The sequence below is a fragment of the Mesorhizobium sp. WSM4817 genome (assembly GCF_055811135.1).
Map to the genome: position 1 here is coordinate 145932 of NZ_JBVVQQ010000007.1, position 45934 is coordinate 191865.

General features: G+C 63.1%; 47 protein-coding genes and 1 pseudogene. 20 read left to right on the forward strand and 28 right to left on the reverse strand.

Going from position 1 to position 45934, the window contains the following annotated elements; translation table 11 throughout:
* Nucleotides 1-255 (forward strand): annotated as a pseudogene (locus AC0L2K_RS12710) (hypothetical protein); the annotation flags it as partial.
* Between the two features lie 132 nt (nt 256-387).
* On the opposite strand, the gene AC0L2K_RS12715 reads toward AC0L2K_RS12710, so the two are convergent.
* Both AC0L2K_RS12715 and AC0L2K_RS12720 read right to left on the reverse strand, forming a co-directional pair.
* Nucleotides 388-2610, reverse strand: a complete 2223-nt coding sequence (locus AC0L2K_RS12715; RefSeq protein ID WP_473523303.1) for an AMP-binding protein — start codon at nt 2608-2610, stop codon at nt 388-390.
* A gap of 203 nt (nt 2611-2813) precedes the next feature.
* Entirely contained in the window at nt 2814-3221 is a 408-nt protein-coding gene (locus tag AC0L2K_RS12720; protein ID WP_091590519.1) for a tautomerase family protein, read from the reverse strand.
* Between the two features lie 112 nt (nt 3222-3333).
* On the opposite strand from AC0L2K_RS12720, the gene AC0L2K_RS12725 reads away from it, so the two are divergent.
* Complete coding sequence (locus AC0L2K_RS12725) at nt 3334-4191, forward strand: LysR substrate-binding domain-containing protein (RefSeq protein ID WP_473477386.1); 858 nt, start codon at nt 3334-3336, stop codon at nt 4189-4191.
* Between the two features lie 171 nt (nt 4192-4362).
* On the opposite strand, the gene AC0L2K_RS12730 is transcribed toward AC0L2K_RS12725, so the two are convergent.
* Complete coding sequence (locus AC0L2K_RS12730; RefSeq protein ID WP_473531497.1) at nt 4363-5238, reverse strand: DMT family transporter; 876 nt, start codon at nt 5236-5238, stop codon at nt 4363-4365.
* 255 nt (nt 5239-5493) lie between these two features.
* Here AC0L2K_RS12730 and AC0L2K_RS12735 point away from each other — a divergent pair, with 255 nt between their 5' ends.
* Together AC0L2K_RS12735 and AC0L2K_RS12740 are read left to right on the forward strand one after the other, a co-directional pair.
* Entirely contained in the window at nt 5494-6528 is a 1035-nt protein-coding gene (locus AC0L2K_RS12735) for a MerR family transcriptional regulator (RefSeq protein WP_473531498.1), read from the forward strand.
* A 142-nt stretch (nt 6529-6670) separates the two neighbouring features.
* Nucleotides 6671-7177 (forward strand): OsmC family protein, encoded by a 507-nt coding sequence (locus AC0L2K_RS12740; protein WP_128247654.1) that lies wholly within the window; start codon nt 6671-6673, stop codon nt 7175-7177.
* 14 nt (nt 7178-7191) lie between these two features.
* On the opposite strand, the gene AC0L2K_RS12745 is transcribed toward AC0L2K_RS12740, so the two are convergent.
* From AC0L2K_RS12745 to AC0L2K_RS12815, 15 genes are all read right to left on the reverse strand, one after another.
* Nucleotides 7192-7398 (reverse strand): hypothetical protein, encoded by a 207-nt coding sequence (locus tag AC0L2K_RS12745; RefSeq protein WP_091590527.1) that lies wholly within the window; start codon nt 7396-7398, stop codon nt 7192-7194.
* A gap of 120 nt (nt 7399-7518) precedes the next feature.
* Entirely contained in the window at nt 7519-8148 is a 630-nt protein-coding gene (locus tag AC0L2K_RS12750; protein WP_473531499.1) for a hypothetical protein, read from the reverse strand.
* Between the two features lie 81 nt (nt 8149-8229).
* Nucleotides 8230-8982, reverse strand: a complete 753-nt coding sequence (locus tag AC0L2K_RS12755) for an SDR family NAD(P)-dependent oxidoreductase (RefSeq protein WP_473531500.1) — start codon at nt 8980-8982, stop codon at nt 8230-8232.
* A 58-nt stretch (nt 8983-9040) separates the two neighbouring features.
* Nucleotides 9041-10510: an amidophosphoribosyltransferase gene (gene purF, locus AC0L2K_RS12760; RefSeq protein ID WP_023800717.1), complete on the reverse strand. Its 1470-nt coding sequence runs from the start codon at nt 10508-10510 to the stop codon at nt 9041-9043.
* Nucleotides 10511-10588: 78 nt separating this feature from the next.
* Entirely contained in the window at nt 10589-11257 is a 669-nt protein-coding gene (locus tag AC0L2K_RS12765; RefSeq protein ID WP_023800716.1) for a CvpA family protein, read from the reverse strand.
* 27 nt (nt 11258-11284) lie between these two features.
* On the reverse strand, nt 11285-12688 hold the full coding sequence (gene radA / locus AC0L2K_RS12770; protein ID WP_023800715.1) for a DNA repair protein RadA: 1404 nt from the start codon (nt 12686-12688) through the stop codon (nt 11285-11287).
* A gap of 80 nt (nt 12689-12768) precedes the next feature.
* A complete protein-coding gene (locus tag AC0L2K_RS12775; RefSeq protein WP_473531501.1) occupies nt 12769-13281 on the reverse strand; it encodes a hypothetical protein in 513 nt (170 codons plus the stop codon).
* A gap of 2 nt (nt 13282-13283) precedes the next feature.
* Nucleotides 13284-14774, reverse strand: coding sequence for a replicative DNA helicase (locus AC0L2K_RS12780; RefSeq protein WP_023800713.1), 1491 nt, complete (start codon nt 14772-14774; stop codon nt 13284-13286).
* A gap of 206 nt (nt 14775-14980) precedes the next feature.
* The gene (locus AC0L2K_RS12785) at nt 14981-15949 is read right to left on the reverse strand and encodes a small ribosomal subunit Rsm22 family protein (RefSeq protein WP_473531502.1); all 969 of its coding nucleotides are present in this window, start codon (nt 15947-15949) and stop codon (nt 14981-14983) included.
* 3 nt (nt 15950-15952) lie between these two features.
* Nucleotides 15953-16276, reverse strand: coding sequence for a YnfA family protein (locus AC0L2K_RS12790; protein ID WP_473531503.1), 324 nt, complete (start codon nt 16274-16276; stop codon nt 15953-15955).
* An 83-nt stretch (nt 16277-16359) separates the two neighbouring features.
* Entirely contained in the window at nt 16360-17649 is a 1290-nt protein-coding gene (locus tag AC0L2K_RS12795) for a class I SAM-dependent methyltransferase (protein ID WP_473531504.1), read from the reverse strand.
* A 273-nt stretch (nt 17650-17922) separates the two neighbouring features.
* Nucleotides 17923-18507 carry a 50S ribosomal protein L9 gene (gene rplI / locus AC0L2K_RS12800; RefSeq protein WP_473531505.1) on the reverse strand — a complete coding sequence of 195 codons (585 nt, stop codon included), beginning with the start codon at nt 18505-18507 and terminating at the stop codon, nt 17923-17925.
* 268 nt (nt 18508-18775) lie between these two features.
* Nucleotides 18776-19024, reverse strand: a complete 249-nt coding sequence (gene rpsR / locus AC0L2K_RS12805) for a 30S ribosomal protein S18 (protein ID WP_006203718.1) — start codon at nt 19022-19024, stop codon at nt 18776-18778.
* Nucleotides 19024-19515: a 30S ribosomal protein S6 gene (rpsF, locus tag AC0L2K_RS12810; protein WP_023800709.1), complete on the reverse strand. Its 492-nt coding sequence runs from the start codon at nt 19513-19515 to the stop codon at nt 19024-19026. The genes rpsR and rpsF overlap by 1 nt, the downstream gene beginning before the upstream one ends.
* Nucleotides 19516-19813: 298 nt before the next feature.
* A complete protein-coding gene (locus tag AC0L2K_RS12815; protein ID WP_473531506.1) occupies nt 19814-21739 on the reverse strand; it encodes an LTA synthase family protein in 1926 nt (641 codons plus the stop codon).
* Nucleotides 21740-22006: 267 nt separating this feature from the next.
* Between AC0L2K_RS12815 and fabD the strand changes: the two genes are divergently transcribed.
* From fabD to gmk, 9 genes are all read left to right on the forward strand, one after another.
* Nucleotides 22007-22948, forward strand: coding sequence for an ACP S-malonyltransferase (gene fabD, locus AC0L2K_RS12820; RefSeq protein ID WP_473531507.1), 942 nt, complete (start codon nt 22007-22009; stop codon nt 22946-22948).
* Nucleotides 22949-23031: 83 nt separating this feature from the next.
* Nucleotides 23032-23253, forward strand: a complete 222-nt coding sequence (relB, locus tag AC0L2K_RS12825) for a type II toxin-antitoxin system RelB family antitoxin (protein WP_128247645.1) — start codon at nt 23032-23034, stop codon at nt 23251-23253.
* The gene (locus tag AC0L2K_RS12830; RefSeq protein WP_128247644.1) at nt 23237-23503 is read left to right on the forward strand and encodes a type II toxin-antitoxin system RelE family toxin; all 267 of its coding nucleotides are present in this window, start codon (nt 23237-23239) and stop codon (nt 23501-23503) included. Before relB ends, AC0L2K_RS12830 begins: the two co-directional genes overlap by 17 nt.
* Before the next feature lie 42 nt (nt 23504-23545).
* The gene (gene fabG, locus AC0L2K_RS12835; RefSeq protein WP_023800706.1) at nt 23546-24283 is read left to right on the forward strand and encodes a 3-oxoacyl-[acyl-carrier-protein] reductase; all 738 of its coding nucleotides are present in this window, start codon (nt 23546-23548) and stop codon (nt 24281-24283) included.
* A 188-nt stretch (nt 24284-24471) separates the two neighbouring features.
* Entirely contained in the window at nt 24472-24708 is a 237-nt protein-coding gene (locus AC0L2K_RS12840; RefSeq protein WP_006203723.1) for an acyl carrier protein, read from the forward strand.
* Between the two features lie 34 nt (nt 24709-24742).
* Nucleotides 24743-26005, forward strand: coding sequence for a beta-ketoacyl-ACP synthase II (gene fabF, locus AC0L2K_RS12845; protein WP_128172739.1), 1263 nt, complete (start codon nt 24743-24745; stop codon nt 26003-26005).
* A 102-nt stretch (nt 26006-26107) separates the two neighbouring features.
* Complete coding sequence (gene mltG / locus AC0L2K_RS12850) at nt 26108-27346, forward strand: endolytic transglycosylase MltG (protein WP_128172740.1); 1239 nt, start codon at nt 26108-26110, stop codon at nt 27344-27346.
* A gap of 182 nt (nt 27347-27528) precedes the next feature.
* Nucleotides 27529-28419: a YicC/YloC family endoribonuclease gene (locus AC0L2K_RS12855; RefSeq protein WP_128172741.1), complete on the forward strand. Its 891-nt coding sequence runs from the start codon at nt 27529-27531 to the stop codon at nt 28417-28419.
* Between the two features lie 5 nt (nt 28420-28424).
* Nucleotides 28425-29099 carry a guanylate kinase gene (gene gmk, locus AC0L2K_RS12860; RefSeq protein ID WP_027152668.1) on the forward strand — a complete coding sequence of 225 codons (675 nt, stop codon included), beginning with the start codon at nt 28425-28427 and terminating at the stop codon, nt 29097-29099.
* A gap of 12 nt (nt 29100-29111) precedes the next feature.
* Here the strand turns inward: gmk and rsmA are convergent, their stop codons facing one another.
* From rsmA to AC0L2K_RS12895, 7 genes are all read right to left on the reverse strand, one after another.
* Nucleotides 29112-29951: a 16S rRNA (adenine(1518)-N(6)/adenine(1519)-N(6))-dimethyltransferase RsmA gene (gene rsmA / locus AC0L2K_RS12865; protein WP_128172742.1), complete on the reverse strand. Its 840-nt coding sequence runs from the start codon at nt 29949-29951 to the stop codon at nt 29112-29114.
* Nucleotides 29952-29973: 22 nt separating this feature from the next.
* Nucleotides 29974-31002 (reverse strand): 4-hydroxythreonine-4-phosphate dehydrogenase PdxA, encoded by a 1029-nt coding sequence (pdxA, locus tag AC0L2K_RS12870; protein WP_027152666.1) that lies wholly within the window; start codon nt 31000-31002, stop codon nt 29974-29976.
* A complete protein-coding gene (locus AC0L2K_RS12875) occupies nt 30999-31931 on the reverse strand; it encodes a peptidylprolyl isomerase (protein WP_236386628.1) in 933 nt (310 codons plus the stop codon). The genes pdxA and AC0L2K_RS12875 overlap by 4 nt, the downstream gene beginning before the upstream one ends.
* Nucleotides 31932-32137: 206 nt before the next feature.
* A complete protein-coding gene (locus tag AC0L2K_RS12880; RefSeq protein WP_473531508.1) occupies nt 32138-34426 on the reverse strand; it encodes an LPS-assembly protein LptD in 2289 nt (762 codons plus the stop codon).
* A gap of 128 nt (nt 34427-34554) precedes the next feature.
* On the reverse strand, nt 34555-35637 hold the full coding sequence (gene lptG / locus AC0L2K_RS12885) for an LPS export ABC transporter permease LptG (RefSeq protein ID WP_473531509.1): 1083 nt from the start codon (nt 35635-35637) through the stop codon (nt 34555-34557).
* A 33-nt stretch (nt 35638-35670) separates the two neighbouring features.
* Entirely contained in the window at nt 35671-36873 is a 1203-nt protein-coding gene (gene lptF, locus AC0L2K_RS12890; RefSeq protein WP_128172746.1) for an LPS export ABC transporter permease LptF, read from the reverse strand.
* A complete protein-coding gene (locus AC0L2K_RS12895) occupies nt 36870-37178 on the reverse strand; it encodes a hypothetical protein (protein ID WP_128169248.1) in 309 nt (102 codons plus the stop codon). Before AC0L2K_RS12895 ends, lptF begins: the two co-directional genes overlap by 4 nt.
* 4 nt (nt 37179-37182) lie before the next feature.
* On the opposite strand from AC0L2K_RS12895, the gene AC0L2K_RS12900 reads away from it, so the two are divergent.
* The 3 genes from AC0L2K_RS12900 to AC0L2K_RS12910 all read left to right on the forward strand — a co-directional run bounded on the left by AC0L2K_RS12900 (nt 37183) and on the right by AC0L2K_RS12910 (nt 39410).
* Complete coding sequence (locus AC0L2K_RS12900) at nt 37183-37329, forward strand: hypothetical protein (RefSeq protein ID WP_287180290.1); 147 nt, start codon at nt 37183-37185, stop codon at nt 37327-37329.
* A gap of 100 nt (nt 37330-37429) precedes the next feature.
* Nucleotides 37430-38941 carry a leucyl aminopeptidase gene (locus AC0L2K_RS12905; protein WP_473531510.1) on the forward strand — a complete coding sequence of 504 codons (1512 nt, stop codon included), beginning with the start codon at nt 37430-37432 and terminating at the stop codon, nt 38939-38941.
* Between the two features lie 19 nt (nt 38942-38960).
* Nucleotides 38961-39410, forward strand: a complete 450-nt coding sequence (locus AC0L2K_RS12910) for a DNA polymerase III subunit chi (RefSeq protein ID WP_128172748.1) — start codon at nt 38961-38963, stop codon at nt 39408-39410.
* A 38-nt stretch (nt 39411-39448) separates the two neighbouring features.
* Here the strand turns inward: AC0L2K_RS12910 and AC0L2K_RS12915 are convergent, their stop codons facing one another.
* The 3 genes from AC0L2K_RS12915 to AC0L2K_RS12925 form a co-directional block, all read right to left on the reverse strand.
* Nucleotides 39449-40381, reverse strand: coding sequence for a haloacid dehalogenase type II (locus tag AC0L2K_RS12915; RefSeq protein ID WP_473531511.1), 933 nt, complete (start codon nt 40379-40381; stop codon nt 39449-39451).
* Nucleotides 40382-40396: 15 nt separating this feature from the next.
* Nucleotides 40397-40798: a hypothetical protein gene (locus AC0L2K_RS12920; protein WP_473531512.1), complete on the reverse strand. Its 402-nt coding sequence runs from the start codon at nt 40796-40798 to the stop codon at nt 40397-40399.
* A 229-nt stretch (nt 40799-41027) separates the two neighbouring features.
* A complete protein-coding gene (locus tag AC0L2K_RS12925) occupies nt 41028-41516 on the reverse strand; it encodes a RidA family protein (protein WP_254023828.1) in 489 nt (162 codons plus the stop codon).
* Between the two features lie 189 nt (nt 41517-41705).
* Between AC0L2K_RS12925 and AC0L2K_RS12930 the strand changes: the two genes are divergently transcribed.
* From AC0L2K_RS12930 to AC0L2K_RS12945, 4 genes are all read left to right on the forward strand, one after another.
* The gene (locus AC0L2K_RS12930) at nt 41706-42386 is read left to right on the forward strand and encodes a TetR/AcrR family transcriptional regulator (protein ID WP_419696610.1); all 681 of its coding nucleotides are present in this window, start codon (nt 41706-41708) and stop codon (nt 42384-42386) included.
* Nucleotides 42387-42616: 230 nt separating this feature from the next.
* Nucleotides 42617-43351 carry a FadR/GntR family transcriptional regulator gene (locus AC0L2K_RS12935; protein ID WP_051505587.1) on the forward strand — a complete coding sequence of 245 codons (735 nt, stop codon included), beginning with the start codon at nt 42617-42619 and terminating at the stop codon, nt 43349-43351.
* Nucleotides 43348-44523 carry a PLP-dependent transferase gene (locus AC0L2K_RS12940; protein ID WP_419696611.1) on the forward strand — a complete coding sequence of 392 codons (1176 nt, stop codon included), beginning with the start codon at nt 43348-43350 and terminating at the stop codon, nt 44521-44523. The genes AC0L2K_RS12935 and AC0L2K_RS12940 overlap by 4 nt, the downstream gene beginning before the upstream one ends.
* 27 nt (nt 44524-44550) lie before the next feature.
* A complete protein-coding gene (locus tag AC0L2K_RS12945; RefSeq protein WP_023800684.1) occupies nt 44551-45810 on the forward strand; it encodes an ABC transporter substrate-binding protein in 1260 nt (419 codons plus the stop codon).
* Nucleotides 45811-45934: the final 124 nt, after the last annotated feature.

Sequence of the window (45934 nt, forward strand, 5' to 3'; positions counted from 1 at the left end):
TCCTTTTTGGGGGGGTGTTTTTTTGGGGGTTTTTTTTTTTTTGGGGGGGGGCCCGGGTGGGGGGGGGGGGGCCCCGGCCCCGGGGCGCGGGCGGGGGGGGCGCGGCCCCCCTCGACGCCAAATCTTGCAACGCCAGGCCCGACACTTGAGCCGCGGCGGCGCGGCCTCGGTTTCCTCGGCCTGTCGCAGAACTGGCCGGGCCTGCTGATGATGGCGGTCGGGTTCATCCTGCTGTTGTCGGTGGTGGTCCTCTAATGCATGTCGCCCAAAAGCATGCCCTCGGGCCTGACCCGAAGGTGCGCAGCGGTTTTGGGACAACGAGATGCATTCAAGCAAGAACTTAAAGCGCGTCGCATAAATCCCTCCAGACGCGACGCGCTTTAGGCGCTAGGCCGCCGCGCTGAGCCCCAGTCGGTCAATCGCCAGTTTGCGGGTCGAGACGTAGTCGGTCTTGCCAGAGCCCAGCACCGGGATTTCCTCGACCTTGACGATGTCGTTCGGCACCATCAGATCGGCGGCGCCGGCTTGTCTGCCGAATTTGCGCAATTCATCGGGGTCGGCGTCATCGGCGGTGGTGACCAGCACGATACGCTCGCCGCGGCGCTTGTCCGGCACCGCCACCACAGCGTGGTGCTCTTCCGGCCACAGCGACTGCACCAGCATCTCGACCGCGCCCAGCGACACCATCTCGCCGGCGATCTTGGCGAAGCGCTTGGCCCGGCCGCGAATGGTAATGAAGCCCTCGCGGTCGACAGAAACAATGTCGCCGGTATCGTGCCAGCCGTCGAGCGGCTGCAATTCCCCGGGCCGATCTGAGGTCATGTAGCCCATCATCAAATTCGGCCCCTTGAGCAATAACCGTCCGGCGCCGCTGATGCCCTCGACCGGCTCGAGCTTCATGCGCATGCCCGGCAACAGTCGCCCGACCGTGCCGTCGCGGCCGTGGATGGCGGTGTTGACGGCAACGACGGGCGCTGCCTCGGTCAGCCCGAAACCCTCGATGATCTCGGCCTGGAAGCGCTCCCGGTAGACGCGGCGCGTCTCCGGTTTCACCGCCTCGGCGCCGGCGACGATGAAGCGCAGGCTGGAGAAATCGCCGTCCTTGGCGGTGCGCGCATAGTTGGCGAGGAACGTGTCGGTGCCGAACATGACCGTCGGCCTTGCCTTGCGGGCGATCTCGGGGATCAGCTTGTAGTGCAGCGGCGAGGGGTAGAGGAACAGTTTCACGCCGGTGACCAGCGGCAGGATGGTGCCGCCGGTGAGCCCGAACGAGTGGAACACCGGCAGCACGTTGAGCAGGATGTCGGCCGGCGAGATGGTGATGCGGGCCTCAGCCTGCATGGCGTTGGCGAGAAGATTTCTGTGCGACAGGACCACCGCCTTCGGCGTGCCTTCCGAGCCTGAGGTGAACAGGATCACCGCTGGTTTGGCCGCATTCTGCGGCTGCAGCGGCCAGCGCCACAGCAAGGCGGCGGCGAGCTTGTCCAGTACGGTTACGCTGGCCCGCACATCCTCCAGCCACAACAGCCTGGCGCCGCCTTCCTCTACCGCCGCGACGATGTCAGCGAGGCTGGCCTTGTCGACAAAGGCGCGCGACGAGACCACGGTGCGGATCTCCGCCGTGCGCACGGCGGCGGTGACGCTGGCCGGGCCTGCGGTGTAGTTGATCATCGCCGCCACCCGGCTCGCCGACAACAGGCCAACGAGTGACAGCACGACACCGTTGGCGTTGGGCAGCAGCACTCCAACCGCTTCATTCGGCGCCGTCACCGCCTCGAAGCGGCGGCCCAGCACCCGCGCGCCGATGAACAGCTTTCTGTAATCCAGCGTGCCGCTGACCACGTCTTCGACGATAGGATGCGAGGCGCCGACTCGGTCGGCGGCGTCGCGTATGGCGAGGAACAGGCCGCGGTCAAGATCGCTGCCGAAAAGCCGGGCTTCGGCGAAACGGTCGAACAGCGTATTGGTGTTCGAGGACTGATCAGGGTTTCGCGCCACCAGCTCGGCGATGGTCATCGGCTCCAGCACGCTGATCGACAGGAGCGGAAACCAGCGCCGGGGCGCCTTGTCCGCCGCAGTCAGCGATACCGGCAGAGTGCGCGCGCCGGCGACGAAGATCGGCACGATGCGGGCATCGGCCTGCATGGCGATGCGGGTGACGGCGCGAAACAGGCGAAATGTCTTGATATCAGGCTCCACCGCATCCGGCAGATAGACGGCAAGGCGGCCCTTGCCCTTCAGCACCCGCACCAGCCGGCGGCTGACGAAGACATGCTCAGCGTTGAAAGCGATAGTGCGGCCAAGCTCGCGCCATGGTTCGAGCCAGGGCGATCGCGCCGAGACCTCGTCGAGGATGTGCAGCGTGTCTTCCGGCAGCAGTGACAGCATCAGCGCCGGTTCGAGGCGCGACTGGTGCGAAATGACGTAAATGACCGGGGCGGCTGTTCTGCGGGCGATCTTGATACGATCGTCGGCAATCCGGTAGGCGAGCTTGAACGGCACATAGAGCAGCGCCTGCGTGAAGCGCAGGCCGAGGCGGAATTTTTCCACCACGCCGATCAGCAGCCAGGCCGCGACGAGACCCGCAAGCAGCGCCAGTGTCAGGATCATGCCGCGTCTCTCCCAACAGATTTTAACCTCGCGGCTCTTCCTGACCGCTTCGATGAGAACCTAGACGAAGTGGGCTCAACGTCAATGCGGAGGTGCGGTACCTTCGCATTACTGGCCTGGCCGGCCATGAAAAGTGCGGTGTCTATGTTTCCTTGCGGCAGAGAAAGCGCCTGCGGCATGAGCCTGGATTTGATGGGGGCGGATCACGCCGCCTTCAATCTCCCGCTGATGAAGCGGAATTCCTGTGTCTTGCCACCATAGCCATAGGCGGCGGCCGGGACTTCATGCACGAAGGCATAGCTCTCCTCATGCACCTTGCCCAGCAGGCTGCCAAAGCCAAGGAAGAGCGCCTTGAGATAGGCCTCCAGCTCAAGCTTGGTGTTGGTGCCGTCGACCACCTTGATGTCGAGCCAGAAACTGTTGGCGTCATGCTCGGCCAACGACTTGCCGCCGGCGAACCAGTGCTCGGGGTCATGGTAGGAAATGGCCACCGCTGTGATCGTCGCATCCTTGCGCAAATGCGTGGCGGTCAGTTCGGTCACCTGCCTGGCGATGGCGGCGGACAAAGCGGCATCGGGCTTGCCCGTGACGCTGACATTGATGATCGGCATAATTTCTCTCCTCGGGTTACGCGGCGTCTCTTCGCCGTCGGAGATCATTGCCATCGCTCTTGCGTTATGAATATCGAATTGTTTTCAGAAAAAACTTTGATACTATCGAATTATGCTCGACCCCGACCTCCTCAAAACCTTTCTCGCCTTCGTCGATAGCGGCTCGCTGGCGCAGGCGGCGTCATTTGTCGGGCGCTCGGCGTCGGCGGTGACCACGCAGATGCAGCGGCTTGAGGATAGTGTCGGCGAACCACTTCTGGTGCCGCAGGGAAGAGGGCGCGTCCTGACGCCGGCGGGCGAGGATCTGGTCGGTCATGCGCGGCGCATCCTTGCTGTGCATCGCGAAGCGTGGCTGGCCCTCAAGGGCGTGCGAGCGGATGGGCGCGTGGCGATCGGCACGACACAAGATTTCGCCGACAGCGGCCTCCCAGAGCTGCTCAGGGCCTTTGCCGCGAGCTATCCGCGCGTCAGGATCGAACTGCGCGTCGGCCGCTCCGCCGAATTGGCCGAGGCACTGCAAACCGGCACCCTCGATCTGATGGTCGCCATGCGACAGGCTCCGGCGCCGGACGAGATCGGCGTGCTCCGCGAGCCGATGATGTGGCTCTGTTCGCAAAGAGGCTTGGCCACACGCCAGGACGAACTGCCGCTGGCGCTGCTCGATCCGCATTGCGGCTTTCGCGAAGCGGCGATCGCGGCACTCGACAGGGCAGGCCGCCGCTACCGCATCGCCGCCGGCAGTGCCAGCCTGGCCGGGCTGCGTACGGCGGTGAATGCCGGCATCGCTCTGACGCTGCGGACGGCGCGCTTTGCCCATTCCGGCATCGTCGAGGCACCGCGCGACTTTGGCCTGCCTCAGGTTCCCATCGCCGAGTTCGCCATCCGGCTGCGCCAGGATGCCGAGCCCCCGGCCCAGGATCTGGCTGCGCTGTTCAGCGGCAACCTTGCCTTGCCAGGCGCACCCAGCTGATTTCGCAAAAGAAAAAGCCGACCTTGCGATCGGCTATAGGTTAGACGGGCCGAGGGGTTTGGGGGGACTTGGATGACCCGTCAAAGCCAACAATGCCTGAACCTGTTGATGGTTCCATGACCTTGCTAATTTATTTGCACCCGCAGTTTTATTTTCGGGGGCAAATTTTTCTCAGGCAGAGCGCTGCCTGGCCGCTTGCCAGTCGCGCCCGCCATGGGCGAACACCGCGCAGAGCACGATGGCGCCGCCGATCATGCTGGCGGCTGGCGGGACCTCGGCCAGGAACAGGAAGGCGAACAGGATCGCGAACGGTACTTCAGCCGAGCCCAGCAGGCCGGATTCGGCAGCCGGAATGAGCCGCGCGCCCTCCGTCCACAGAATAGAGGCCAGCGCGAACGACGTGCCGAAGGCGACGAGCAACACTGCGTCCCTGGCCGAGACGGCCAATGGATCGGTGACGAACCAACCGAGCACGAACAAAAGGAATGCCGACACCGCCCCGGCCCACACCACCGGCGTGTCGCGGAAAGCGCGCACCATGATCATGTAGAGCGCGCTGCCGATTGTCATCAGCAGCGCCAGCCCGTCGCCGAACAGATGGCCGGCGCCGAAGCCGGACCAGACCATGATCGCCACGCCGCTGAGCGACACGGCGGCGGCGGCAAGCGTCTGCAGCCGGAAGCGCTCACGAACCAGAATGAAGGCAAGCAGCGCGGTGACGAAGGGCGCAGTGGCGTAGATGATCGCAACATTGGCGACGAAGGTGAACTTGAACGCCGAGATGAAGGCGATGCTGGCTAGCGCGCCCTCGCTCGCCAACAGCCAGCCGCGCCAGCCGAGGCGCAGGCTTTCACGCCCACCGGATTGACGGCGCCGCCAAAGCACATAGAGGGTGATCAGGATCGACCCAACGAAGCCCCGCCAGCAGGTGATGGTCAGCGGATCGGCATGGATCGATTTGGTTAGCACGCCGGTGAGGCCGAAGACGGCTGCCGACGCCGAAACCAGGATGATGCCAAGGGTGCGCTCGGCGGCGGTGTCAGGCATGGTTGGGAATCCGGTCATGTCACCAGACTATGCTGCCCTGTCCTGACATCGTACTGTCAGCAGGGGTTGCCGTATCCTGCAGCCGCTGCGGAAAAGCCCTTTTGCAAATCGATTCATCTCATCAAAGCCGATGTGTCAGTTCGACACGAAGTGGTCTTGCCTCTCCCACGGCTCCTGCGGACCGCGAACATCCCTGTTGACTCAGCCCCAGGGTCAGCCCCGATAGAAAGGCGGTCGACAGCAACAAGGTGATTCATGAACTCTTCCGCCCAGTTCCTGAACGCTTCCGAAGCCGCCGGCCGGCTCGGGGTGTCGGCCAAGGCCCTGCGGCTTTATGAGCAGCGCGGCCTGATCGCTCCGATCCGCACTGCGGCCGGATGGCGCGCCTACGGTCCTGTCGAAATGAGCCGCGCCGCCGAGATCGCGGCCCTGCGCGCGCTTGGCTTCAGCCTGGCCCAGGTGGCGCGGGTGATGGAGGGTGACTCCCGGGGCATGGAGCCGGCCTTGGCCGCACACCAGGCAGTACTCGAGAGCCGGCTGCGCCAGCTTGTCGGCGTAATAGAGAAGATCGGTAGCCTGCGGGACGACCTCGCGCGAGGCGAAGCGCCAAGCGCCGGGGAACTGGCGCGCCTGCTGGCGCCAGAGGCTACGCTCAGCGTCGCTTTCGACCTTCCCTGGCCTTGGGGAGGCGAGCGGTTCGAACTGGGACAGATCCGACCGCTGAACTACATCATCGGCCCGCTGGGCAGTGGCAAGACCCGGCTGGCTCAGCGCCTGGCCGAGACATTGCCTGACGCCGCCTTCCTTGGCTTGGATCGACTGGCGAATGGCTGTGCGGCGGCTCTGGCTCGTGTGGACGCCGACCCCGCTCTCAGGTCGCGGGTCGATCAGACGCTGGCCTGGCTCGTCGAGGACGGTGCCGCGGTGTCCGACGCAATGATCGCTCTACTCGTCGGATTGGAAGCCGAAGGTCCGGCCATCCTGGTCGTCGACATGATCGAACAGGGGCTGGATCAAGCCTCGCAAGAAGCCCTGATTGCCCATTTGCGTCGCCGCGGCCCCGGCGGTCGACCGCTTTTTCTGCTCACGCGCTCCTGCGCGATACTCGACCTGGCGGCTGTCGGCACCGACGAAGCGATCATCCTCTGCCCCGCCAATCACAGCCCGCCAACGTACGTCGCCCGGTACCCCGGCACTCCCGGCTACGAGGCCGTCGCCACCTGCCTGGCCTCACCCGAGGTGCGGGCGCAAACGGACGGCGTCATCGCGTGTCGGCCCCAGGCCGCATGAAAGGCATCAAGTCTAACGACGCAGCAATGTCTGGACAGCTTGTCACTCCGATCCAAATGTCGTGAAATCAAGGTTTAGGCCGTACCGGTTCTATTCGAGTATCGTGACGAGCGATGAAAATGACTGCCGAAAAGGGTTGGACATGGACACCACCGGACTGAAGGCCATGCAGGCGCCGCTCAAGGAGGCGTATCGCGACGACGCATCGCGCGCGCTGATCACGCTTCGGGCCAAGGGCTCGGTCGACGACCAGTCGATCGCCTGCAAGGTCGAGACCGGCAGGGCGCTCGCCGTTGCCGGTCTGCATCCGGCTACTGGCGGTTCCGGGCTCGAACTGTGCTCGGGCGACATGCTGCTGGAGGCGCTGGTCGCTTGCGCTGGCGTAACGCTAAAGGCAGTGGCGACGGCGCTGGAGTTCAAACTCGGCGCCGCCACCGTGGAGGCCGAAGGCGATCTCGATTTTCGCGGCACCTTAGGCGTGGCAAAAGATGCGCCGGTCGGCTTCCGCGCCATCCGGTTGAATTTCAACCTCGACAGCGACGAGCCACAAGAGCGCGTCGACACACTGCTCAAGCTGACCGAACGCTATTGCGTAGTGTTTCAGACCATCAATACGAGGCCGGAACTGACGGTCAGCGCTCAGCGCTGAACGCGCGCCGCCGGCTACTCGCTTTCGCCCTCGTCGGCGAACGGCGAGGCGCTCGGCACGCACTGCACCGACCAGCCGGCCGGCGTTGGCTGCTTCTGATATTCGGTGACGGCGAAGGCGCACTGTTCGCGAGTGTCGAACGTGCTGGGCAGCACCACCATGCCGCCTTGCGGGCCGGCAATCACCAGATACCAGACCAGCGCTACGCTCGGAGCCGCCATGGGATTCCTCGTTTGTTGTGGGAGTCGGGCGATCCTATCAATTCTGGGCAACCGACGAAAGCTCGGCCGGGCGCGGTGGGTCGCCACAGCCGCGTGATGTCCTGCATTTGTTGGGCCGGCTCAGTTTACGGCAAAGCAGTAGAACAGGCCGTCGCCGCCGGTGCTCCTCAGTGCCTCCTGACTGCAGCCGCCGCGTGAAGCGTGAGAGGAATTCCACGATTTGGCGGCGGCCGAATCGTCGAGACCGGTGCGGTCGTGATGGCCCGTCATTACCGCACCTTCCGCTCCGCTGAGCGTCCAGTCGCCGCAGGTCTGGTCGGCAATTTTCGTGCCGTCGGGCTTGGAGCCGGTCAGCACGTCGTGCCGGTTGGGCTTGTCGCTGCGGCCGTTGACCACTTCGCCCTTTTCGTTGAGCGCCGTCTGCTTGGTGATGGCGTTGGCATCGCTATGCAGCGAAGCGACATCGTCCGCAATCTTGACGCCCTTGGCGTTGAACCACGGTCCCGTGCCAATGCGATCGCGCGCATCGGTGTCGCTGGTCGAGAAATAGGCGCGCCATGTCTTGCCCGCAACGCCCGCGGCTTCAGCCAGCGAGGCGCAATGCGCATCGGCGCCCGCGAGGCCGCCGAGATCGGCGCCCTTGCCCGAGCCGACGCTGGTGACGAAGAAGCTCATCGTCGCGTCCTGCGAGGATGCGACGCCGATGGCTGCCAGCGATGCAGCGGCGGTGACGAGAAGCAGTCTGCGCATAGTGGTCCTCCGTTTCGGAAAATCTGGCATTCCAATAACGGCGGCGGCGGCGCAATTCTTCCGTCGAAATGCGCGATGCATCTACTCCGGCTGCCGGTAGGCAACAAAGCGGTTGTGCTTGGCCTGGAAGATCAGCCCGGTTTCCTTAAGCGCCGGGCTGGCCAGCGGCACGATGCGTTTGGCGATCTCCTGGGGATGCGGCAGCGTCTCCGGATCCTCACCGGGCACCGCCTGCGCACGCATGGCGGTGCGGGTGGCGCCGGGATCGGCGGCATTGACCCTGAGGGCCAGGTTTTCCGTCTCATGCGCCCAGGAACGCATCATGGTCTCGACTGCCGCCTTCGACGCCGCGTAGGGCGCCCAGAAGGCCCGCGCCGAATGGGCGGCATTGGAGGAAAGCACGATGGCACGGCCTGCGTCGGAGAGCCTGAGCAACGGGTCGACCGAGCGGATCAGCCGCCATGTCGAGGTAACGTTGATGGTCATGACTTTCTCGAAAGTCTTGGCCTCGACATGGCCGATCGGCGAGATGACGCCGAGCACCGCCGCATTGGCGACCAGGATGTCGAGCTTGCCCCATCGCTCATGGATGGCGCCGCCCAGCCGGTCGATGCCGGCCATATCGGCGAGGTCGAGCGGCACCAGCGTCGCCTGTCCGCCCGTTGCCTTGATCTGGTCGTCGAGATCCTCCAGTCCGCCGACGGTGCGGGCAACCGCGATGACGTGGGCTCCAGCTGCGGCAAGTTCCAGGGCGATGAAGTAGCCGATGCCGCGCGAGGCGCCGGTGACGACTGCGACGCGGCCGGAAAGGTCGAGGCCAGGGGTGGGGATCATGCGAGGGCCTCCGTGAGTAGGCGTGAAACTCGGGAAGGCAATTGGTGTTCCGGCAATCCTACGCCCCGCCCGCCGCCAGCAGCGACAGCGTGCGCACATTGTCCGAACCTTCGAAATCGGCAAGCCGGGTCGGATATTGCCCGGTGAAGCAGGCGTCGCAGAATTGCGGCTGCTCATTGTCGCGGCCGGCCTCGCCGACGGCGCGGTAGAGCCCGTCGATCGACAGGAAACCGAGCGAATCGACGCGGATGAACTCGGCCATCTCTTCCACCGACATGCGCGACGCCAGCAGCTTCGACTTCTCCGGCGTATCGACGCCGTAGAAACAGGAAGCGCGCGTCGGCGGCGAGGCGATGCGCATGTGCACTTCCTTGGCGCCGGCATCGCGCACCATTTGCACGATCTTCTGGCTGGTGGTGCCGCGCACGATCGAATCGTCGACCAGCACCACGCGCTTGCCTTCGATCATGCGGCGGTTGGCGTTATGCTTGAGCTTGACGCCCATGTGGCGGATCGAATCGCCGGGCTGGATGAAGGTGCGGCCGACATAGTGATTGCGGATAATGCCGAGCTCGAACGGGATGCCCGCGGCCTGCGAAAAGCCGATCGCCGCCGGAGTGCCGCTGTCCGGCACCGGCACGACAATGTCGGCCTCGACCGGGCTTTCGAGCGCCAGCTCAGCGCCGATGCGCTTGCGCACCTCGTAAACGTTGCGGCCCTCGACCGACGAATCCGGACGCGCGAAATAAACATATTCGAAGATGCAGAAGCGGGTCTTCTGCGGCTCGAACGGAAACAGGCTCTCTATGCCTTTGGCGGTGACGACGACCATCTCGCCGGGCTTCAGGTCGCGCACGAAACGCGCGCCGATGATGTCGAGCGCGCAGGTTTCGGAAGCCAGGATCCAGGCGCCGTCGAGATCGCCGAGCACCAGCGGCCGGATGCCGAGCGGATCGCGGCAGCCGATCATCTTCTTTGAAGTCATCGCCACCAACGAGAAGGCACCTTCGACCTGGCGCACCGCATCGATGAAGCGCGAGTTGAGATCGCGTTCCCTGCTGGTGGCGACCAGATGCAGCAGTGTCTCGGTGTCGGAGGTCGACGAGAAGATCGCGCCCTGTTTCTGAAGCGCGCGCTGCACCGTCATGGCGTTGGTGAGGTTGCCGTTGTGGGCGACGGCGAAGCCGCCATCGGCGAGCTCGGCGAAAAACGGCTGGATGTTGCGCTGGCCGGCGCCGCCGGTGGTGGCGTAGCGCGTGTGGCCGATGGCGCGGTTGCCTTGCAGGCTGTCGATGACGCGCTGTTTGGTGAACGTATCGCCGATCAGGCCGACATGATGTTCGACATGGAACTGGGTGCCGTCATAGGAAACGATACCGGCCGCTTCCTGGCCGCGGTGCTGCAACGCATGCAGGCCGAGCGTGACGATAGCCGCAGCGTCCTGCCGGCCAAAAATACCGAACACGCCGCATTCGTCATGGAAATGATCGTCAGCCTCGGCGGAAAGCACGTCGTCTGCGTCTGCCATCTTCAGCTCCGCTAAAGTCGCTATATAGTGTGATGACGGCTCGAGAGCAACGTAGAGTTTGCGGCCTTCACATGATCGTCAGTTTGCCGGCGCCGGATTGGCCGGTGCATTGTCGGCCGGTGGCGCGTCGGTTTCGCTGCCGTCGGGCGCCGGAGCATCGTCGCCAGTTGCCGGTGCGTCCGCCGCGGGTGCATCCGCTGCCGGAGGTGTCTCGGCGCCGGTCTCGGGTGCCGGCTGATTCGGATTGAGCCTGTTGAGGATCGCGTTTTCCGGATCCTCGGGCAGCAGGCTTTCGAGCTTGGCGCCGATCGATTCGAGCAGCGGCCGCGACTTGGCATCGGCGACCCAGCCCGGAGCCTTGGGGCCGGCCAGCCAGTTGAAGAACAGCAGGGCCACCGCGACGACCAGGATGCCGCGCGCCGCGCCATAGAGGAAACCAAGCGTGCGGTCGAGCGCGCCGACCCTGGAATCGATGATCCAGTCGGCGAGCTTCATGGTGATGATCGAGACGACGATCAGCGCGACGATGAAGACGATGCCGGCGGCCACCACCATGGCAATCTTCTCATTGTCGACATAGGGCTGAACGTAAGGCAGGACCGGTTGATAGAAAAAGAACGCTGCCGCGGCCGCCGCTATCCAGGAGATGACGGATAGGACCTCGCGCGAAAAGCCGCGAACCATGGCGAGCATCGCCGAGACCAAGGTGAAGCCGACGAGAATTCCGTCAAGCAGCGTAATCGGCATGTCTTTTGCCCCACTTCATGAGCCGCGTCATTCTTGCTCGTCGGCGCGGCTGCGCCGTGAGCCGGCTATGCGCGCCACGAGATCGGCAAGCTCGGTGGGCTGGAAAGCGCCGGCCCCTATCCCCCCGGCAAGTTCCTCGCTGCCCAAGGGCAGAACCGCGCTTCCAAAACCCAGCTTTTCGGCTTCCTTCAGGCGCTGCTGCGCGTGCGCAACCGGCCTCACGGCGCCCGAAAGGCTGATTTCGCCGAAATAGACGCAATCGGCGGGAAGGGCAAGACCGGTGAGCGAGGAAACCAGTGCGGCCGCCACCGCCAGATCGGCGGCCGGCTCCGAGATACGGTAGCCGCCGGCGACGTTGAGATAGACGTCATGCGTGCCAAAGCGGACTCCGCAATGGGCTTCGAGAACGGCGAGGATCATCGACAGCCGGGCACCGTCCCAGCCGACGACGGCGCGACGCGGCGTGCCCAGCGACGACGGCGCCACCAGCGCCTGGATCTCGACCAGCACCGGCCTGGTACCCTCCATGCCGGCGAAAACCGCGGCGCCCGGCGCTTTCGCATGGCGTTCGCCGAGAAAAAGCTCGGATGGATTGGCGACCTCGCGCAGGCCCATATCAGACATTTCGAAGACGCCGATCTCGTCGGTCGGTCCGAAGCGGTTCTTCACCGTGCGCAGGATGCGGTAGTGGTGGCCGCCTTCGCCCTCGAAATAAAGCACCGCGTCGACCATATGCTCGACGACACGCGGCCCGGCGATCTGGCCTTCCTTGGTGACGTGGCCGACAAGCACAATCGCCGCGCCTGTGGATTTGGCATAGCGGATCATCGCCTGGGCGGCGGCACGCACCTGGGTGACGGTGCCGGGCGCCGAATCGGCCATGTCGGTCCACAAGGTCTGGATCGAATCGAGGATCACCAGGTCCGGCCGCTTGCCGTCGGCGATGGTGGCGAGGATGTCCTCGACGTTGGTCTCGGCGGCAAGCTCCACCGGAGTATCGGCGACGCCGAGCCGCTGCGCGCGGAGCCGGATCTGGGCGACCGCCTCTTCGCCCGAGACGTAGACGATGCGGTGGCCCTTGGACGCCAGTGCTGCGGCCGCCTGGGTCAACAGCGTCGACTTGCCGATGCCGGGATCGCCGCCGACCAGAAGGGCCGAGCCGCGCACGAAACCGCCGCCGGTGGCGCGGTCGAGCTCGCCGATGCCGGAAACGATGCGTGGCGCGTCCTCGATGTCGCCGGACAAAGTCGTGAGCACCACGGCGCGGCCCTTGCGCGCATTGCGGGTATTGGCCGGGCCCGAGCCGATGCCGCCGGACGTGCCCTCCTCGACCAGCGTGTTCCACTCGCCGCAGGCATCACATTTGCCAGCCCAGCGCTGATGCACCGAACCGCAATTCTGGCAGATGAACTGGACGCGCGATTTAGCCATGAAATCTCGCATACCTTAGAAGGGAGGCGGATCGAGAACGTCCGCATTTTCGGCCGGGATTTGGCGAGCGCGGATACAATTCAGTGTTTCTTGGCGAGAGCGCGTACTTCGGCAAGCGACTCATCGAGCAACTGCGGATTGGGCGACAGCATCTGGGTGTCGTAAATGGAGATCATGCCTTGAGTTTGGCCTGCAAACTCAGGCTGCGTTTTTCGCGCCTCCTCATCAATCGCGTCGACGTAAAACAAGAAATTTTGCCCAGCCAGAACAGGCACGCCGCATCCTCCCATGATCAGAGTGGTCGTGGAGATCACACCATTCGGTTCCGGGTTGCCCTTGAACACCTCCATTGTCTCGTAGCGAACGTTAACCAGTATCCGACCATCACCCTCATCGGCTGCGACAATTCCAAGCTTTGTCGGACTAAGCTCTGTGGCTGTCACCAAGCCTCGGAACACCAGGGCCGCCTCAGCAAATGTTCGTTGTGGCGTCCAGTTTGCAGGCATTGAACAAGCTGAAGCGACGTCAGGCAGGACAGCCGCGCTGACGAGCACGAGAGTCAGGCGGACAGAAAACCTGAAACGCTTACCCATGTTTACTCAAACCTCTCCGCAATATGATGCTCCTCGGCGAGGTCGGAGAAGCGGGTGAACTCGCCCTGGAAGGCGAGGCTGACCGAGCCGGTCGGTCCATGGCGTTGCTTGGCGACGATGACCTCGGCCTTGCCGCGCATCTCGTTCATCTCGTGTTCCCATTTGATGTATTCGTCGGTGCCCGGCTTCGGCTCGCGGTTCTTCAGGTAGTATTCCTCGCGGTAGACGAACATCACCACGTCGGCATCCTGCTCGATCGAACCCGATTCGCGCAGGTCCGAGAGCTGCGGGCGCTTGTCGTCGCGGCTTTCGACCTGACGCGACAGCTGCGACAGCGCGATGATCGGCACGGCAAGCTCCTTGGCCAGCGCCTTCAGGCCGGTGGTGATCTCGGTGATCTCCTGCACGCGGTTCTGCGAGGATTTGGCGCTCGACCCTTGCATCAGCTGGATATAGTCGATGACGATGACGTCGAGGCCGCGCTGGCGCTTCAGCCGCCGCGCCCGCGCCGAGAGCTGGGCGATCGAGATGCCGCCGGTCTGGTCGATGAACAGCGGGATCTTCTGCATGGTCTGCGAGCAGGCGACCAGCTTTTCGAAATCCATTTCGCTGATCTCGCCGCGGCGGATTTTCGACGACGGGATTTCGGTCTGTTCGGAAATGATGCGGGTGGCGAGCTGTTCCGACGACATTTCGAGCGAGAAGAAGCCGACGACGCCGCCATTTGCCGCCTTGAACGAACCGTCGGCCTGTTGTGCCGGCACATAGGCTTCGGCGATGTTGAAGGCCATGTTGGTGGCAAGCGAGGTCTTGCCCATGCCCGGGCGGCCGGCGATGATGATCAGATCGGACGGCTGCAGGCCGCCCATGCGGCGGTCGAGATCGCGCAGGCCCGTGGCGACGCCCGACAGGTGCCCGTCGCGCATGTAGGCGGCGTTGGCCATGTCGACGGCGGTCTTGACCGCGTCGGTGAAGCTCTCGAAACCGCCATCGTAGCGGCCGGTCTCGGCCAGTTCGAACAGGCGCCGCTCGGCGTCCTCGATCTGCTCGGATGGCGACATGTCCACCGGCGCGTCGTAGGCGATGTTGACCATGTCTTCGCCGACGGTGATCAGGGCGCGTCGCGTGGCGAGATCATAGATGGCGCGGCCGTAGTCGGCGGCATTGACGACGGTGACCGCCTCGACGGCCAGCCGTACCACATATTGCGCAACCGTCATGTCGCCGACCCTCTCGTCGGCCGGCAGAAAGGTCTTCAGCGTGATCGGCGTCGCTATCTTGCCCATACGAATGAGCTCGGCGGCGACCTCAAAGATCTTTCTGTGCAGCGGCTCGTAAAAATGGCCGGATTTCAGGAAATCCGACACGCGGTAGAAGGCGTCGTTGTTGACGAGGATGGCGCCGAGCAGCGCCTGCTCGGCTTCGATGTTGTTCGGTGCCTCGCGATAGAGCGGTGTTTCCGCCACGCCGAATTTTCGTGCTGCCTCTGCCATAACGTCCCCGATTTCGATGCCGGTCTCTCGATATCAGAACGGGATAGGTCGGTGATGACTTATCTGCATCAGTCTTCATTCAATCAGCTTCGGTGCCCGCGATTCACAGCCAAGATTTTTCGGTGGAAAGAATCTCGATTGACTCGAATCAAGACGGCGAGCCTAGCCGTTCTCGGGCGAGAACAAAACAGGAAAATAGCTGCCAATCACTCCGGCAGTGCGTCGCCCCAGTCGAGTCGCCGCGCGGCCTTGAACACATCGCCGTCACGTTTGGTGAACAGTTTCTCGTCGGCGCTGCCGTCCTTCTCGCAAAGTTTCAGCAGGACCTTGCCCGAGCCCGATTTCGGCGGTGCGATCACACGCGCCTGCGGCGGGGCAGCAGCGTGGCGGGAGGCAGCGACATAGATGAATTTCTCGTCCTCCCATGGCACGTCGGCATCCTTGGCCAGCCGGTGCAGGCGCGAACGCGCGACACGGCGCGAAAAATGGCACCAGTCGGGCGGCGCGAGCGGGCAGGGTGACTTATGCGGGCAAGGCGCAAGCACGTGCGCACCCGCCTCGATCAGCTGCCGGCGCACGGCAAGGATGCGCTGCCATCCGGCCGGCGTGCCCGGCTCGACGACCAGCAGCGTGTCGTCGGTCAGGTGCCAGAGCCGGTCGATCAGTTTTGGCAGCGACACCGGTCCGATCTCGTCCAGCACATAGGCGCAGGTGACAAGCTCGGCCGGCTTGAGATCGGCGAGATCGAGGCTGACATCGCCGGCCAGCCAGGCGACCCTGGCCGTCATCGCCTCAGCGGCAAGCGCCGCGCCGACCCGGCGCACCGCCGCGCTCGCCTCGATCAGCACCGCCTGCTCGAGGTCGGGCCAGAGATCGAGCGTAGCCCAAAGCACGGTCCCGGGGCCGGCGCCGACGTCGAGCAGGGTTTTGGGTGCATGATCGGGCCTTGCCTCGCCGACCGCATCGAGACTGGCACGGACAGCGGCATAGGTCGCCGGCAGCCGCGTCGCCAGATAGGCCTTGACCGCGATCTCCTCGGCCATATGCAGGCGGCCGTCGCGCAGTTCGGCGCGATAGCGGTCCGACAGCGTTTTTGCCGCTTGTTTCAGCGTCGGCAGCGGCACTTTTTCGAGGAGGCGCTCGACGCCCTGTCGAAGCGGGATAGGCAGTTCCATAGCTCAGGCACCCCGAGGTGCGAGCAGGATCACCGAGGCGCCAACGATGCAGAGCGCGGAACCCGCAAGGTCCCAGCGGTCGGGGCGCACGCCTTCCACCAGCCACAGCCATCCGAGCGAGGCGGCGATGTAGATGCCGCCATAGGCGGCATAGGCGCGGCCCTCAGCACTGATGTCTACCAGCGCCAGCAGGAAGCCGAACAAAGCGAGCGAGACCAGGCCTGGCGCCAGCCACAGCGGCGACTTTTCCAGCCGCCACCACGCCCAGATCGAAAAGCAGCCGGCGATCTCGGCAAGGGCAGCAACGATGTAGATGAGATAGGTCATGAAAAAAGTCTCGCGGCGACGGCGAGACCTTTTTCAGCGTGTGGGCCGGCAATGGCAAGCGGCAATGCGTGATCGCCGGCGGTCTATTCCATATCCGCCACCTTGCGGCGCCGGGCGGGCTTGGCGGCAGGGGCTTTTGGACGATGCCCCATGTCGCGCAGCTGCAACGCCTTCTCGCATTTGGCCATATAGTCACGAGACATCGGCAGCGTGTCGTTCTTCTTGGCGATTTGGATTTGGAAGACCACCAGATCCTGCCAGCGGAAAGCGGCTTCCGAGGCTGCCAGATAGAACTCCCACATGCGGCAAAACCGTTCGTCATAGATCGCCTTGGCCTTGTCGCGGTTGGCGGCAAAGCGCTGGCTCCAATGTCTCAGCGTCTCGGCATAATGTAGCCGCAGGACTTCGATGTCGGTGACGATGAGGCCCGACTTTTCGATCGCCGGCATCACTTCCGACAGCGAGGGGACGTAGCCGCCCGGGAAAATGTATTTGCGGATGAAGGCGCTGGTTGCCCACGGCGCGCCGGAGCGGCCGATCGTGTGCAGCAGCATGACGCCGTCCGGCTTCAAGAGCGTCGCCGATTTGTCGAAGAAGGTGCGGTAGTGGTTGACGCCGACATGCTCGAACATGCCGACCGAGACGACGCGGTCGAAGCGCTCGTTGATCTCGCGGTAATCCCTCACTTCGAAATGCACGCGGTTTTCCAGGCCTTGCGCATGGGCGCGGTCGGTGGCGACGCCATGCTGCTCGGTCGACAACGTCACACCTTGCACGTCGACGTCGAAGGACTTGGCGAGATAGAGACCGAGCCCACCCCAGCCGGAGCCGATGTCGAGCACCGTCTGGCCGGCCTTCAGCCTGAGCTTGGCGGCAATATGGCGCTTCTTGGCTGCCTGCGCCTCGTCGAGCGTCATGTCCGGCTGCTCGAAATAGGCGCAGGAATACTGCATGTCGCCGTCGAGGAAGAGCCTGTAGAGGTCGCCTGACAGATCATAGTGGCGCTGCACGTTGCGGCGCGCGCGCGCCGCCGTGTTGATCTGCTGCAGGCGGCGGAAAGCGTGACGCAGGCCTTCTATCGCCTTCGACCAGGTGGCATCGATGCCGCCGCTATCCATGTTCTGGAAGGCGATGCGCATCACCCCCAGCACGCCGCCCTCGAGTATGTCGAGCTCACCGTCCATATAGGCTTCCGGCACCGCCAGCATCGGATCGAAGCTGATGGCGCGCTCGGCATGCGTGGTCTTGATGTGCATGTGCACCAGATCGCCGCTGCCGTCACCGAAAGTCACGGAGAGGCCTTTCGGTCCGGTGACCTTGAGATTGCCGGTGCGCACCAGGCGGTCGAGAATGCGTTTCAGCAGAATATTCATGAACAAATGTCCCCTCTCGGTCAGACACGCTGTCTCGGCGCATGACCCGACAATCGAAATCGATTTCGGAAAGGATCATGCGCCGAACCAAAGTCCTCGTCCTTTGCGCGTCCAAACGACGCGCGGCGCTATAGTCTGCATCAAGATATAGGGGGTCGAAAAGTTCCGTTTGGCACAAAAAAGCCCGGGCGAGGCGCCCGGGCGTTGGTCCAGAAATGACTGGAAGCCGACGAAACGTTTTAAAGCGCCGCTCTGACGCCTTGTGACGTGCAATCAGCCGTTGTCTTCGCCGCCTTCGAACTCGGCATTGGGATCGAAGAAGTTGTCCGGGCGCGCATTGTCGTTGATGTCGTCGCCATAGATGGCTTCGGCTGTGGTCAGCGTCTCGCCCTTGGCCTGGCGCTCGGCTTCGTCGGCCGTGCGGGCGATGTTGATCGTGATGGTGACCTCGACTTCCGGATGCAGGGCGATCGCCACATTGGTCAGGCCGATGGTCTTGATCGGCTGGTTGAGTAGGATCTGGTTGCGGTTGACCGAGAAACCTTCCGCCGTCAGCAACTCGGCGATGTCGCGGGTCGACACCGAGCCGTAGAGCTGGCCGGTTTCGCCGGCCGAACGCACGGCGATGAAGCTCTTGCCGTCCAGCTTCTCCGAAATCTGCATCGCCTCGGACTTGCGCTCGAGGTTGCGGGCTTCGAGCTGGGCGCGCTGGCCTTCGAATTTCTTCTTGTTGGCTTCGTTGGCGCGCAGCGCCTTGCCCTGCGGCAGCAGGAAGTTGCGGGCGAATCCATCCTTGACCTTGACGGTATCGCCCATCTGGCCGAGGCGGGAAACGCGTTCGAGAAGAATGACTTCCATGATTTTGTTCCTTCGTTTGGGGCGCCAAGTCACTGGCATCGACGCCGAATTGTCTGGAACAGGTCAGGAAGCTGAGGGCGTCGCCGCCGATGTCGCTGTCCTGCCTGTCGCGGCAGTTAGAGGTCTTCACCTCAACCCGGGATTTGATGGCAACCCTGCGGCGCCCGTCGCCGTGGGAAAAGCGGGCGGCGAACCGCCCGCTGGCTAGACCATGATCCCGAAAAGTGGAAACCGGTTTTCGGATAAGATCATGGTCACCTAATCAGTGTTAGCGAACCACGTAGGGCAGCAGGCCGAGGAAGCGGGCGCGCTTGATCGCCTTGGCGAGCTCGCGCTGCTTCTTCTGGCTGACGGCGGTGATGCGCGACGGCACGATCTTGCCGCGCTCGGAAATATAGCGCTGCAGAAGACGCACGTCCTTGTAGTCGATCTTGGGCGCGTTGGCGCCGGAGAACGGGCAAGTCTTGCGGCGGCGGTGAAACGGGCGCCGGGTCGGGATCTGGTTGATGTCGACCATTATTCTGCACCCCCTTCAACAGCTTCGCGCGGACGGCGCGGGCCACGGTCTGCACCATCGCCACCGAAGCTGCGCGGCGGGCGATCGCCACGGTCGCCGCGATCGCGGTCGCCGAACGAGCGCGGGCCACGGTCACGGTCGCCGAAGCCGCCGCGTTCCGAGCGCTCTTCGCGCTTCTGCATCATTGCCGACGGGCCTTCCTCATGCGCATCGACCTTGATGGTGAGGAAACGCAGCACATCCTCGGACAGGCCCATCTGGCGCTCCATCTCGTTGAGCGCGGCCGGCGGGCAGGTGATGTCCATCAGCGTATAGTATGCCTTCCGGTTCTTGTTGACCCGGTAGGTGAGGGACTTCAATCCCCAGTTCTCGACCCGGCCGACGGACCCGCCATTCGCGGAGATGACGCTCTTGTACTGTTCGACAAGCGCATCGACCTGCTGCTGCGAGAGGTCCTGCCGGGCAAGAAACACATGTTCGTAAAGAGCCATATTGTTCTTTGCCTTTCTTCGTTTCTCTCCCGGTCCCGGCGGCAAAAGCCTCTGCAACTTCTCTGACCCGGCGATCCCTGGCTGGGCGGGGAAGAAAGGAGCATGACGAGACGGTCGAGAGCGGAGACACGGGAGGCGGAAGCGCTTCTGGCTCCACACGAAGGTTTCGAAAAACCTCCGGCCCTCCGTTCAGCCCCCAGCAAGGACCGGCAGATTGCGGGCGTCTATACAGGAATTTGGCCGCAAGACAAGGGCGAGCCGAAAAACCGCCGCGCTCAGGACGACATGTCGCGCATCTTCAGCTTGTATGCGGGACCCGCTTGTTCACCGTCTCCGGGAAGAAATCGGGCGCTGCACGGCGCTTGCCGAACATCATGTCGTATTGCAGCAGACGGAAATCGCGAATCGCCGGGTCGATTTGCTTCTTGCGCGCCCAGTCGGGCGTGTCCTCGCCCGTCGGCGTCAATAACAAATTGCGGTCGACGACGCTGTAGCGCTCGCGCATCTGGCCGAGGAAGCCGGTGTAATAGGGGTGGCTGATCCCGGCCGTGGTCAGGATATGGTAGGGCAGGAAAGCCGGGCTTACCGCACCCATATCCGCGGCCGGCCCGGTGCGGTTCGACCATACCACCAGCGGCGTCTTGTGATGCAGCAGCATCTGGTCGGGCGGCTCCTTGCGCGGCGCGACGTTATCCCTAAGGAAGCCGGTCTCGACATAGACCGGACCGAGCGGCGGCAGATGGTCGCCGAAGAAGGCGATGACCGTCGGTCGCCGCCGGTTCTTCGCCCATTCGATGAGGCGCTCGAGGCTCTTGTCGGCGTCGGATGCGCCTTCCGTGAAGCTCAGCAGCGAATCCTTTGCCCACTGGCTGGTCGGAGCCTGCACCTTGTGGGTCGGATTGTAATAGCGATTCGGTTCGTAGGGTCCGTGGTTTTGCAGGCTGACGGCGAAGTAGAAGAACGGATCGTCCGTGGCGTCGGCTTCGCGGATGATCTCGTCGGTCATCGCCGCGTCCGACGTCAGCGGCCCGCGCTTTTCGAGATATGGCATGTTTTCTTCGGACTTGAAGTCATCGAAGCCGAAATCGGCATAGACCGGCGTTCGGTTCCAGAACCAGCTTGTACCCGGATGGATGGCGCGCGTCTCATAGCCCTGGCTCTTCAGGAACGTCGCCATCGACGGCACCGGCGCGCGGACATATTGCTGGTAGGGGATACTGCCGGCCGGCAGGAAGGCGTTGGAAAAGCCGGTCAGCGCCTCGAACTCGACATTGGCGGTCATGCCGCCGAATTCGGGCGAGAACACGTGACCGGAGCGAAGCGCCCGCACATTGGGAATCGGATCGGGCGTGATGGTGACGCCGGGCAGTTCGGTCGGATCCCAGAAGGATTCGCTCATGACGATGATGATGTCTGGCTTCTCGGCCGGCACCGATGCCTTCACGCCAGATCTTTCGATCGCCGCGATCGCCTTGTCGGAGTAGCCGGCAGGCGCGGGGACATGGGCCATTGGCACGTTGAGGGCGAAGGCCAGTGCGAAGCCGTTGGAGGCGTAATTTTCCTTCTGGTCCCACATGATCGGGATGATTTGCAGCCGGTCGCGGGTCCACGAGAACGTCGCGTAATCCATGATCGACACGAAGAAGGCGAGCAGCGGCACGGTCAGCGTCAGCCGGGCCAGGCGCCCCTTGCGACCGAGCGCCGGTACCCGGCGGCGCCACAGCCGCCAGCCATAAACGAGCAGCGAGAGGCTGCCGACGATGCCGACCGCCAGAGCGATGGCGGTTCCCGGACGTTCGCGCACCAGCAGCGGCATCAGCGCCACGATCTGACGTGAATAGAGGAAATCGGTCGGATAGAGCGGATCGCCGAGATAGAGCGATTTCTGGTGGCCGACAAAGGCTAGCGCCAGCGTCAGCGGCGCGACGATCATCAGGCTCTGGTGGCTGCGGCCGAGCACGGCATCGAGGCCGATCAGGATCAGCGCGAAGATGATGATGGTGGTCCAGCCGGGCTTGAAGGGCTGCAGGAAGAAGCCGACGGTGCCGGCAAAGTCGCCGCGCACGATCAGTTCGATGGCAAAAACCAGGATGGTGGCGGCGAGAAGGCTGACGAGGCCATAGCGGATAACAGGCCATTTCCGGCCCGGCAGATAGCCGGTGGCCGGATCGCCTTCCAGAAACTGTGGCGCGGATTTGCCAACGCCTTTCTTGATCCTTGCCACCTTACAATTCCCCCGACCATACACAAAAGTGTCATTGAGCTGTCATGGATATGTCACGAAAAGCTAGCGTCTGTGGCTGAAATAAGAAGAGCCAGCAAACGAATCGTGAGCGATTTTCATCATGAGTGATCGAAAAAAAGCCTTTTGGAACAGGTACTCGGCCAGCGATACCGAGCCGGAGCGGCCCGGGTCGGGCTGCTAGCGGACTTGACTTGTCCGCCCGCCTTGCGTCACAGGCAGGAAAAATCAGCCGCTTGGGAGGCACGCATGGCAGTCGCATTCACCTTTCCGGGACAGGGCAGCCAGGCTGTCGGCATGGGCAAGGACCTCGCCGACGCCTTTCCGGAATCGCGGAAGATCTTCGAAGAGGTTGACGACGCGCTCGGCGAAAACCTGTCGAAGCTGATCTGGGAAGGGCCGGAAGAGAGGCTGACGCTGACCACCAATGCCCAGCCGGCGCTGATGGCTGTGTCGCTCGCCGCCATCCGGGCGCTGGAATCGCGCGGCCTCTCGCTGAAGCACAAGGTCGCCTATGTCGCCGGCCACTCGCTCGGCGAATATTCGGCACTTGCCGCCGCCGGTTTCGTTTCGGTCGCCGATGCCGCCCGGCTCTTGCGTATCCGCGGCAATGCCATGCAGGCGGCTGTGCCGGCCGGCGAGGGCGCCATGGCGGCCATCATCGGGCTGGAACAGGCCGATGTCGAAGCCGCCTGCGCTGAAGCGGCCAAAGATTCGATTTGCCAGATCGCCAACGACAATGGCGGTGGCCAACTGGTGATCTCCGGCGCCAGGGCGGCCGTCGAGCAGGCGGCGAAGCTGTGCACGGAAAAGGGCGCCAAGCGGGTGCTGATGCTGCAGGTCTCGGCGCCCTTCCATTCGGCGCTGATGGCACCGGCGGCCGAGGCCATGCGCGAGGCGCTGGCCGGCGTGACGAAGAACACGCCGTTCGTACCCGTGGTCTCCAACGTGTCGGTCACGCCGTCCAGCGATCCGGATGCGATCGCCCACCGCCTGGTCGAACAGGTGACGGGGCGCGTGCGCTGGCGCGAAACGGTGGAATGGTTTGGTGCCAACGGCATTGCGACGCTGTACGAGGTGGGCGCCGGCAAGGTGCTGTCGGGACTGGCGCGGCGCATAAACCGCGACATCGCCACCGGCGCCGTCGGCACGCCAGCCGAAGTCGAGGCGGCGTTGGTGGCGCTCGATTGAACCATGCGCGTCCGGCTGATGCGGGCGCTTGAATTCTTGGCCTCGTCGGGATATGTGAATACATGTATTCACAGGAGATCGGAATGCCGACATCAATCCGACTTGCCCCCGAAATCGAAGAGCGTCTGGATTTTCTCGCGGCCAGGACTGGCCGCAGTAAAGCTTATTATCTGCGCGAACTCATCGAGCGCGGTCTTGAGGACGTGGAAGACTATTACCTCGCGGCCGAAGTGCTGGAGCGGATCAGAAGCGGCGACGAGGACGTCATGACAGCCGAGGACTTCTGGCGTGGCCTGGACGCTTGAATATGCCCGCTCGGCGCGCAAATTTATTGAAAAACTGGATCCGCAGACACGTCACCGGCTCCGCGACTTCATCGAGAACCGTATTGCCGCCCTCGACAATCCGCGTGAAGCCGGCAAGCCGCTGAAGGGACCGTTAGCGACTTTTTGGAGGTACCGGGTTGGGGATTATCGAATTATCTGCGATGTGCAGGACAAGCGGCTCGTCATTCTGGTGGTTACAATAGGCCACCGCAGTGATGTCTACAGGTAGCCACATTCGCCGGCCTGTCCGATTTGGAAGAGGATCAAAGACATGTTCGAATTGACCGGCCGCAAGGCGCTCGTCACAGGCGCATCGGGAGGCATCGGCGAGGCTATCGCCAGGGTGCTGCATGCGCAGGGCGCTGTCGTCGGCCTGCACGGCACCCGCGTCGAGAAGCTGGAAACGCTGGCGGCCGAGCTCGGCGACCGGGTCAAGCTGTTCCCGGCGAACCTTTCCAATCGCGACGAGGTTAAGGCGCTCGGCCAAAAGGTCGAGGCCGATCTCGAAGGCGTCGACATTCTCGTCAACAATGCCGGCATCACCAAGGACGGGCTTTTCGTGCGCATGGCGGACGCCGACTGGGATTCGGTGCTTGAGGTCAATCTGACCGCCGTGTTCCGGCTGACCCGCGAACTCACCCATCCGATGATGCGGCGCCGGCATGGCCGCATCATCAACATCACCTCTGTGGTTGGCGTCACCGGCAATCCCGGCCAAACCAACTACTGCGCCTCCAAGGCCGGCATGATCGGCTTTTCCAAGTCGCTGGCGCAGGAGATCGCCACGCGCAACATCACCGTCAACTGCGTCGCCCCGGGCTTCATCGAATCGGCGATGACCGACAAGCTCAACGACAAGCAGAAAGAGGCGATCATGGCGGCGATTCCGACACGGCGCATGGGCACCAGCGCCGAAGTCGCCTCCGCCGTCGCTTACCTCGCTTCCAACGAAGCCGCCTATGTCACCGGCCAGACCATTCACGTCAATGGCGGCATGGCGATGATTTGACAGTTGCGGGAAACACCCCTTTTCGCCTTGGAGCCCGGCCGATTTTCGTGTAATGCGGCCCGCAACCCGGCGGTTCGGGCAAAAACCGGTCCGGTGCCGTTGCGTTTCCGACAGGACCATCTTTCAGCTTGATTAGCGGCATTCTGCCCGCTAACGAAGACAGACAAACAAAAGACGAGGATGCCCAAATGAGTGACACCGCAGAGCGCGTCAAGAAGATCGTTATCGAGCACCTTGGCGTCGATGCCGACAAGGTGACGGAGCAGGCGAGCTTCATCGATGATCTGGGCGCGGACAGTCTCGACACGGTCGAACTCGTCATGGCGTTCGAAGAAGAATTCGGCGTCGAGATCCCGGACGATGCGGCCGAAACCATCCTGACTGTCGGCGATGCGGTGAAGTACATCGACAAGGCTTCGGCCTGACGCTATTTGCAGTCATCACCGAGGAGGACCTGCGATGAGGCGTGTCGTCGTCACGGGCCTTGGGCTGCTTTCGCCGTTCGGCGCAGGCTTTGAGCACGGCTGGAAGGAACTTCTGACCGGCCGCAGCGCAGCCAAGCGGATCACCGAGTTCGAGGTGGAGGATCTTGCCTGCAAGGTCGCCCACGTCATCCCGCGCGGCAATGGTGAGAATGCCACCTTCAATCCCGAGACCGTTCTCGAGCCGAAGGAACTGCGCAAGATCGGCGACTTCATCCTCTACGGGATCGCGGCCGCCGACGAGGCGCTGAAGGATTCGGGGTGGGCGCCGAAGACGCATCAGGAGCAATGCGCCACCGGCGTGCTGATCGGCTCCGGCATCGGCGGCATCGAAGGCATCGCCGAGAACGCGATGATCCTGAAGGAGCGCGGTCCGCGCCGCATCAGCCCGTTCTTCATCCCCGGCCAGATCATCAATCTTGTATCCGGCCAGGTTTCGATCCGGCATGGGCTGAAAGGCCCCAACCACGCCGTCGTCACGGCTTGCTCCACTGGTGCGCATGCCATCGGCGATGCCGCCCGGCTGATCATGTGGGGCGATGCCGACGTGATGGTCGCAGGCGGCACGGAAGCGCCGGTGACGCGGCTGTCGATCGCCGGCTTCGCCGCTTGCCGGGCGCTGTCGACCGACCGCAACGACGCTCCGGAAACGGCCTCGCGTCCCTATGACCGCGACCGCGACGGCTTCGTCATGGGCGAGGGCGCCGGCGTCGTCATTTTGGAGGAACTGGAACACGCCAAGGCGCGCGGCGCCAAGATCTATGCCGAGGTCACCGGTTACGGCTTGACCGGCGATGCCTATCACATCACCGCGCCGGCCGAAGATGGTGACGGCGCCTTCCGTTGCATGGTTGCGGCGCTGAACCGGGCCAAGCTGACGCCCGCAGACGTCGACTACATCAATGCGCACGGCACCTCGACCATGGCTGACACGATCGAACTGGGCGCCGTCGAGCGGCTGGTCGGCAACGCCGCTTCGAAAATATCGATGTCGTCGACCAAGTCGTCGATAGGCCACCTTCTGGGTGCGGCGGGCGCCGCCGAGGCGATTTTTTCGATCCTCGCCATTCGCGACAACATCGCGCCGGCCACCATCAATCTCGACAACCCGGAGCGCGAATCGGCGATCGACCTGGTGCCGCACAAGCCGCGCGCCCGCCAAATCGACGTGGCGCTGTCCAATTCTTTCGGCTTCGGCGGCACCAACGCCTCGCTGGTCTTCCAGCGCTACAATGGCTGACCGGTCCGCCGACCGGCACGGTCTATGCGTGTCGTCAATTTTGCCATATTCGCTCCTACTGTGCCCAAGGGGATTCGTTGCAAGACCAAACGGTAGGGCGCCATGAGCACAAATTCGGCGGACAACGGGCAATTCGGGCAACGGTCCGCACCGTCGGGTCCGATCGTGCCGAAAACGGCCAGCGAGGCATTGCGGCCTGAAGCCGGCACGCCGCCGCCCAAGCGCTCGCGCGCCTCGCGCAGCCAGTTCGTCGTGTTCATGAACTTCGTCATCTCCCTGGTGATGCTGTTGGTTCTGGCGGCTGGCTTTGCATTGTATTTCGGCAAGCAGGAATTCAACGAGCCCGGCCCTTCGGCCAATGCCGACACCTTCCTGGTCAAGCCGAATACCGGCGTCCAGGAGATTGCAGAGCAGCTCGAGCGGCGCGGACTGATCAGCGATGCGCGCATCTTCCGCCTTGGCGTGCGCGCTTTTGGCAATGATTCCGCCCTGAAGGCCGGCGAATACGAGATCAAGCCGCAGGCCTCGATGCGCGACATCATGGAGTTGCTGAAGAGCGGCAAGTCGGTGATGTATTCGCTGACCGTCCCCGAGGGGCTGACGGTCGAGCAGGCGCTGCAGCGCATCGCCGACCAGGCAGCGCTCGACGGCGATATGCCGGGGACCATTCCACCCGAGGGCAGCCTTGCTACCGACACGCTGCGTTTCACCCGCGGCGCGACACGCCAGCAGATGGTCGAAAAGCTTTTGGCGGACCAGAAGAACCTTGTCGAGGAAGTCTGGCAGCGGCGCGCCCCCGATCTGCCTCTGGCCAGTGTCGAAGACTTCGTCACCCTGGCTTCGATCGTCGAGAAAGAGACGGGCAAGGGCGACGAACGCTCGCGGGTCGCGGCGGTCTTCCTCAACCGGTTGGCCAAGGGCATGCGGCTGCAGTCCGATCCGACCATTATCTACGGCCTGTTCGGCGGCAAGGGCAAACCCGCCGACCGCCCGATCTATCAGTCTGACATCAAGAAGCCGACGCCCTACAACACTTATCTGATCAACGGCTTGCCGCCGACGCCGATCGCCAATCCTGGCCGTGCGGCACTGGAAGCCGTCGCCAATCCGTCGAAGACCGACGACCTGTATTTCGTTGCCGACGGCACCGGCGGTCACGTCTTTGCCGCGACGCTGGCCGAGCACAACGAGAACGTCGCCCGCTACCGGGCGCTGCAGAAGGAACTGGCCGATGAAGCCGCTAAGGCCGGTGCTGCCAAGGCCGACGCCGCCAAGGTGGAAGGTCAGACCGACGCGCCGGTTGACGACGGCGATGGCGACGCCGGAGCGGCGGCGCAGTAGCGCCCGGACGGTTGTGAAGTCGTCCCTCCGATTCGTCTGACGGCCGGGACGTGCTGATTTTGTCATCAGGAGCGCCCTGCGTCCGATTCGACGCGAACAGGCGCTCCGGATTTTTTGAAGCCGCGCACGATCTGGCCCGGAACCGCTTCCGGGATCATGCGCCAGGGGGAAGCAAGGGCATCATGAATTTGCAGAGCATGACCGGTTTTGCACGGGCCGTCGCCGAACATGACGGCACGTCGATCGCCTGGGAGGTGAAGTCGGTCAACGGCAAGAGCGTCGAGGTCAGGCTGCGGCTGCCGCAAGGCCTCGAGCGGCTTGAACCGGCCGCCAGGCAGACGGTGCAGAAGCGCTTTGCGCGCGGCAATTTCCAGGCAACGCTGACCGTCGGCCGCGCAGCCGGCCAGCAGGCGCAGCCCGTGGTCAACGAGGCCTTCCTGAGAGATCTGGCGGGGCTGGCCAAGCGGCTGCAGGAGATGTTCGGCGCAGCGCCTGCGACAGCCGACGGGCTGCTTTCGCTGCGCGGCGTGCTCGACATCCCCGAAACCGTCGAAACCGAAGAGGCGCGGGCGGCGCTCGACAGCGCGATACTCTCGGCGCTCGAAGTGGCGCTGGGCGGGCTGGAGCAGGCACGCCAGGGCGAGGGCACCGCCCTGCGCTCGCTGCTGTCCGGTCATATCGACGCTATCGAAGCGCTGACGCTGCGCGCCGAGGCCGATCCGTCGCGCGAGCCGGCGGTGATCCGCGAACGGATTACCGAGCAGGTGCGGCTGCTGATGGATGCCTCCGCCAATCTCGACGCCAGCCGGTTGCATATGGAAGCGGCGTTCCTGGCCACCAAGGCCGACATCCGCGAGGAGATCGACCGGCTGAAGACACATGTGGCATCCGGCCGGGTGCTGCTGGCAGGCGGCGGCGCCATCGGCCGCAAGCTCGATTTTCTGGCGCAGGAATTCAACCGCGAATCGAATACGCTGTGTTCGAAGTCGAACGCCGCTGCGATCACCGCCATAGGGCTGGAGCTGAAGGCGGTCGTCGACCAGTTTCGCGAACAGGTCCAGAATCTGGAGTAACCCTGATGGTCGCCAAGGAGCCTATGGTTGCCAGGGATTTGGGTTCCCGCATTCGCCGCCGGGGTTTGATGCTCGTGCTGTCGTCGCCGTCCGGCGCCGGCAAGTCGACGATCGCGCGCAATCTTCTGGAAAGCGATTCCAGTCTCGAGCTGTCGGTTTCCGTCACCACGCGGCCGCGCCGCGGCAGCGAGATCGAAGGCGTCCACTATCATTTTCGCACCATGCGTGAGTTCGAGCGGCTGCGCGATTCGGACGAACTGCTTGAATGGGCCGAAGTGCATGGCAATTGCTATGCCACGCCGCGTGAGCCGGCCGAATTGGCGCTGGCACAGGGCCGCGACATGTTGTTCGACATCGACTGGCAGGGCGCCCAGCAACTCAAGGAGAAGATGCGCGCCGACATCGTCTCGATCTTCATCTTGCCGCCCTCGATGAAAGAGTTGAAGGCGCGGCTGAAGCGCCGCGCCGAGGACCAGGAATCGGTGATCGAGACGCGTCTGAAGAACGCTCGCAACGAGATCGAGCACTGGAAGGAATATGATTTCGTCATCATCAACGACGATCTCGACCGTGCCTTCGCCGAGGTACGCGGCATAGTCATCGCCGAGCGGCTCAGACGCGACCGCCGGCCCGGGCTGTTCGATTTCGTCTCGGGGCTGCTCGATGAGAAGACGGACTAGGGGCCGCCGCAATCACACCGCGTTGGTCAGTCGCACGAATTCCTCGACGCTCAAGGTTTCCGCCCGCCGCATCGGATCGATGCCGGCGCGGGTGAGCAGGGCTTCGCCGCCGAGGCTCCTGACGCTCTGCCGCAGCATTTTGCGGCGCTGGCCGAAGGCCGCTTCGGTAACGCGGCCGAGCTTCTTGACCTCGGCGGGCAGCGGATTTGCCCGCGGCACCAGATGCACCACCGACGACACCACCTTGGGCGGCGGCGTGAAGGCTTGCGGCGGCACGTCGAAAGCGATTTTTGCCTCCGTCCGCCAGCCTGCCAGCACGCCCAGCCGGCCATAGGCATCGCTGCCGGGGCGGGCGACGATGCGCTCGGCCACCTCGCGCTGGAACATAAGCGTCATCGATGCGTAAAAGGGCGGCCACTCGGCGACGGTCAGCCAGCGTATCAAAAGTTCGGTGCCGATATTGTAGGGCAGGTTGGCGACGATCCTCACAGATCCATTGCCTCCATGTGCGCCTTCGGCAAGCGCTGCAAAATCCGTCTTCAACGCGTCGCCGGCAATGATTTCCAAACGGCCCGGATAGTGATCTGACACCTCCGCAAGCGCTGCCAGGCAGCGCTCGTCGCGCTCGATGGCGATGACCCGAGCCGCGCCGTGGGACAGCAGCGCCCGGGTCAGGCCACCTGGACCCGGACCGACCTCGATTACCGTGGCGTCGGTCAGGTCGCCGGCGGCACGCGCGACCTTGCCGGTAAGGTTGAGGTCGAGCAGGAAATTCTGGCCGAGCGCCTTTTTTGCCTGCAACCCATGGCGTTCGATCACCGCGCGTAACGGCGGCAGCCCGTCGGTGCTCATGCGACCGCTCTCATGCAAAGCCTCATGCGGCGGCAGCCTTCGCCCCGATGTCGGCAAGCCTGCGGGCGAGCCTGAGCGCCGCGATCAGGCTGTCGGTCCGGGCTATGCCCTTGCCGGCGATATCGAAAGCGGTGCCGTGATCCGGTGAAGTGCGGATGAAGGGTAGGCCGAGCGTAACGTTGACCGCCTCGTCGAACGCCAGCGCCTTGGCCGGGATCAGCGCCTGATCGTGATACATGCACAGCGCCACATCGTAGCCGGCTCGGGCGCGGGCGTGGAACAGCGTATCGGCCGGCAGCGGCCCGAAAGCGTCGATGCCCTCCGCCCTCAGCCTTTCGATCGCCGGGCGGATGATGCGCTCGTCCTCGGCGCCCATCGCGCCGCCTTCACCGGCATGCGGATTGAGGCCGGCAACGGCAAGCCGCGGCTTGGCAATGCCGAAGCGATATTCGAGGTCGGCGGCGGTGATGCGGGCGGTCGCGACGATCAATTCCGTCGTCAGCGCTTCCGGCACCTCGCGCAGTGCAATGTGGATGGTGACCGGAACCGTGCGCAACTCGGGACCGGCAAGCATCATCACTGGCATCGCTTGTGCGCCGGTGTGGAGCGTCGCCAGATGCGCCAGATATTCAGTGTGACCGGGAAAACGGAAGCCGGCATCGTAGAGCGGCTTCTTGGCGATCGGGCACGTAACGACCGCCGCTGCGCGACCGCCAAGGCAGTCGTCAACAGCGCGGTCGATGGCCTCGATGATACCGGCGGCGTTGGCCGGGTCCGGCCGGCCGGGGTCGTCGACGAAGCGGGCGGCAAGCGGCATGACGGGCAGGGCGCGCCCAAAGACGCGCTCCGCTTCGGCTGGCACTGTCTCCGTGATTGGCACATCGGCGCCGAGCAGGCGCGCCCGTGCGGCAATCAGCGCCGGATCGGCTATAAGGTAGAAGGGCGGCACACCGGCGCTGTCGCGCGCCTGCCAGGCGGCAATGGCGATTTCCGGCCCGACGCCGGATGGATCGCCGGCGCTCAGCGCCAGCGCTGCCTCTGGCGACTTCAGCGCTCGACGATGCGGGCTTTCTTCCGCAACTCCTCGACATATTTCGTGGAGAGCCCATCGGCGTCCTTGCCACTCGAGCCTTCGCTCTGGAACACCATCTGGGCGGCCTTGTCGTCGGACACTTCGCGAGACGAGCAGATGCCGATGAACTCGACGCCGCGGTCTGTTTCGCGCGTGGGGGTGGCGCCGCCGACCTTGGTGGCCTTGATCTGGTCGGCCCAGTCCGGCGGCAATTGCGGCGCCAGTATCCGGCCGAGATCGCGAACAGTGACGTCGATCAGGCCCTTGGCGAATTCGCGCGAGGTGTTGCAGCCGTTGAAGCGGGCGCGCATGGCGTCGGCCTCGCGCTTGCGCTTGGACAGCGTCGCGCTGCGCTCGGCCGCCGGCACGACGAAAATGACCTGCTGCAGCATGTACTCCATGGCGGTCGGCTTGTTGCCGCCCTTGTCGAGCATGCGCCTGACTGCGTCCTGCTCGCTCACGGAGCCGCCGCTCTCTGAGCGATGGCGCGCGGTCAGCGCCTGGTTCCAGGCCATCTGGGAGCGGATGAACTCCTTGAAATGCTCCTTGCCGACGCCGGACTGCGCCATGACGCCATCGAGTTGCTTGAGCTGCATCTTGTTGGTCGTGGCAAAGCGCTGATAGGCAGCCTCGACCTGGGCGTCGCTGATGCGGATGCCGAGACGCTTGGCTTCGGCGACGCGCAGCGTCTGCTCGATCATTTCCTCGGCGGCATTGCCCTTCTTGCGCTGCAGGCGCAGGAAGGCAGCCCGATGCTGGATGTCGCCAGTGGTAATCGGTACGTTGTTGACGACGTATTTGATCTGGCTGGCGAAAGCCGGCGGCGTCATCATGGTGATCGAGGCTGAGGTCGCCGCCACCAGCAGCGCGAACCCTGCCGAAAAGAGGTATTTCCTCATCGAAAGCATCCCAATCCTATCTCGGTTGCGGCCCAATTTTATCGCATTTTGAGGGAACTGGAACCCGTGCCTGCCCTATGCGGCGAAACGATGTCGTTAGCTGCGATGTGCGTCCACTTTGACGCACGACGTATGCTCAAGACACTTTGAATTTTTCGGGGCTGGTGCGTTGGCCGGCCGCCCGTTCCGCCTGTCCGTTATTGGCCAGTGGTCTGCTACTGTACAGTGTTGAAGGAGCTTTGCGTCGAGCCGAAATCGCCGAGCGTGCGAAACGACAGGTTGAAACCGATATTCTGCGACACTTCCTTGGTGCTCAGGTCGCGGGATTCCGAGAACGTCATCAAGTAGGTGAAGCAATCATCACTATAGGCAAAGCCGACCCCGTCCTTGACCAGGACGCTTTGCTCGAGATCGTAGGTGCCGGTACCGAAGACACGCCAGTTCTCGGCAAGTTGCGCCGAGGCGCCGAGCGTGACCTCGTGACGATCGGTCGTAAAACCATAGAGCGGCTGAGCCTGGATGAAGGCGTATTTGGCGCTGAACGAAATCGGCAGGCCGGAATAGGCTGCCTTCACCTCGGCGCGGCGAATCTCGAAGCTCTGCTCGTCGAAGCGGCCGCTGACCGAGCCGGAAAGCCCGCCGGGGCTGTTGAAGCCGACAAGGCCGACATAATCGGAGCTCGCGGTCTCCAGGCCCGAATCTTCGCCGACGTTGACCAGGTCCGGCGCGTCGAAGGAGTTCTGGCCGTCAAGCTGGTAGGATTGGCCGAATAGCGCGTTGGTGCTCCAGCCATTGTCATAGGCGCCGGAATAGCGCAGCCCGACATTGGCGCGCGTGCCGCCTTCCAAGCGGTCGTAGCCGGAGAACTTGTCGCGCTCGAACAATGTCGTGGCATCAAAGACGAAGCTCTGCGCGTCCTCGTTGGGAACAGCGAGGCCGCCGACATATTGCTCGTTCGGACGCACGAACACCTGCGCCATCGGCTCGAAGATGTGACTGGAACTGGTCGACGAGAACAGCACCGGCCAGCGCATTTCCAGTCCGGCGGTTGCCATGAAGCGGGCGAGCGACGATCGCGTATCGTCGTCGACGCCGAGGTTAGACGCCATCTGATTGATGGCATTGAGCGATCCCGAAGAGGCGTTGACATAGCCGGCATCGCCGCGCAGCGCCAAAAGGGGCGTCAGCAGCAGCCCGCCATCGGTGGTGAAGGTGCGCTTCCATTCCGCTTCGGCAGTGAGACGGCCCGATTGGCCCTCGATGCCGCGTACACTGGTGACGGACGCAGCGTTGTTCGGATCGGCAAGGGCCCTATCCAGCCTGTCGCGGCTGATAGCCTGCGCGTTGACATTGAGCGACAGCTGCCCGCCGCCCACCGCCATGTCGGGGATGTAGGCGTAGTCGAGCGAGGGCAGCACCCAGGGCTGTTTGCCGGCGCGCGCGGTCGGATCGTCAGGAAGTGCCTCTTCCTGGACCACAAAGCGCATGGCGCGCACGTCGAAATAGTTGCGGCCGTTGAGGCCGGTCAGGTAGATCGAGGAGCGATGCACGCTATCGCCGAAGTCTTCGATGGCGTAGGTGCGTGAGAAGTTCTTGTCGGTCTGCAGCAGGACATCCCAGCCGAAGTCCCAGCGCGGATTGATAGCGAACTGGCCCTTGGTGCCCATCATGCCGCGGAACTCGTTTGGGTCGCCGGCCGCACCCGAATCGACATTGCGCCCCTCGTCGTCGATAAACTCGTCGGGATCCTCTTGCCGGATGCCGGCGATCTTCAGACTGTACTGGCCGTTATTGAAGCGCTGGCGCCACTCGGCTTCGCCGAGAAAGCCCTGCTTGGTATAGCCGCTGCCGGTGACGGTGAGGTCGTAGGTTGGTGAGAGCGCGAAATAATAGGGGACTTTGACGCCGAGGCCGAGGTCGCTCTTGTAAGCGATGCTGGGGATCAGGAAGCCGCTCTTGCGCTTGACGGTCGGGTCGGCAATCTCGAAGGCCGGCAGATAGGCGAGCGGAAAGCCGAAGAACTCGAAATTCGAATTCTCGAAGCGAACCGTCTTCTTTTCGCCGTTCCAGATGATCTTTCTGGCCTTGATGCGCCAGGTCGGCGCTTTGTCCGGCTTGTCCTCGCATGGCTCGCAGGCCGTGTAGACGCCGTTGTGGAACGTCGTCAGCACGCCGCCCATGCGTTCCGCGCTTTCGGCGGCGAAATAGGTCTTGTCGACGGTTTCGACACGCAGCGCGTTGACGAAGCCGTCGGCAAAATCGTCGGTGATGTCGACATGCTGCGAATAGATCTTGGTGCCGTCGCTGTTGATGACCTCGACATTGCCGCTGGCGACGAGCCGCTTGGTGTTGCGATTGTATTCCACCCGCTGGGCGACGAGGCGGTTGCCGCCATAATCGATCTGCACGCCGCCGACGGCCGTTACGGTCTGGTTGTCATTGTCATAGACCAGCGTATCTGCCGCCAGCAGCATTTGCGAACCGGTGGGAACGTCGGCTGCCATGCCGCTGATATCCTGGGCAAAAGCCGGGATACTCGGAACGACGCAAGCGAGCAGGCACGCCAAGGCGCTCGCCCCATAGAGGCGCGCCGAATCGGCATGCCTATGGATGCGCAAAACCGCCCCCCTCACTAGCCGTCTTCCTTGTACAGCAAGAAAGTCACCCCGAAGAACATAGCCACGACAACCGGAACCCATGCAGCGACGACTGTGGGTACGAATCCCGCCACGCCGAATGCCTTGACCAGCACTGTCACGACATAAAGCAGAAACCCGGCCAGGACGCCACCCAGAATCATCGTCGCGGATTGTCCCATCCTCGCAAATCGCATCGACACCGTTGCGGCGATCAAAGTCATGGCGACGAGAAGGAACGGCAGCGCTACCAGTGAATCAAATTGCATGGCAAAGGCATTTGCCTTGAGACCGAAGGAGCGGGCAACCTCGATCTTCCCGGGCAGATCGTAGAAAGGGATGGTTTCCGGGCGCGCCAGCCGCTCTTGCACGAACTCGGGCTTGAGATCGGTCGGTATGCGGTCGGTTGCCACCGCTTGGATGTTGCCGTCCCGGAACACCTTGACGTCCTGCAGTTCCCAGTAACCATCCCGCAAATAGGCGTGCGCCGCGTCCTTGCGTTCGACGATGTCGCCTTGCGGGTTGAGGACGAAGAAGGCGGCGTCGGCCATCTCCAGGCCCTGATTGAGGATGGCCCGCGCGCCGATGATAGTATCGCCGGAACTGGTTTTCTGCCGGATCCAGGGCTCGGCGTCAGCCGAGACGGTGTTCGACTTGCCGGAGCGGAGCTGGGTTTCGATTTTTTCGGACCAGGAAAACGCATACGCGGCGATCGGATTGATGACGCCGACCGACAACACCCCGAACAGCAGCGCCCCGATGCAGCACGGCAGCAGGAATTGCCAAGCGGATACGCCGGCGGAACGCGCGATGACCAGTTCATACCTGCGATTAAGCGAGACCAGCGTCGCCATCGCCGAGAACAGGCCGACGAACGGCACCGTCTGCAGCATGATCATCGGCATTCGCAACCCTGAGATGGCAAACGCCGTGCCGTAGGTAAAACCCGGCAAGCCGGTCGTGCGGCCGGAAAGCTCGGTGAAGTCGATCAGGTACACAAGCGCCAGGAGGCCGATGAAGAACCAGATGGTGATCGTCACGTAGCGGAAGAAGAAGTATCTGCCCAGAGTCCAGCCCATTAGCGTGTCCAGCCCATTAGCGTGTCCAGCCCATCAGCCGGCCTCTTGGCCAGAAGCGCCGCGCCTGGCGAAGCGGAGCTTCAGGGCGCTCCAGCCGTCACCGAAGCGGCCGGCGAAATTCGTCATCCAGTCGGCCCAGGCGACCGGCAATTCCATGGTCCGGTTGGAGACGATGAACCATGTCGCGACTGCGGAGGCCACAATAGGAACGCCGTAGACCATATAGGCGTATTGCGGAATGTTGTCGGCCTTCCCAGCGGCAAAGAAACCGAGCCAGCGCACGAAAAGGGCAATCGCGATAGACGTGATCAGCGGATGAATGCGCGCCTCGCGATGGGAGCGCGCGTCTCCCGCGACCGCAAGCGCGATCAGCGCGAAAACGAGTGAATAGGACCATTCGGAGAAACGCTGGTGGACCTCGGCCAGATACTTGTTCGGCCTTTTCTGGAACATCTTGTCGTTCGGACTGGGATTGAGCAGGTACTGTGTCGTCCGGTCCTTCGGCAAGAGCAATACCTCCGATGAGGCCGACATGAAGGCCGACAGGTCGAAGGCATAGGAGGTGAACCGGATGACCGAAAGATCGCCGGCCAGCGTTTTGCGATGGATGACGCCATCGTTCATCATCAGCACCCTCTCGTCGCCGCTTTCGATGATGGCGCCGCTCTTGGCGTAGTAGATGAGGTTGACGCCTTCTTCGCGTGAATCGGCGACAAAAATGCCGCCAAGGCGGTTGTCCGGAAGCCGCTCACCGATCTGCAGGAACAGGCCGTCATCGATCTTGCGGAAGGTGCCTTCCTGGATGATGAGCGACAGAAGATCGGCGCGCGACGACGCCACCAACTCGCGGTTTTTCTGTCGTGCATAGGGGTCGACGCCGTTGTCGACGGCGAACGAAAAAACACTGGCCGCCAGCGCCAGGAACATGATCGGCCGGACGATGGTCCAGCGCGAAGCGCCTGCAGCGTTCAAGACGGCAAGCTCAGAATCGGAATTCATCGCGCTCAGTGTCTGCGCGACCGCGACCACTAGGGCGAAGGGCACGACGATCGGGACGATCGACGGAATGATCAGCGCAGCGACCTCGAAGAAGGTCAGCGCCGACTGCCCGCTGTCGGTCACGAGATCGATGCGGGCGAGCACCTGCGTCGTCCACACGATCGCCAGCGTCCAGATGAGCGCTGCGAGGAAGACCGCCAACGCACGACGCATGATGTAGCGTTCAACGACCTTCATGAAGGCTTTTCTCGATTTTGCCGAACGGCATCATGCCTCCAGACAAGGTAGTCGCCCGGCGACGCCTGCACAACCGGTCCGTTGGCGGTTCGATCTGGTTCCCGTCCCACATCGTTGTTTCCGGTGGCCGGAGTGTCGGCGGCATTGGATAAGAAAGGGCGAACATCAATGGTTAACAACAGGTTGCGGCAGTAAAGCGGGGCCGTGCCGCGACGAATCGCCATCGATTCCATCTGCCATATGGGATCGGATTCCGGCAAAGTCTTGCCAAATGCCGGAAAACGACCAAATGTCGCGCCGGTCACTGACATGGCCGCCGCGGCTGCGACAGGTACAGGCATGAAAGCAGAAGTAACAGAATTGCGTAGCAAAACCGGCCAGGAATCGATTTTTCACGGTGCGGTCGTGATCGGCGCCAACACAATCACGCAGCAGATCGCCAGGCAGGGGCGATGATTGAAAATGGGGGTGGTGCTTCCGGTCGGAAACAGCCAAATATCTGGTTCGTCAAGGCACTCCCCCGAAAACCCAACGCCTTTCCCGAAAGCAGGACATGATGACTTCGAGACCTTCGATCGCCTTTGCCAAGTTCGCAGTGCCCAAAAAAGGCAGCGTCTTCATGCTGGCGGCCAACGATGGCGGTCTCGGCGACGCGGCAAAGGCTTGCGATCCGGCAAAGACCCTGGAACGGGCGTTTCCGGTGGCCGACTTTTCCGGCAAGTTCGCCGGCCTGGTCGAAGTGCTGGCGCCGGAGGGCACATCGCTCGACCGGCTGGTGGCGGTCGGCGCCGGCAAGGTCTCGGCGCTCGACGACTATGCCTGGCTCAAGCTTGGCGGCACCATCGCTGCATCCTTGCGCAAGGCGACGGAGGCGGCGGTCATGCTCGATCTGCCGGGTGCTGACGTCGGCGGCAGGCAAGCGGCACAGCTTGCCGCGGGCATTCTTCTGCGCAGCTATGCTTTCGACAAGTACAAGACGAAAAAGGACAATGGCGACGGCCAGCGCGACGGCAACAAGGCCGAGCCCAAAAAGCCGGTTAAGGTGACCATCCACACCGCCGATCCGGCGGCGGCGAAAAAGGCCTTCGCCGACGAGGTGGCGGTGATCGACGGGGTGCTCCTGGCGCGCGATCTGGTCAACGAACCGGCCAATATACTGGGGCCGGTGGAATTCGCCGCCCGCGTCAACGAACTGGAGGCGCTCGGCGTCGCGGTCGAGATCCTGGTCGAGAAGGAGATGAAGAAGCTCGGCATGGGCGCGCTGCTCGGCGTCGCACAAGGCTCGCCGCGTGGCGCGCGCCTGGCCGTCATGCGATGGAACGGCGGCAAGGCCAAGGACAGCCCGATTGCTTTCGTCGGCAAAGGCGTCACTTTCGACACCGGCGGCAATTCGATAAAGACGGCCTCCGGCATGGAGGACATGAAGGGCGATATGGGCGGCGCGGCCGCGGTGACCGGGCTGATGCACGCGCTGGCTGCGCGCAAGGCCAAGGCCAATGTCGTCGGTGTTATCGGGCTGGTGGAAAATGCCGTCGACGGCCATGCGCAGCGCCCCGGCGACATCGTCACTTCGATGTCGGGCCAGACCATCGAGGTGCTCAACACCGACGCCGAAGGCCGCCTCGTCCTGGCCGATGCGCTGTGGTACTGCAGCGATCGCTTCCAGCCGAGATTCATGGTCAATCTGGCGACGCTGACCGGCGCCACCATGGTCGCGCTCGGCCAGCACTATGCCGGGCTGTTCTCCAACAATGACGAATTGGCGAACAGGCTGACGAGCGCCGGGCAGGCGACGCAGGAACGAGTGTGGCGGATGCCGCTCGGCACCGAATACGACAAGCTGATCGATTCGAAAAATGCCGACATGAAGAACATCGGCGGCCGCTATGGCGGTGCCATCATCGCGGCGCAGTTCCTGCAGCGATTCGTCAGGGATACACCCTGGGCGCATCTCGACATCGCCGGCACCGCGATGGGCGCGCCGTCCAGCGAGATCAACCAGTCATGGGCCTCCGGCTTCGGCGTCAGGCTGCTCGACCGGCTGGTTCGCGACAACTACGAGGAGTGAGACCCTTCAAGGCGCGATCATGGCCGACGTCCTGTTCTACCACCTGACCGAATCGACTCTGGAGGATGCGTTGCCCGGCCTGCTTGAGCGCAGTGTCGATCGCGGTTGGCGCGCCGTGGTACAGACCGGCTCCGAAGAACGGCGCGACGCGCTGGACCAGCATCTTTGGACCTTCAGGGACGATTCCTTCCTGGCGCATGCGACGGACCACGAATCCTATCTGGCCGAGCAGCCGATCCTTTTGACAACCGGCCATGACAATCCGAACGAGGCGCAGATACGCTTCCTGGTTGACGGCGCGGTGCCGCCGAAGCTTGCCGGTTACGAGCGCGCCGTGTTCCTGTTCGACGGCCACGATGCGGCCCAGGTCGAGGCGGCGCGCACGCACTGGAAGACGATGAAGGAAGCCGGCCACGCAGTCACCTACTGGCAGCAGACCTCAGACCGGCGCTGGGAACGCAAGGCGTAGTAAAGCCTGCCGCCTGGGCGATCCACAACCTGGGGTTGCTACAACTGAAGTCGTTCAGCCAAGTCAATGAAGTCGCTGGCCACCAGGTCCCAGGCTTGATCAGGGTGCATATCCGTGGTCTGCGCTACCCCGTGCTCGGTCGGACGCGGGACAAAGGCTGTTCGCAATCCGCATGCCCGAGCCGCTGCAAGGTCGCCATTGTGGGCGGCCACAAGACAGATCTCATCCGGCTTCATTGACAGGACGTCAGCGGTGCGAAGATAGGCTTCCGGCGCAGGCTTGTAGGCTTGCACGACTTCGGCGCCGAGGATCGCATCCCAGGGGATGCGACTCCGCTTCGCCATGTTGAGCATGAGGACGATGTTGCCGTTCGAGAGCGGCGCGATGATATAGCGGGCCTTGAGCCGTGTAAGGCCGGCCACCACGTCCGGCCATGGCTCCAATCGGTGCCATGCCAGGTTCAGTTCGTCCAGCTCGGACGCTGGCACCGAAGCCGGGTCGATCCCGAATTCTGGCAAAACGGCTTCCAGATTCTCCCGATGCAGCACGTCGAGCCGTGTAAAGGGCCGCCGGCCACTGCGCACCTCCTCCATCGCTGGGGAGTAACGGCGGCGCCACGCATCCGCGAAAGCGGTAGGAATAGCGGATCCTGCTCCATGCCGCTTCAGAAACGGCTCAGCTTCGCGCGCCACGCCGCTGCGCCAATCGACGACAGTGCCGAACACGTCGAATACCAACGCACGTACGCCATCCAATGCCATCAACATTCGGCTCCTCGATCCGCACACTATTTTTCCTTCGTCGCCTGCCTCGTTGTTCCCCTTTTTCACGGCCTTGCCGATTTGCTCGGCGATGCGGTCGGGCTTACGCGCGATGACGGCTGTGCAAATTAGATTGCGATATTCCAGTGGCCTGGGCGCCGGCAACAACCCGGTACCGGCATGAGCGGAAGGGTGGCGGGGCGCCACCATCGCGCCCACCCGCTTTCATTCGTTTGCCTTGAGCCAGATCTTTTGCGGACCGTGACCCTTGAAGGGGTATTGTGGATCACTCGGATCGTAAACGAGTGATGGCCCGCTGGCGTCGAGGGGCGGGCACCAACGAAAACTGAACCCGTCGCTTCTCAACGAGAGTTCAAGATCGCAGCCTCCAAATGCGAGGCCGACCCGGCGTCCCATTACCTTTTGATCACGCTGAAAGTACTCCCAAATCATCTTCTGGGCTCGGTCGCTGGGCATCGCCGCGTCCGTGAACTCCAAGTACATCGTCCAGGTCTCCGGTTTGATAAGGAACCTCCTAATCGCATCCTCTCCAGGAGAATTATCGGCTCCGAAAGCGGAAACGGAGAGTAGGACGATTGCCAAGGCGGATCGGATTGCCCGCATCATGCAGACCCCGTTAAGCACCATCTGTGCCTTGTTGTAGCGCAGTCAGGGAGGCAAATCAGCAAAATGTCCGATTATGGCATGATCTCGGAAATGCCGGCTGTCCGGTTTTGCTGTTGATGGCGTCGAATTACTGATCGCGGTAGGACGCCCATTGCTGAGCGTCCCTACCGCGATCCGTAATTCGTAATTCCGCGAAGCTCTGGACAATTGCGAAAAGCGAGCGGCACCACTATTCCAGAATGACGACGGCCTCCACCTCGAAGAGCATGGGGTCAATTGCAAGCTTGGGGACGGGAATTAGAGTCTGCGCCGGCAGCGCTTCACCGAACATTTTTTTGACGTTCTTGGTCAACACCTCAAGCTTGGACATATCGTGATCGACCACGAAGACGGTGAGCTTGGCGACCTGATCCGGCCTCGCACCGAGCGCATCGAGGGCGGTGCGCAAATTTGTGTAGGCCTGCTCAACCTGGACAGCGAAGTCGGGCGACAAGGCTCCCGTGCTGTCTTGCCCGCCCTGTCCGGAGATGTAGGCCACCCGGGCTCCGCGCGGCGTGATCACCGCCGTGCTGTAGCCATTTGGCGACGGGTCGTAGAGGTTTTGTGGATTGACTATGGTCAGCTTGAGATCCTTCTCATTGGCTGTCGTGGCAGTGGGAACTCCCATGGTCATGATGATTAGCCCTTCGATAAGCAGATGCTTGATTGCGCGTGACATGATTTTCTCTTGGCTATGCGAGCAACGTACCCTCCCGGCCGGCATTATTGAACTTTAACCGTATCGCCCATACGATGACTCGTGCGACGTACGAGTCATCGTATGGTACGCTGTACGAGTCAATCGTTCAGATCGATATTCGTTCGCGTTGCCGGTTAAAATCGACGTTCTGAACAGCGAGGAAGACGGATGGCGGCCAAACGCAGCGGCCGGAGCAAACGAGGGATAAATGAGCGACTCCAGCCCTTGCAGGAGCCGCGCAGTGAACCGCCGCTCTCTCGGGAACGTATCGTGGCGACCGCGGTGGACCTGCTTGACGCTCAAGGAGTCGACGGATTGACGATGCGTCGGCTGGCCGATCGCCTCGGCTCGGGCGTGATGAGCCTATATTGGCACGTCGACAACAAAGAGGATGTCTTTGATCTGGCGCTCGACTCGGTGCTTGAATATCGCGGACCGCCGCAAATAGCTCAAGACTGGCGCGGAGAAGTCGTTCATGTGCTCGAAGACTGGCGCGCCAGCATGCTGCGCCACGCTTGGTCCGCAACGCTGTTGCCGCGCCGGGCGCTCGGCCCGAACATCCTCGGTCGCTTGGAACTGCTGAGCAAGACGTTGTCCAGAGCCGGCGTTGCGGACGCAGATGTGAACGTTGCGATATGGTCGCTCTGGAACTATGTGATGGGCGCCACCATCACCCGGGCGAGCTTCGACCTCTCGGACGACGACAGGGCCGCTGCGCAGCAGCGCCTTACACGTCTCAGCGAACGTTATCCGACAATCGAACGCTCTCGTCTGCTGTTGGACAATGATTGGGACGGCGCTTTCAGGAATGGCCTCGACTTCCTGCTCGATGGCCTCTCTCCAAAATGAGGCTGAACGGTAGCTTTGGCTGAAAGCGACTGTCGCAAAATCGCTGATTAAAGTCACAGTTTTGCAGCTGATTTTTGCAAGATCGCAGAAGACGCGGCAACGTCCAAGGTTCCGCAATGGGTGTGAGCCGAAATGCAACCTCTGCACTGCCGAGGCCACTTGACGAAAGGCCGGTGGCGCGCAAAACTGATAGGATGTCAGACCAATTTTGGGCGTAGGTACCCATGCGAATGCGCGGCGAACTGCCCGGGGCACCTGCCACGCGTGTGGCAATCGCCACGCTCCCGCCGTTGGACCGCGGCAAACAAGTCATGGAAGCGCTGGCAGACTATGTCGAGCGCGCTGCGCTGAAGAGCGGTGACCGGCTTCCGACCGAACGCGAATTGATGGCCGCGCTTTCCGTGGGGCGTTCGACGATTCGCGAGGCGATGGGGCGTTTCGAAGCGCTCGGCGTCACCGAGACCCGCAAAGGCAGCGGCACCTATCTTCTCAAGCCGATATCCGCCGGCACGATCCATCTGCCGCTGTCGCTCAACACGGCTGAGCTGCGCGACGGTCTCTTGCACACCCTCGAGGTCCGCCGCGGCATCGAGGCCGAGGCAAGCATGGTTGCGGCACGGCGGCGGACAGTCGACGATCTGCGGACGATCGAGGAAAAACTCATCGAGATGGAGCGCGTCCATCTCGCCACCGGCACGTCGGGGCCGGAAGACCTGGCCTTTCACCTGGCGGTCTACGATGCCACGCACAATCCGCTTTTCCGGCAGCTCCTGGGGCAGATGCGCGAAGCGTTTGAGCGCTTCTGGGACCATCCTTTCGACCGGCAGGATTTCGCGCGGCGATCGTTCCCGTATCACCGTGAGCTGTTCGATGCCATCGTCGCCGGGGACGCGGAGCTGGCGCGCGGAAAAACGCTGAAGATCCTCGAGATCGTGGAACAGGATATCGAGGAAATGTCGAAATGAACGGCCCGGATTTTTTCGACCAGGCCTCGCTGATCGCCGCCCATGACGAGGGCAACGCCTTCGATGCCGTCGTCCCGCCGATCGTGCAGACCTCACTCTTCACCTTCTCGAATTATGACGAGATGCTCGAAACATACCGCGGCGAAAAAGTGCGGCCGACCTACACGCGCGGGCTGAACCCGACCGTGCGCATGTTCGAGGAAATGCTGGCGAAGCTGGAGGGCGCCGAGGACGCGATCGGTTTTGCAAGCGGCATGTCCGCCATCTCATCGGCAGTGCTGAGCTTCGTCGAACCGGGCGACCGCATTGTCGCGGTCAGGCATATCTACCCGGACGCGTTCCGGCTGTTCGGGACGTTGCTCGCGCGCATGCGCATCGAGGTGACCTATGTCGACGGGCGCGACGAGGCGGCTGTCGCGAGCGCCCTGCCTGGCGCCAGGCTGTTCTATATGGAAAGCCCGACCAGCTGGGTCATGGAAACGCATGACATCGGCGCGCTCGCTGCGCTGGCAAAGTCCCGCGGCATCCCGACCATCATCGATAACAGCTGGGCCAGCCCGGTCTTTCAGCGGCCACTGTCGCTCGGCGTCGACGTTGTGGTCCACTCCGCATCCAAGTACCTGGGCGGCCACAGCGACGTGGTGGCCGGCGTGGTCGCGGGCTCGAAGAAATTGATCGGCCGCATCCGCGGCGAAGCCTATCCATATCTCGGCGGCAAGCTGTCGCCATTCGATGCCTGGCTCTTGATTCGCGGCTTGCGCACACTGCCGATTCGGATGCGCGCTCATCAGGCCTCCGGCCTCGAAATCGCACGGCGCCTGCGGGATCATCCAATCGTTGAGAGGGTCTGCCATCCAGGGTTGGCCAACCTGCTTCCCGCGGGGCTCACCGGCACGTCGGGCCTGTTCTCATTTGTCTTCCGCGACGGCATCGACATCCGCACCTTTGCCGACCGCCTCAAGCTGTTCAAGCTGGGCGTGTCGTGGGGCGGCCACGAAAGCCTCATCGTGCCCGGCGAGGTCGTGCTGCAGCAGAAGGCCCAACCCAATTCCGCGATGGCGTTCGGCGTCCATCCGCGGTCCGTGCGTCTCCATGTCGGCCTCGAGGGAACCGAGGCGCTGTGGAGTGACCTGGAAACGGCGATCGACGCCGCTTCCGAAGAAAAGACCTGAAGCAACCAGACAAGAAGGGAACGGAAAATGAAGAAGCTTCTTATCGCCGCATTCGCCACCGTACTGATGTCGGGTGCTGCACTCGCCGACACGACGCTGAAGCTCGTGGAGGTGATCACCAGCCCCGAGCGTACCGAAACCCTGAAGTCGATCGTCGCCAAGTTCGAGGCGGCCAACCCGGGCACCAAGGTCGAGGTGATCTCGCTGCCTTGGGGCGAGGCGTTCCAGAAATTCGCGACCATGGTGTCTGCCGGCGAAATCCCCGACGTCATGGAGATGCCGGACACCTGGCTGTCGCTCTATGCCAACAACGGCCTTCTCGAAAGCCTCGAACCCTATCTTGCCAAATGGGAGCACACCTCGGGCCTCACCGATCGCGCGCTCGAACTCGGCCGCGACGTGAACAACACCGCCTACATGCTGCCCTACGGCTTCTATCTGCGGGCGATGTTCTACAACAAGAAGCTGTTCAAGGAGGCTGGTGTCACCGAGCCGCCCAAGACAATGGACGAGTTCGTGGCGGCATCGGAGAAAGTATCCAAGCTTCCAGGCAAATATGGCTACTGCCTGCGCGGCGGGCCGGGTGGCCTCAACGGCTGGATCATGTTCGGCGCAACCATGGCCGGCTCCAACGAGTTCTTCAATGAGGACGGCACCTCGACCATGAACAGCGAGGGCTGGGTCAAGGGACTGACCTGGGTCGTCGATCTGTACAAGAAGGGATTGGCGCCGAAGGACAGCGTCAACTGGGGTTTTAACGAAATCGTCGCGGGATTCTACACCGGCACCTGCGCAATGCTTGATCAGGATCCAGACGCGCTGATCGCGATAGCCGAGCGGATGAAGCCGGAAGACTACGGCGTCACGACCATGCCGAAGGGGCCGAGCGGCAAGACGTTCCCGACCATCGGCTATGCCGGTTGGTCGATGATGGCGGCCAGCCAGAACAAGGACCTCTCCTGGAAGCTGATCGAAACGCTCGAAGGGCCCGAGGGCAATGTCGAATGGAACAAACGCACCGGAGCACTGCCGGTCCACAAGTCGGCCGAAAAGGATCCCTTCTACGCAAGCGAGCAGTTCAAGGGCTGGTTCGCTGAACTCGAGGACAAGGATGCGGTGCCAACGGTTATGCCGACCTATCTCGAGGAGTTCGCCTTCTTCAAGGACTCGATGGTCATCAAGACCAGTCAACAGGCACTGCTTGGCGATATCACGCCAGAGGAAATGGCCAACCAGTGGGCCGACTATCTGACCAAGGCGCAGCAGAAATACCTGGCCAAGAAATAAACGGCGGACGCCAGGCATCGGGGCCCCCCCACCCGGGCGGCCGCGCGTGGGGGGGGGCAAGGGGGGGGGGTAGGGTGGGGGGTTTTGGGGGTGGGGAAATTGGGGGGATTGGTTTTGGGTTGTT

Excerpts from the sequence above, each read along its gene's own strand:
- radA (WP_023800715.1), bottom strand. The coding sequence starts at position 12,688 with ATGGCTAAATCGCGCGTCCAGTTCATCTGCCAGAATTGCGGTTCGGTG.
- mltG (WP_128172740.1), top strand. The coding sequence starts at position 26,108 with ATGAGCACAAATTCGGCGGACAACGGGCAATTCGGGCAACGGTCCGCA.
- AC0L2K_RS12730 (WP_473531497.1), bottom strand. The coding sequence starts at position 5,238 with ATGCCTGACACCGCCGCCGAGCGCACCCTTGGCATCATCCTGGTTTCG.
- AC0L2K_RS12750 (WP_473531499.1), bottom strand. The coding sequence starts at position 8,148 with ATGCGCAGACTGCTTCTCGTCACCGCCGCTGCATCGCTGGCAGCCATC.
- fabG (WP_023800706.1), top strand. The coding sequence starts at position 23,546 with ATGTTCGAATTGACCGGCCGCAAGGCGCTCGTCACAGGCGCATCGGGA.
- AC0L2K_RS12745 (WP_091590527.1), bottom strand. The coding sequence starts at position 7,398 with ATGGCGGCTCCGAGCGTAGCGCTGGTCTGGTATCTGGTGATTGCCGGC.
- AC0L2K_RS12925 (WP_254023828.1), bottom strand. The coding sequence starts at position 41,516 with ATGTCACGCGCAATCAAGCATCTGCTTATCGAAGGGCTAATCATCATG.
- AC0L2K_RS12725 (WP_473477386.1), top strand. The coding sequence starts at position 3,334 with ATGCTCGACCCCGACCTCCTCAAAACCTTTCTCGCCTTCGTCGATAGC.
- AC0L2K_RS12940 (WP_419696611.1), top strand. The coding sequence starts at position 43,348 with ATGAACGGCCCGGATTTTTTCGACCAGGCCTCGCTGATCGCCGCCCAT.
- rsmA (WP_128172742.1), bottom strand. The coding sequence starts at position 29,951 with ATGAGCACCGACGGGCTGCCGCCGTTACGCGCGGTGATCGAACGCCAT.
- AC0L2K_RS12720 (WP_091590519.1), bottom strand. The coding sequence starts at position 3,221 with ATGCCGATCATCAATGTCAGCGTCACGGGCAAGCCCGATGCCGCTTTG.
- AC0L2K_RS12920 (WP_473531512.1), bottom strand. The coding sequence starts at position 40,798 with ATGATGCGGGCAATCCGATCCGCCTTGGCAATCGTCCTACTCTCCGTT.
- rplI (WP_473531505.1), bottom strand. The coding sequence starts at position 18,507 with ATGGAAGTCATTCTTCTCGAACGCGTTTCCCGCCTCGGCCAGATGGGC.
- AC0L2K_RS12945 (WP_023800684.1), top strand. The coding sequence starts at position 44,551 with ATGAAGAAGCTTCTTATCGCCGCATTCGCCACCGTACTGATGTCGGGT.
- rpsF (WP_023800709.1), bottom strand. The coding sequence starts at position 19,515 with ATGGCTCTTTACGAACATGTGTTTCTTGCCCGGCAGGACCTCTCGCAG.
- fabF (WP_128172739.1), top strand. The coding sequence starts at position 24,743 with ATGAGGCGTGTCGTCGTCACGGGCCTTGGGCTGCTTTCGCCGTTCGGC.
- lptF (WP_128172746.1), bottom strand. The coding sequence starts at position 36,873 with ATGAAGGTCGTTGAACGCTACATCATGCGTCGTGCGTTGGCGGTCTTC.
- AC0L2K_RS12915 (WP_473531511.1), bottom strand. The coding sequence starts at position 40,381 with ATGGTGGCGCCCCGCCACCCTTCCGCTCATGCCGGTACCGGGTTGTTG.
- AC0L2K_RS12780 (WP_023800713.1), bottom strand. The coding sequence starts at position 14,774 with ATGGCAGAGGCAGCACGAAAATTCGGCGTGGCGGAAACACCGCTCTAT.
- AC0L2K_RS12715 (WP_473523303.1), bottom strand. The coding sequence starts at position 2,610 with ATGATCCTGACACTGGCGCTGCTTGCGGGTCTCGTCGCGGCCTGGCTG.
- fabD (WP_473531507.1), top strand. The coding sequence starts at position 22,007 with ATGGCAGTCGCATTCACCTTTCCGGGACAGGGCAGCCAGGCTGTCGGC.
- AC0L2K_RS12840 (WP_006203723.1), top strand. The coding sequence starts at position 24,472 with ATGAGTGACACCGCAGAGCGCGTCAAGAAGATCGTTATCGAGCACCTT.
- purF (WP_023800717.1), bottom strand. The coding sequence starts at position 10,510 with ATGGCAGACGCAGACGACGTGCTTTCCGCCGAGGCTGACGATCATTTC.
- AC0L2K_RS12855 (WP_128172741.1), top strand. The coding sequence starts at position 27,529 with ATGAATTTGCAGAGCATGACCGGTTTTGCACGGGCCGTCGCCGAACAT.
- AC0L2K_RS12735 (WP_473531498.1), top strand. The coding sequence starts at position 5,494 with ATGAACTCTTCCGCCCAGTTCCTGAACGCTTCCGAAGCCGCCGGCCGG.
- AC0L2K_RS12900 (WP_287180290.1), top strand. The coding sequence starts at position 37,183 with ATGGCCGCCGCGGCTGCGACAGGTACAGGCATGAAAGCAGAAGTAACA.
- AC0L2K_RS12910 (WP_128172748.1), top strand. The coding sequence starts at position 38,961 with ATGGCCGACGTCCTGTTCTACCACCTGACCGAATCGACTCTGGAGGAT.
- AC0L2K_RS12765 (WP_023800716.1), bottom strand. The coding sequence starts at position 11,257 with ATGCCGATTACGCTGCTTGACGGAATTCTCGTCGGCTTCACCTTGGTC.
- AC0L2K_RS12795 (WP_473531504.1), bottom strand. The coding sequence starts at position 17,649 with ATGAATATTCTGCTGAAACGCATTCTCGACCGCCTGGTGCGCACCGGC.
- AC0L2K_RS12790 (WP_473531503.1), bottom strand. The coding sequence starts at position 16,276 with ATGACCTATCTCATCTACATCGTTGCTGCCCTTGCCGAGATCGCCGGC.
- AC0L2K_RS12785 (WP_473531502.1), bottom strand. The coding sequence starts at position 15,949 with ATGGAACTGCCTATCCCGCTTCGACAGGGCGTCGAGCGCCTCCTCGAA.
- AC0L2K_RS12755 (WP_473531500.1), bottom strand. The coding sequence starts at position 8,982 with ATGATCCCCACCCCTGGCCTCGACCTTTCCGGCCGCGTCGCAGTCGTC.
- gmk (WP_027152668.1), top strand. The coding sequence starts at position 28,425 with ATGGTCGCCAAGGAGCCTATGGTTGCCAGGGATTTGGGTTCCCGCATT.
- AC0L2K_RS12740 (WP_128247654.1), top strand. The coding sequence starts at position 6,671 with ATGGACACCACCGGACTGAAGGCCATGCAGGCGCCGCTCAAGGAGGCG.
- lptG (WP_473531509.1), bottom strand. The coding sequence starts at position 35,637 with ATGGGCTGGACTCTGGGCAGATACTTCTTCTTCCGCTACGTGACGATC.
- AC0L2K_RS12935 (WP_051505587.1), top strand. The coding sequence starts at position 42,617 with ATGCGCGGCGAACTGCCCGGGGCACCTGCCACGCGTGTGGCAATCGCC.
- AC0L2K_RS12875 (WP_236386628.1), bottom strand. The coding sequence starts at position 31,931 with ATGCTTTCGATGAGGAAATACCTCTTTTCGGCAGGGTTCGCGCTGCTG.
- AC0L2K_RS12775 (WP_473531501.1), bottom strand. The coding sequence starts at position 13,281 with ATGGGTAAGCGTTTCAGGTTTTCTGTCCGCCTGACTCTCGTGCTCGTC.
- rpsR (WP_006203718.1), bottom strand. The coding sequence starts at position 19,024 with ATGGTCGACATCAACCAGATCCCGACCCGGCGCCCGTTTCACCGCCGC.
- AC0L2K_RS12930 (WP_419696610.1), top strand. The coding sequence starts at position 41,706 with ATGGCGGCCAAACGCAGCGGCCGGAGCAAACGAGGGATAAATGAGCGA.
- relB (WP_128247645.1), top strand. The coding sequence starts at position 23,032 with ATGCCGACATCAATCCGACTTGCCCCCGAAATCGAAGAGCGTCTGGAT.
- AC0L2K_RS12905 (WP_473531510.1), top strand. The coding sequence starts at position 37,430 with ATGACTTCGAGACCTTCGATCGCCTTTGCCAAGTTCGCAGTGCCCAAA.
- AC0L2K_RS12880 (WP_473531508.1), bottom strand. The coding sequence starts at position 34,426 with ATGGCAGCCGACGTTCCCACCGGTTCGCAAATGCTGCTGGCGGCAGAT.